Source organism: Acinetobacter sp. 22512, assembly GCF_052044755.1.
GTDB lineage: Bacteria > Pseudomonadota > Gammaproteobacteria > Pseudomonadales > Moraxellaceae > Acinetobacter > Acinetobacter pittii.
The window spans coordinates 1-57671 of sequence record NZ_JBQENP010000012.1 but is presented as its reverse complement, the minus strand read 5'-3'; the positions used below and the strand labels follow the sequence as shown (position 1 = coordinate 57671).

The 57671-nt window shown below is 40.6% G+C and carries 45 protein-coding genes and 1 pseudogene; 36 read left to right on the top strand and 10 right to left on the bottom strand.

Annotated elements, in window-relative coordinates:
• Positions 1–121 precede the first annotated feature (121 nt).
• The 8 genes from ACTJJG_RS13390 (at position 122) to ACTJJG_RS13355 (ending at position 7989) form a co-directional block, all read left to right on the top strand.
• Positions 122–1351 (top strand): beta-ketoacyl synthase N-terminal-like domain-containing protein, encoded by a 1230-nt coding sequence (locus ACTJJG_RS13390; protein WP_032070582.1) that lies wholly within the window; start codon positions 122–124, stop codon positions 1349–1351.
• A gap of 438 nt (positions 1352–1789) precedes the next feature.
• The gene (locus tag ACTJJG_RS13385; RefSeq protein WP_440608957.1) at positions 1790–4570 is read left to right on the top strand and encodes a DUF2345 domain-containing protein; all 2781 of its coding nucleotides are present in this window, start codon (positions 1790–1792) and stop codon (positions 4568–4570) included.
• An 8-nt stretch (positions 4571–4578) separates the two neighbouring features.
• Positions 4579–5820 carry a hypothetical protein gene (locus ACTJJG_RS13380; RefSeq protein WP_032064049.1) on the top strand — a complete coding sequence of 414 codons (1242 nt, stop codon included), beginning with the start codon at positions 4579–4581 and terminating at the stop codon, positions 5818–5820.
• Complete coding sequence (locus ACTJJG_RS13375) at positions 5820–6185, top strand: lipoprotein (protein WP_068543362.1); 366 nt, start codon at positions 5820–5822, stop codon at positions 6183–6185. The genes ACTJJG_RS13380 and ACTJJG_RS13375 overlap by 1 nt, the downstream gene beginning before the upstream one ends.
• 27 nt (positions 6186–6212) lie before the next feature.
• Positions 6213–6698 (top strand): hypothetical protein, encoded by a 486-nt coding sequence (locus ACTJJG_RS13370; RefSeq protein WP_068543365.1) that lies wholly within the window; start codon positions 6213–6215, stop codon positions 6696–6698.
• An 8-nt stretch (positions 6699–6706) separates the two neighbouring features.
• Positions 6707–7117: a hypothetical protein gene (locus ACTJJG_RS13365; RefSeq protein ID WP_069119632.1), complete on the top strand. Its 411-nt coding sequence runs from the start codon at positions 6707–6709 to the stop codon at positions 7115–7117.
• Between the two features lie 28 nt (positions 7118–7145).
• The gene (locus ACTJJG_RS13360) at positions 7146–7484 is read left to right on the top strand and encodes a hypothetical protein (RefSeq protein WP_081310328.1); all 339 of its coding nucleotides are present in this window, start codon (positions 7146–7148) and stop codon (positions 7482–7484) included.
• A 28-nt stretch (positions 7485–7512) separates the two neighbouring features.
• Positions 7513–7989 (top strand): hypothetical protein, encoded by a 477-nt coding sequence (locus ACTJJG_RS13355; protein ID WP_068543907.1) that lies wholly within the window; start codon positions 7513–7515, stop codon positions 7987–7989.
• 86 nt (positions 7990–8075) lie between these two features.
• On the opposite strand, the gene ACTJJG_RS13350 is transcribed toward ACTJJG_RS13355, so the two are convergent.
• Positions 8076–8777, bottom strand: a complete 702-nt coding sequence (locus ACTJJG_RS13350) for an SDR family NAD(P)-dependent oxidoreductase (protein ID WP_069119630.1) — start codon at positions 8775–8777, stop codon at positions 8076–8078.
• A gap of 608 nt (positions 8778–9385) precedes the next feature.
• Here ACTJJG_RS13350 and ACTJJG_RS13345 point away from each other — a divergent pair.
• From ACTJJG_RS13345 to ACTJJG_RS13325, 5 genes are all read left to right on the top strand, one after another.
• Entirely contained in the window at positions 9386–9889 is a 504-nt protein-coding gene (locus ACTJJG_RS13345) for a DUF2867 domain-containing protein (RefSeq protein WP_057073958.1), read from the top strand.
• Positions 9890–9969: 80 nt separating this feature from the next.
• Positions 9970–10671, top strand: coding sequence for a DUF1003 domain-containing protein (locus tag ACTJJG_RS13340; protein WP_005079566.1), 702 nt, complete (start codon positions 9970–9972; stop codon positions 10669–10671).
• 111 nt (positions 10672–10782) lie between these two features.
• Positions 10783–11448 (top strand): RluA family pseudouridine synthase, encoded by a 666-nt coding sequence (locus tag ACTJJG_RS13335; RefSeq protein WP_005079564.1) that lies wholly within the window; start codon positions 10783–10785, stop codon positions 11446–11448.
• A 126-nt stretch (positions 11449–11574) separates the two neighbouring features.
• Positions 11575–11952 carry a ribonuclease E inhibitor RraB gene (locus ACTJJG_RS13330; protein ID WP_005079563.1) on the top strand — a complete coding sequence of 126 codons (378 nt, stop codon included), beginning with the start codon at positions 11575–11577 and terminating at the stop codon, positions 11950–11952.
• A 28-nt stretch (positions 11953–11980) separates the two neighbouring features.
• Positions 11981–12358 carry a nuclear transport factor 2 family protein gene (locus ACTJJG_RS13325; protein WP_005071906.1) on the top strand — a complete coding sequence of 126 codons (378 nt, stop codon included), beginning with the start codon at positions 11981–11983 and terminating at the stop codon, positions 12356–12358.
• Between the two features lie 44 nt (positions 12359–12402).
• Here the strand turns inward: ACTJJG_RS13325 and ACTJJG_RS13320 are convergent, their stop codons facing one another.
• On the bottom strand, positions 12403–14502 hold the full coding sequence (locus tag ACTJJG_RS13320; protein WP_372552768.1) for a TonB-dependent receptor: 2100 nt from the start codon (positions 14500–14502) through the stop codon (positions 12403–12405).
• A 75-nt stretch (positions 14503–14577) separates the two neighbouring features.
• On the opposite strand from ACTJJG_RS13320, the gene ACTJJG_RS13315 reads away from it, so the two are divergent.
• Positions 14578–15723 carry a DUF1624 domain-containing protein gene (locus ACTJJG_RS13315; RefSeq protein WP_372552767.1) on the top strand — a complete coding sequence of 382 codons (1146 nt, stop codon included), beginning with the start codon at positions 14578–14580 and terminating at the stop codon, positions 15721–15723.
• Between the two features lie 40 nt (positions 15724–15763).
• On the opposite strand, the gene ACTJJG_RS13310 is transcribed toward ACTJJG_RS13315, so the two are convergent.
• The gene (locus tag ACTJJG_RS13310; RefSeq protein ID WP_005804788.1) at positions 15764–16231 is read right to left on the bottom strand and encodes an Lrp/AsnC ligand binding domain-containing protein; all 468 of its coding nucleotides are present in this window, start codon (positions 16229–16231) and stop codon (positions 15764–15766) included.
• 136 nt (positions 16232–16367) lie between these two features.
• Between ACTJJG_RS13310 and ACTJJG_RS13305 the strand changes: the two genes are divergently transcribed.
• The 5 genes from ACTJJG_RS13305 (at position 16368) to ACTJJG_RS13285 (ending at position 22530) form a co-directional block, all read left to right on the top strand.
• Entirely contained in the window at positions 16368–17633 is a 1266-nt protein-coding gene (locus ACTJJG_RS13305) for a D-amino acid dehydrogenase (RefSeq protein WP_004795376.1), read from the top strand.
• Positions 17634–17653: 20 nt separating this feature from the next.
• On the top strand, positions 17654–18757 hold the full coding sequence (gene alr / locus ACTJJG_RS13300; protein WP_372552766.1) for an alanine racemase: 1104 nt from the start codon (positions 17654–17656) through the stop codon (positions 18755–18757).
• A gap of 10 nt (positions 18758–18767) precedes the next feature.
• The gene (locus ACTJJG_RS13295; protein ID WP_000071347.1) at positions 18768–19127 is read left to right on the top strand and encodes a RidA family protein; all 360 of its coding nucleotides are present in this window, start codon (positions 18768–18770) and stop codon (positions 19125–19127) included.
• Positions 19128–19289: 162 nt separating this feature from the next.
• On the top strand, positions 19290–20729 hold the full coding sequence (locus tag ACTJJG_RS13290) for an amino acid permease (protein WP_032012772.1): 1440 nt from the start codon (positions 19290–19292) through the stop codon (positions 20727–20729).
• Positions 20730–21099: 370 nt separating this feature from the next.
• Complete coding sequence (locus ACTJJG_RS13285; protein ID WP_032012773.1) at positions 21100–22530, top strand: amino acid permease; 1431 nt, start codon at positions 21100–21102, stop codon at positions 22528–22530.
• A gap of 62 nt (positions 22531–22592) precedes the next feature.
• Here ACTJJG_RS13285 and ACTJJG_RS13280 read toward each other — a convergent pair whose 3' ends face one another.
• A complete protein-coding gene (locus tag ACTJJG_RS13280; protein ID WP_005071920.1) occupies positions 22593–23474 on the bottom strand; it encodes a LysR family transcriptional regulator in 882 nt (293 codons plus the stop codon).
• Between the two features lie 166 nt (positions 23475–23640).
• Between ACTJJG_RS13280 and ACTJJG_RS13275 the strand changes: the two genes are divergently transcribed.
• The 7 genes and pseudogenes from ACTJJG_RS13275 (at position 23641) to ACTJJG_RS13245 (ending at position 32241) form a co-directional block, all read left to right on the top strand.
• On the top strand, positions 23641–25158 hold the full coding sequence (locus tag ACTJJG_RS13275; protein WP_440608956.1) for a CoA-acylating methylmalonate-semialdehyde dehydrogenase: 1518 nt from the start codon (positions 23641–23643) through the stop codon (positions 25156–25158).
• An 11-nt stretch (positions 25159–25169) separates the two neighbouring features.
• On the top strand, positions 25170–26060 hold the full coding sequence (gene mmsB / locus ACTJJG_RS13270; protein WP_002118054.1) for a 3-hydroxyisobutyrate dehydrogenase: 891 nt from the start codon (positions 25170–25172) through the stop codon (positions 26058–26060).
• A gap of 77 nt (positions 26061–26137) precedes the next feature.
• Positions 26138–27787: an AMP-binding protein gene (locus ACTJJG_RS13265; RefSeq protein WP_002118052.1), complete on the top strand. Its 1650-nt coding sequence runs from the start codon at positions 26138–26140 to the stop codon at positions 27785–27787.
• Positions 27788–27798: 11 nt separating this feature from the next.
• A complete protein-coding gene (locus ACTJJG_RS13260; RefSeq protein WP_005804783.1) occupies positions 27799–28926 on the top strand; it encodes an acyl-CoA dehydrogenase family protein in 1128 nt (375 codons plus the stop codon).
• Between the two features lie 21 nt (positions 28927–28947).
• The gene (locus ACTJJG_RS13255; protein WP_032070596.1) at positions 28948–29721 is read left to right on the top strand and encodes an enoyl-CoA hydratase; all 774 of its coding nucleotides are present in this window, start codon (positions 28948–28950) and stop codon (positions 29719–29721) included.
• A gap of 12 nt (positions 29722–29733) precedes the next feature.
• Entirely contained in the window at positions 29734–30759 is a 1026-nt protein-coding gene (locus tag ACTJJG_RS13250) for an enoyl-CoA hydratase/isomerase family protein (protein WP_014208100.1), read from the top strand.
• Positions 30760–30879: 120 nt separating this feature from the next.
• A pseudogene (locus ACTJJG_RS13245) lies at positions 30880–32241 on the top strand (MFS transporter).
• Positions 32242–32364: 123 nt separating this feature from the next.
• Here the strand turns inward: ACTJJG_RS13245 and ACTJJG_RS13240 are convergent.
• The 4 genes from ACTJJG_RS13240 to ACTJJG_RS13225 form a co-directional block, all read right to left on the bottom strand.
• Positions 32365–33261 (bottom strand): EamA family transporter, encoded by an 897-nt coding sequence (locus tag ACTJJG_RS13240; protein ID WP_005071928.1) that lies wholly within the window; start codon positions 33259–33261, stop codon positions 32365–32367.
• Between the two features lie 64 nt (positions 33262–33325).
• The gene (locus ACTJJG_RS13235; RefSeq protein ID WP_005071933.1) at positions 33326–34765 is read right to left on the bottom strand and encodes an amino acid permease; all 1440 of its coding nucleotides are present in this window, start codon (positions 34763–34765) and stop codon (positions 33326–33328) included.
• Positions 34766–34823: 58 nt separating this feature from the next.
• The gene (locus ACTJJG_RS13230) at positions 34824–36260 is read right to left on the bottom strand and encodes an NAD(P)/FAD-dependent oxidoreductase (protein ID WP_032012780.1); all 1437 of its coding nucleotides are present in this window, start codon (positions 36258–36260) and stop codon (positions 34824–34826) included.
• Between the two features lie 11 nt (positions 36261–36271).
• On the bottom strand, positions 36272–36667 hold the full coding sequence (locus ACTJJG_RS13225) for a nuclear transport factor 2 family protein (RefSeq protein WP_005804779.1): 396 nt from the start codon (positions 36665–36667) through the stop codon (positions 36272–36274).
• A 272-nt stretch (positions 36668–36939) separates the two neighbouring features.
• Between ACTJJG_RS13225 and pdxR the strand changes: the two genes are divergently transcribed.
• Positions 36940–38451: a MocR-like pyridoxine biosynthesis transcription factor PdxR gene (pdxR, locus tag ACTJJG_RS13220; RefSeq protein ID WP_032012781.1), complete on the top strand. Its 1512-nt coding sequence runs from the start codon at positions 36940–36942 to the stop codon at positions 38449–38451.
• Between the two features lie 126 nt (positions 38452–38577).
• Here pdxR and abaI read toward each other — a convergent pair whose 3' ends face one another.
• A complete protein-coding gene (gene abaI, locus ACTJJG_RS13215; RefSeq protein WP_080777020.1) occupies positions 38578–39144 on the bottom strand; it encodes an acyl-homoserine-lactone synthase AbaI in 567 nt (188 codons plus the stop codon).
• Positions 39145–39207: 63 nt separating this feature from the next.
• Positions 39208–39624, bottom strand: a complete 417-nt coding sequence (locus ACTJJG_RS13210) for a DUF4902 domain-containing protein (RefSeq protein WP_002118068.1) — start codon at positions 39622–39624, stop codon at positions 39208–39210.
• A 782-nt stretch (positions 39625–40406) separates the two neighbouring features.
• Between ACTJJG_RS13210 and abaR the strand changes: the two genes are divergently transcribed.
• The 9 genes from abaR to ACTJJG_RS13165 all read left to right on the top strand — a co-directional run bounded on the left by abaR (position 40407) and on the right by ACTJJG_RS13165 (position 57451).
• Entirely contained in the window at positions 40407–41123 is a 717-nt protein-coding gene (gene abaR / locus ACTJJG_RS13205; protein ID WP_032012783.1) for a LuxR family transcriptional regulator AbaR, read from the top strand.
• Between the two features lie 687 nt (positions 41124–41810).
• Positions 41811–43700 (top strand): fatty acyl-AMP ligase, encoded by a 1890-nt coding sequence (locus ACTJJG_RS13200; protein ID WP_032013093.1) that lies wholly within the window; start codon positions 41811–41813, stop codon positions 43698–43700.
• A 50-nt stretch (positions 43701–43750) separates the two neighbouring features.
• Complete coding sequence (locus ACTJJG_RS13195) at positions 43751–45526, top strand: acyl-CoA dehydrogenase (protein ID WP_080777024.1); 1776 nt, start codon at positions 43751–43753, stop codon at positions 45524–45526.
• Positions 45523–45783 carry an acyl carrier protein gene (locus ACTJJG_RS13190; RefSeq protein WP_002118032.1) on the top strand — a complete coding sequence of 87 codons (261 nt, stop codon included), beginning with the start codon at positions 45523–45525 and terminating at the stop codon, positions 45781–45783. Before ACTJJG_RS13195 ends, ACTJJG_RS13190 begins: the two co-directional genes overlap by 4 nt.
• Positions 45780–49739 carry a non-ribosomal peptide synthetase gene (locus ACTJJG_RS13185; protein WP_005071954.1) on the top strand — a complete coding sequence of 1320 codons (3960 nt, stop codon included), beginning with the start codon at positions 45780–45782 and terminating at the stop codon, positions 49737–49739. Before ACTJJG_RS13190 ends, ACTJJG_RS13185 begins: the two co-directional genes overlap by 4 nt.
• A gap of 24 nt (positions 49740–49763) precedes the next feature.
• Positions 49764–53510, top strand: coding sequence for an outer membrane lipoprotein-sorting protein (locus tag ACTJJG_RS13180; RefSeq protein WP_032070599.1), 3747 nt, complete (start codon positions 49764–49766; stop codon positions 53508–53510).
• Positions 53507–54778 carry a DUF1302 family protein gene (locus tag ACTJJG_RS13175; protein ID WP_032063977.1) on the top strand — a complete coding sequence of 424 codons (1272 nt, stop codon included), beginning with the start codon at positions 53507–53509 and terminating at the stop codon, positions 54776–54778. Before ACTJJG_RS13180 ends, ACTJJG_RS13175 begins: the two co-directional genes overlap by 4 nt.
• A gap of 53 nt (positions 54779–54831) precedes the next feature.
• The gene (locus ACTJJG_RS13170) at positions 54832–56697 is read left to right on the top strand and encodes an alpha/beta fold hydrolase (RefSeq protein WP_032063976.1); all 1866 of its coding nucleotides are present in this window, start codon (positions 54832–54834) and stop codon (positions 56695–56697) included.
• On the top strand, positions 56690–57451 hold the full coding sequence (locus ACTJJG_RS13165) for a 4'-phosphopantetheinyl transferase family protein (protein WP_005071962.1): 762 nt from the start codon (positions 56690–56692) through the stop codon (positions 57449–57451). The genes ACTJJG_RS13170 and ACTJJG_RS13165 overlap by 8 nt, the downstream gene beginning before the upstream one ends.
• Positions 57452–57671 lie beyond the last annotated feature (220 nt).

The window sequence follows — 57671 nt, the reverse complement described above, 5'->3', positions numbered from 1 at the left end:
TTATTATTAACTTTTTATTTATATTTGATGAGAAAAAATAATAAATATAGAAATATTTTGCCAGTTCCAAAAAAGAACTTGATTGTTAAGATCTATTTTTGTTGTTTTTATAGAGATAAGAATGGAACGTGTCGTAATAACAGGTATGGGAATTAATTCCTGTATTGGAAATACATTAGAGAAAGTAACCGACTCCTTAAAAGCAGGTCGCTCAGGCATTCGCTATAACGATGTCTATGCAAAATTAAACTTTCGAAGTCATGTGAGTGCCACTGCCGAAATGGATTTTGAAAATATTGATCCAGAATTAAAAAAACACATGGGCGTTTGTGCCATGTATGCCTATAACTCGGCAGTCGATGCGCTACGACATGCTGAGCTTGATGTGAGTGATATTGCCAACAACTCAAAATATGGCGTGATTGGAGGAACAGGTGGCAGCTCGACAGCTTCAATTATTGACATGCTGCATAGCTTAAAAGAAAAAGGTGCAAGCGAAGTATCGTCTGATTTAGTACCACGCTATCTTACAAATACGGTTAGTTCTAACTTAGCAAATGCTTTCAACCTAAAAGGTATCTCTCAATCAATCGCGAGTGCCTGTGCCACTTCAGCCGATGCAATTGGCTATGCATTTCACCTAATCGCTTCTGGAAAACAAGACTTAATGCTGGCAGGTGGCGGTGAAGAAGACCATTGGTCCCAAACAGCAATATTCGATGCGATGGGCGCATTATGCTCTAAATATAACGATGCACCAGAAACAGCTTCACGCCCATATTCAAAAGATAACGATGGCTTTGTGATCGCTGGCGGCGGTGGCATGGTGGTTTTGGAGTCTTTAAGCCATGCCCAAAAGCGCGGAGCAAAAATTTTGGCAGAAGTGGTTGGGTACGCTGCCAATAGTGACGGTGTCGATATGGTAGCCCCAAGTGGCGAAGGCGCGACCCGTTGCATTAAATTGGCACTCGCAGAAGCCAAGCAAAATGGCTCTGAAACGATTGACTATATCAATACGCATGGCACTTCAACGCCAGCCGGAGACATTCCAGAGCTATTGGCTATAGAAAGAGCTTTTGGTAGCGAAAAAGTACCGCCACTCAGTTCGACCAAGTCGATGACTGGACATAGTTTGGGGGCAGCAGGGGTACATGAAGCCATTTATTCTATTTTAATGCTGCAAAATAGCTTTATCGCGCCAAGTATTAATATTACCGAGCTACGAGAAGAAGCTAAAAGTTTTGATATTGTTCAAACGAGCAGAGAAGTCGAACTAAAAACAGTGATGAGTAATAGCTTTGGTTTTGGTGGGGTAAATACCTGTCTCGTTTTTAGAAAATGGGAAGGGTAATTTAAAATCGAAATGAATGTGACCTTATAAAAACAATAAAATAGGTCATACATACATTTTATAAGTGGTGGGAATTAATTACTTTATGAATAGTGCTCACTCAAAAAAGAACTGTCTTGAATCTCAAGCTTATTAATTTTTTATGTGCAGTTATTTGAAATTACTTGATTTTTTAAATTTATAAAGGCTTAAATAGTTCTTCGCCAAGTTGTACTACGCATTCATTATACCGTGCTCAGCTATATCACTTAAGCATCTACAAATAATTCACACCGCCTTAAAATGATCTAATTTTACGGTTTAAATACCTATTTAATAAGAAATTAACCTAAAACTGCATATTTAGACTAGTTACATTTTGAAAATGAGTATAGATAGACAGATTAGTCTTTTTTTAATTAAAATGCGGCCTAAATATAAGTTTGATTGATAATAAAAATGCAGATGAGTGTGTCGAGTATATTGGAGCGTTTAGGCCTTGTTTCACAAAATCGCGCTGTTCATATCCAATTCTCAAATCAGTCTTTAAATCAGCAAGTCTTCTTGCAACGCATCGAGGGCGAACATACGCTCAACCAAGGTAGCGTTGCTGAGTTACTGTGTCTATCGACCAACGCACATATTGCATTAAAACAATTTATTGGCTGTCAGGTTGCCGTCGATCAGGTCACTGACACAGGCCAATTTTTTAGAACAACAGGAATTACTACCGAAGCGAGCCAAGGGCAAAGCGACGGTTCACTCACCATTTATAACCTTACCTTAAAAGACCCAACTGCGCTCTGGCATAAACGTCGTAATAGCCGCGTGTTTATGAACAAAAGCGTGCGCGATATTAGTGAAATTCTGTTTAAAGAATGGCAGGGTAAAAGCCCGTTATTTGCCGCAAGCTTAACCCTCGACACATCTGGGTTAACCAAAGACTACGATGTGCGTCCATTTGTGATGCAGTCTAACGAAAGCGATTATGACTTTTTAATCCGTTTGTGGCGTAGTGAAGGCATTAACTGGCTGGTCGATGAATCACAGCTTTTTGTCGCTGACCCGAATGCTTCCATTCAGCCACAAGTGTTACGTTTAATTGATGATAACCAAAACTATCAGGCACTTGAACGTCGTAGCCTGCGCTACCAACGTAGCAGTGCGACAGAACAGTTTGATACCATTACCCAAGTCAAGGCAGAGCGCCGCTTACAACCGACTTCGGTTCATGTGCAACGCTGGCAAGCCGATGCCCTACAACAAGAAGAAGGCAGTGGCAGCGTACAAGGCACACAAAAGCACAGCGAACACTATGACAATGCCAGCTTAAACCTTGAAGATGCATGGCATGTCAGCCCAGCGTGGATGCAAGACCTAAATGGTGAAGACCAAGCTACTGCTTCTGGTAATAGTCAGATTGAACAGCTTAACCAGCACATCAATGCATACCATCACCTGAGTTCTAAACAATTTACCGTTTCGGGTAACGTCCGTGATGCACAGGTGGGTTACTGGTTTGAGCTGAATGACCATCCTGAACTCGACCAACATGACAGTGCGGACAAAGAGCTCTTAATCTTAAGCAAGCACTACTATAACCAAAATAATTTACCTAAAGAATTACAACAGCAACTTGAGCACTTATTACCAAAAGACAAGTTCAAGGCTGCGCAACTCGACAACCAAAACCCTGAGCAGCGCCACTTTGCTGAGCTAAATGTCGTTCGACGTAATATTAAAGCGGTGCCTGAATATAACCCACTAGAACACCGACCAGCAGCTTACCCACAGCGTGCTAGAGTGGTGGGGCTGGACGGCGAAAGCATCCATGTCGACCAGTGGGGGCGCATTAAAGTCCGTTTCTTGTTTACCCGAACTGACGACCATAGTCATGATGGGGGAGCAGGCAGTAACGACAATGACACCGACTCCGCTTGGGTCGATGTGCTGACTCCGTGGGCGGGCGCCGGTTATGGCGCACGCTTCTTACCTCGCGTGGGTGAAATCGTTGTCATCGACTTTTTTGACGGCAATATTGACCGTCCATTTGTGGTGGGCCGTATTCATGAAGCTGAACGTCACCCAACCCAGTTCGACCAGAAAGGCAAGTTACCTGATACAAAAAAACTCAGTGGCATCCGTTCTGAAGAAGTCGATGGCAAAGGTTTTAACCAACTCCGTTTTGATGACACCACAGGTCAGATCAGTGCCCAGCTACAAAGCAGCCATGCAGCCAGTCAGCTAAACCTCGGTAACTTAAGCCATCCCAAAGACAAGGCGGAAAGTGATGGCCGAGGTGAAGGTTTTGAACTACGAACAGACCAATGGGGCGCGGTAAGAGCTGGCAGTGGCTTACTCGTTAGTACTCACAAACAGGATCAAGCTCAAGGTGTACACCTCGATGCAAATGAGGCCAAACAACAAATAGAAGGCGGCCTCAACAATGCCAAAGCACTCAGTGAAGTTGCCAAAAATCAGCAAACTGATCCGTTAGAAAATTTAGAAAACTTAAAATCCTTTATTGAAAAACTCGAGCAGCAAGACAACGCAAAAGCTAAAACCTTTAAAGAGGCGATTATGTTGTTGGCGAGCCCAAATAGTGTTGCATTGAGCAGTAACGAAGACATTCACTTAAGTGCAGATGGGCAGCTAAACCAAACTGCTGGGGACAGCATTAATCTGTCTACTCAAAAGAACTTGATTGCACATGCCCAAAATAAAATCAGCCTTTTTGCTGCTCAAGAAGGTGCAAGACTTTATGCAGGTAAAGGCAAAGTTGAGATACAGGCTCAAGGTGACGGAGCAGATTTAATTGCCCGTAAAGCTGTGCAGGTGATTTCGACTGAAGACAAAATTGAGGCCACAGCAGCCAAAGAAATTGTGCTCACCGCAGGTGGCTCTCAAGTCAAAATTACTGGTTCAGGCATTTTTATGACCACAAGCGGTAAGTTTGAGGTGAAAGCTGGACAGCATTTGTTTATGGGAGGCGGGAGTGTGAATGCTAATGTTCCTGCATTGCCTGTATTAGGAGAAATTAATAAATATAACTTGAGATATTTATTGCAAGATAAAGATGGCAATAACTTTGCTAATCATAAATATATCGCTTTCTTACCTAATGGAGATATTGTAGAAGGCCGTACGGATGATAAGGGATATACAGATCTATTTAAATCCTACCAACCAGAAGAGATATCACTTCATTTATTTAAAGATGAAAAAATTGATATAGAGTAAAAATAATAATGGCAAAGTATTACCCTTATGTTGTTTTGGAAACAAATGTAAAAACTAGCTTATTGAAATATAGGCTGTATGTTTACAATACCGTAACAAATAAAGCAGAAACTTCGATACTTTTTACAAGTAAGGAATTCAAAAAAGTAGGAAATAATCTTTATCAAACAAGATCTGCTGAGATAGATGATAATAAATTAGGTATCGAAAGTATAAGAGATTGTGTAATTATTCTTGACTTATATCGATTAAGTATAAGTGGAAAAGAAGCTTTAGTATTAAGTAATTATATTGTGCCAGATAAGATCGAATCTTATACTTCTGCAAATTTTAGTCAGAATACTAATATAAGTAAGGTACAGTATAATGAAGCTAATTATGTGACTAAAGTTATCAAAGATAATAATTCGAAAAACACATTCCAGCTCAATTTGAGTAGAGAAAGAATTTTTCAATGTATAGATCCTGGCTGTAAGCCTGGCGAGGCTAAGGATCCGTTTTCAAAGATACAGATTGAAGCAGGTTTACAGGCCCGTTTAAATGAGCCACTACCTGATCAATCTTATGCTTCTTTATGTGGTCCTGCTGCATATTTTTTCTGCCTTATTAATTTAAGCCCTACTAAATATAAACTGGCAGTAAAACAACTTTGGGAGAAGGGGCTTACAAAAATTGGTAATTTAGAGATTAAGCCATCTTTAAGTGGATGTCGGCGTGTAAAGAATTTTTATGATGGTGAATTACCTAAAATTCCACCAATTGATTGGATAACTTTAGCTAGCTTAAGAGAATCTGAGAATAAAGCATTCCAATTAAAAGATCCTAGTCAAGAAGTTGCAGGTATCACCGCTTGGTGGGAAATGGAAAGTTGGTTTAAAAGTTCAGGGTTTAAAATTCTAAAGACTTTTCCATTTTATATAACTGGCTATAATCCTACTTTAATTGGTGAGATTAATAAGTATGCTGGTCCAGATTATTATATAGTTACTTTGATATCCGCAAGCTTATTAAATAGTGGTTCAAGTTCAGGAACGCAAAGTCTACCAGACCACTGGATTGTTTGGACAGATAAGTTAAAACAACCTAATGGAAAAGCTATAACTTCTTCAACGGACCCCTATAAAACTGATGTAAAACTCAAAGCATTCTCATGGGGAGTAAACACTCAAGTGATTAAGTCAAAATTATCATTGTATAATTTTGAAAAAAAAGTTTTTTTTGCCATGATTATTAAAAAGGAAATTTTTTAATGAATAAGTCTTTTATATTTTTATTTCTTACTATTGTGCTTTCTGGGTGTGGTAAGAAGGATTATCCAGTTGAACCCAATCAAATCCCTGCAGGTACAGTGGGTAAGTTATATAATCAAAAAATAGATGTAAGTGGAGGTGTAGTTATACCTTATACTGTACAAATAACTACAGATTTTAAAGAGGATATGGGAGTTGTTGTTAAACCAATAAATCAAGATGTTTCTGATGCATATAATCATTTAGTTATTTATGGGGTTCCAAAATATAGTGGTGATTTTAAAATTAAAATCTCTGGTGGAATATATGGTAGTGGTGATGGAAAATTTACAAAGGAATATACTTACAGGGTTAATTCTAAATAAAATATTTCAAAGATTTATAAATAATTTATGAGAAATTTTTTAATTATTTTATCCATTTTATTGTCAAGTTGTAATCCTTTAGCCAAAAATGAGAAAGAAAATTTTAAAGATATGGCCCTTAAGAATTTAACTTATTCTCATATGGATGGTATGAGTGTTGATATTTTTAAATTTAATTTAGAAACAACTGATGATTTAAAGAATTTTTATCAAAACGGGAATTATAAATATTCACATTTTAAGTGCGATAATATTAAAAATTATCTTATTGTAGGTGCTATCTCAGTTGAAGGAGAAAAGTTAAAGAATGGAAAATATACTTTGTCTGGATACTTCAAAGTTTGCGAAGATGAATCAATGAATGTATGTATCGCTAAGAACCAATTGGAAAAATTATTAACTAGCAATATGTCTTGTAGAGTAGTCTTTGGTGGCTTATTACAAAGCAGTAAAGTTGTGGTAGATAGTATTTTGGTATCAAAAGAAGCTATAAGAAAATCCAATTTTCAATAGAGTTTGGAATGAAAAAATTTCTTTATCTATTAGGACTAATTTTTTTAACTGGATGTAGTGAAAAAATCTCAAATTTCACAATAGATCATATTATAAAAAGCAATGAAAAATTAAATTTTGCTATGAAAATTGAAGGTAAGGAAGTTTTAAATAAAATAAAAAAATCATCATCAAAAAAGTTTATTTGTGAAAGTATGATTGATCCTCAGCAAACATTAGATGTGGATATCGATAGATTTGAGAATAACCAAATTGATGTATCTGTAGAATTTTGTTCAAATAATGATAATGGAAGCTGTGAGCCTATACATATAAGTTCAGTTAAAAAAATTAATTTAGAATGCCAAGCGGTTTTCTCTGCAATGATTGGTAATATCTCTAAATCAGAAAAATTTCCAATTGTATGGGAAGAACAATAATTTGATTAAGACTATAAAATTTTTCTGGATAGTTTGCGTAATTCCCTATTTACTTACGGGCGGATGTCAGGATAAATATACGGTTGAACCTGAAAGTCTTCCAGTTGCTTACGTAGGGCAAACATATACCCAACAATTAAAAATTACAGGTGGAAAAGTCTCTGAACAACATTTTGAATTAACTTCTAATATTCCGGAAAATCAGGGAGTTAAAATTACTCCCGTAGATGATATAGATGGATACAATCACATAAAAATAGAAGGTATTCCTAAATATAAAGGAAAATACAAAATTGTAATTAATACATATTTTTATGGGCGCGGCGATAATAAGCTAACTAAAACCTATGAATTTGTAGTTAAATAATAAAAGATCTTTTTAATAAGAAGAGGATATGAAAAAGAATTTATTAATTACCGTACTAATTTCAATTTTCATCATACAGTCCTTATTAAATTATTACTTCTGGAACCGCACAAAAACACCCGAAATTCATGTTTTAGAAAAACCTTTAAAGATATATTCGTTTGAAGGTAAATATTCGAAAAATAGCACTTTGCCAGAATATTATATTTTACCAGAAGGTACTGTTTTATATGATGATAGTGACTCTTTGAACAGAAGGGTTATGGTTTATTTCAATTTACAAGGTGTAGATTTTAAATTCGAAGAACAAGACCCAGATATCTTAAAACAACCTAGTGAAGTCAGTGGTATAAGGTCGAAGGACTTGCCTGATTTGCTAAAAGAAATTCCTCTGACTAAAAAAGATATTTATTTAATTATTAAACATGATGAGCGTATAAAAGACTCTGTACGTTCAATTTTATTTAAAGAATACAAAATTGATCCTTCAGAGTATGAAAAATAATTAAATATTTCTGAGACATACAAATATAAATTAAAAAATTTCAGAGAAGCGTAATTTATTACGCTTCTTCTGTCATAAGAAATAGTTTAAGCAGCTTGAATAGCTTCACCACAAAAGGAAACAGTTTCTTGCTTATGCTGGTGTAAGTACCAGAACTGCTCCGCAATGGTTTCTGGATGTACCGTGTAGGTCTTATCTTGTGCTCCAGATGTCCCATCAACAAAACCATTCACAATCACTTGGCTCACATAAACATTTGAGTCCGCTAGACTATGAGCAAGTAAATTGGTGGTTTTGTATTGAGCGGCAGCGGTGGTTGCTAACGATGAATATTCTTTGGCAACCAAGTCGATACCAACTGCATCGAAAGCAAAAATTCCGTTTGTCGATAAAATGCTACCGTGGTTCTTCTCTAAATCGCCTAAGCAAGCTTGTACCGTCGCAATATAGCTCGAAACACGAATATGAAAGCTTTTGGTAAGCTCTAGTGGAGGGGTTTCTAATATATTGCCTTCAATATCATGGAAAGCATTCCAATGAATATTTTTAATCTCTTCTAATCGGTCTTTAATACGATTAATAAGATTTGGTATATCTTCAAGAACCGCTAAATCACATGCAAAAGCATAAGCTTCAATACCTTGTGTTTTAAGTTCTAAAATGGCTTTTTCGAGTTTTTCACTATTACGTGCCACTAACCCGATTTTATAGCCTTCTTTACCAAACTTATGTGCTACGGCTTTGGAAATACCCGTTCCATAACCAAAAATTATAATATTGTTGTTCATTATAAAGTTCCAAAAAACCAATTATTTGGTTAGAAATAGTTTATAATATGTTTTTATAATGTATTCAAGCGCAAAAGTTATCTCTAAGAATAATGCCCAAAGAATAAAAATGCTTAAAAGTGGAGATTAGGGAGTCAGCTTTACATGAGTTATTGGGCTAAACATGCGCGGTTGAACGAACTTCCAATTTGGCTTAAAAAATTTTCTTGGTAAAATAAACCGAAAAATACAAATAAAGTGGAATTTAAATTTAACTAATTATGTTTAAATGGGAATAAATTCTTTTAAATTGGCTTAATGTTGTAAAAAATCCCAAAAATAATAAAAATTCGCTTTTCTTAGAAAAACAATCCCGCAGGGTGGTGGCTAAACTATATCTCAAGGGTGTGATAGGGATCGAAAAGAGTAGCATGCACCAAAACGTATAACGTTAGTGTGTACTCACCCAAAAGGTCTCGATTCGGCTTAGGACGCTATAGATCAAAAGTTTATAGGCACAAGGTTATAACTTACAAAGTTATGATTGTTGAAGTAAACCATAGATGTTTTCCCTTGACACCCTAAAAAATTCTCTATAATAAAAACGATACTTTACAAGAATATAATTTATGAATAAGCCTTATCTTTCTGCTTTACCTATCGATAGTCAAATCTCATCTCAATTGAACAATGCCTACTTCCACGACTCGTGGAGCATTGTGCTTGGTCAACCTGATCTAAGTGTATTTGAGCAGCTTATTAAGCTATTTCAGCACACTCCGCAGTGGATAGAGTGGAGCATGAATATGCGTAATAAAATTACTTCAAAGATTGGGCTTAAAGATTTAGGAAGTTTTAAGCAGATTGATACTCATAAAAAAGAAAATGAGTATGTGGCAGGTGACCGAATTGGAATTTTTACTTTTTTGCAGCGTACCGAAAATGAATTAGTGATTGGAGACGATGACAAGCACTTAAATGTGACTTTATCTATTTATAAAAATGAAGATACCCAAGTGCTTACCGTAACTACAATAGTGCATATTAAAAATTGGCTTGGGCGATTGTATATGCTACCTGTAATTCCTGCCCATCGAAAAATCGTACCAGCGACTTTACAGATTTTAGGTTAGATTACTATTTTTATTTACGATGTGATCAGCCAAAATTGTTTATATAATAATCTTATTATCATAATAAAGAGCTGAATAATATGGAAAATAAAAATCAGTGTCGGCAGTGCGCCGTTTGTGGGAAAAATTTTTCTTTAAAAGATCTAGTGTCTGGTGAAGTCATCCGTAATGTGATTAGCGACGAAATTTTAAAAGACTATCCAGATTGGAATTACTCAAGTTTTATTTGTCGGGCCGATCTGGCAGATTATCGAATTAAATATGTGCAGTCGCTATTACGCTCAGAAAAGGGTGAACTCTCTAATTTAGAAAATGAAGTGATTGGCAGTATGCAACGCCACGAGCTAATTAGCCGAAATACCGAATCCGACTTTGATCAAAAATGGACGTTTGGGGAAAAACTGGCAGATAAAATCGCATCATTTGGAGGAAGTTGGGCTTTCCTTATTTGCTTTGCTCTATTTTTGACAGGCTGGATTATTCTAAATACGGTCGTAATGGTAGTACGGCCTGTTGATCCTTATCCCTTTATTTTGCTGAATTTAGTATTGTCATGTTTAGCTGCAATTCAGGCGCCTATTATTATGATGAGCCAAAATCGCCAAGAAGCAAAAGACCGCTTACGTTCTCAACATGACTACCAGATTAATTTAAAAGCCGAGCTTGAGATTCGCCATTTGCATGAAAAAATGGATCATCTTTTGTCGCATCAATGGGAAAGACTTGCGCATATTCAAGAAATTCAGCTCGATCTTTTGGCTGAAATGAATAAAAAACGATAAAGATTTTCTGAGTTTCACGTGGAACATGAGTAGAGCGTTATAGATTATTTTGCGGTAGAACCGAAATTTCTTTATGATTTGCCGCCATGCTCCATTGCTGCTTCTACGACCATGCCTTTAAACGACAACTTTGTTTACGCTCCACCACAAGATCCACTTTCAATTCTATTTGAAGATGACGATTTAATTGTGGTTGATAAACCTGCGGGTTTGTTGTCGGTAATGGGCCGTTTACCAGAGCATCATGACAGTGCTTATTTACGGGTGTTAGAAAAATTCCCTTTGGCTAAAGTGACGCATCGTTTAGATATGGCGACGTCGGGCTTACTTATGTTTGCCAAGCATCGTGATGCAGAAGTTGCTGTAAGTAAAATGTTTCAGGCCAGAACAGTTAAAAAGCATTATATTGCGTTGGTGCAAGGCCAAGTCGCACAAGAGGGCAGCGTTGAAGTTCCTCTCATTACTGACTGGGAAAATCGCCCAAGACAAATTGTACATTTTGAATTAGGAAAACATGCTAAAACCTTGTTTCAACCACTCATTTATGATGAAAAGAACAATCAAAGTCGAGTATTACTTGAACCAGTAACAGGACGTTCACATCAGCTACGTGTGCACATGATGCATATAGGACATCCGATTATGGGGGACAAGTTATATCACCCTGAGCCTAAACGTTTTCGCTTAAACCGCATGGCCTTACATGCCGCATATTTGGCTTTCCAACATCCCTTAAATGGAACGGATGTAGTGATTGAGTCACAAGTGCCTTTTTAAAATTTATATAATTAAAAAATTAATTTGATGCAATTGGGAACGGAATATATACCCAAACTGCAATAAAAGTCGGGTATTCTTGATGTCGAATAATATTAATACTGCGACAACAACAAGGAACATTTTATGACTCGTGACTACGAACAATTTCCAGATGACGATAACGGCAACGTACTTTGGCAAATGGCTGAAGATGGGGATGACTTAACCGAGCTGCATGAAATTGAATTTTCTATTGCTTTTCATGATCAGAAAAATGCAGAGCAATGTGCGCTGTATTTGCTTTATCAAGAACAAAAAGTTTCACTTTTTCAAGATGACTCTGTTGAGCCAAATGAATGGGTGATTACTATCTTCGTTAACATGGAACCTGAGTATTCAGACATTGTTGACTTGGAACAATGGTTTGCCAGCATCGCTGAGAAATTTCAGGGCGAATATGATGGATGGGGCTGTATGGCCTATGTCTTCGAGGAAGACGAAGAAGATGACCTGTTGCAGTAAGGTCTAAAATAAAAAGTAGAAGATAATCATGAACTTATCTCAAAAACAAATTGCAGTACGGTTTTTAGAGCTTGCCGCAGCTGGTGAAGTCGATGAAGCTTACAGCAATTACACTGCGCCGAACTTCAAGCATCACAACCCTTATTATGCGGGTGATGCGACTTCTTTGAGGGAAGGGATGCGTGAAAGTGCAATTGAAACTCCCAACAAAGTCTTTGATGTTCAACATGTCATTGAAGAGGGCGATTTGGTTGCTGTGCATTCAAAACTTGAAATGCAAATGAATGGGTTAACCACCTTGGCCGTGGTTCATATTTGCCGTTTTGAAAAGGGTAAAATTGCTGAGTTTTGGGATATTGGACAAGTACAGCCCGACCCACTCGTCAATGAAAATGGTATGTTCTAATCAAAAGCCCGAAACTATTCGGGCTTTTTTATTTTATAGATAAATTAAAATTTCCACTGTGCCGAGATTGAAGCATTCAGTGGCTCACCTGGTTGAACCCATAAATCGCTATAACTTGAGACATAGTAGGTTTTATCAAACAGATTATTTACATTGAGCTGATAACGTAAACGGTCAGATGGTGCATAGTAGCTATTTAAATTGACCAGCGTATAACTTGGTAAGTTAAATCCATTATCTAGATTATGCCCGCTACGCTCATCCACATAGGTGAGGTTGGCACCTACACCTGCTTTTCTTGCACCTTCTTGTAGAAACTCATAGTTAGTGCTTATAGCACCTTGGTGTTTAGGAACATTGCTCAGCCGCGCGCCTTTTGCCAAGTCTTGGTCTTTTTCAATTTGAGCATTGGTATAACTATAGTTGACATTGACGAACCAGCGATCAGTGATCTGGCTATTTAAGTCAAACTCAACTCCTTTACTACTCACTTCACCTGCTGCGGTTTGAAAATTACTGTCGATTGGATCGGTTGTCAGTACATTCTGTTTTTTCATTTTAAACAAAGCGAGACTAAGCACACTTTGATCATTTATTTTATATTTGGTGCCGACCTCATAACTTTCGCCTTTTTCAGGGGCAAAAGTCTGACCATTTCGATTCATACCACTATTCATGGCAAATGAGCGACCATAGTTGCTATAAAACGCCCATTGGTCAGAGGCTTTAAAATTTACTCCGAAACGTGGACTATTCTGGTGAAGCGTTTGGTTGCTTTCAGTCTGAGTCAGGTGATTTTCAAAGTCTTGTTCGACCTGATCAAAACGGTTGCCAAATAGCACACTCCACTGATCATTAAAAAAGATCTGGTCTTGAATATTGAGTGCAAAATAGCGTTGGCGCTCTTTAGTGTTGGTAAATGGAGCTAAGTTCGGTAAATATTTACCATATTCAGGTTGGTAAATATCAATAGTATTCACTGTAGTGGGAGAGTTTGAATCATGGTTTCGACGCAGTTGATATTGTTTATAGTCGAGTTGACCAAGCTCGGTTGAAAGTAAAATTTCATGGCGAGCCCACGAGGTATCAACCTTGCCAAGTAACTCTGTCTGAGCCAGCACATCTTGGCTTGTATAATCACGATAGCGACGTTGACGCTCTAAAGTACGGCCATCGGCTTGCATACGACGAGGTTCGGTTGCAAAGCCGACCATTTTGGCATCTTTATAACTGACAGCACTATTTAGCTTCCAGTCAGGGTTAAATTCGTGACTCAGACGTAATTGGTAAAAGTAATCTTTTATTTTCAAATCGCCGTCGTCAGGTTCACCTGTAAAGGTTTTCGGGTCCATCACAAACTGGTGATTGACGGTGCTGACACCACGGTCAAAGGTTCCTTTATGCTCTGTAAATTCACTATCAAAGTCGAGTTGTGTTTGGTCTGAAATTTTCCATGTGAGCTGCGGTGAAAAGAACCAGCGTTCACTACTGACATGATCACGAAAGCTTTGATTATCTTCATGAGCCACTGCTACACGATAGGCCAGTTCATCGTTAATAGGGGCAGTGTGTTCCAGACTTATTCTGTATTGTTCTTGGGTATTGGCACGTAGGTTAACTTCACTTTCGCTTTCCCACTGTGGTTTTTTACTGTTGAGGTTAAGTAAGCCTCCTGTTTCGCCGCGGCCATATAGCGCCGCCATTGGACCTTTTAAAAACTCTAAAGATTCAATATTTACTACATCTTTTGGAGCACTAATCCCTCGGTTGACACTCAAGCCGTTGCGGATCATTGAGGCACCTAAATTGGGATCGGTACTAAAACCGCGGAAAGAGTAATTATCCCAAAAACCACCACCGAAACTATTTTGATGAAAAACACCGCTCACTAAGCTTAATGCGTCATCAATTCGTTGAACGTCTTGTTGTTCCATTATTTGTTTAGAAAGATAAGCACGGTTAAAAGGGACATCTAAAACATCGTGAGTAAATTTAGTTGCCGGGCTATTTTGGCTCACATCTTCTCGGGTGCTTTCGGCCTGAATGCGTATGGTCTCAAGTACCGTTGATGTTTCCTCTCCCCAAGTGAGGGTCGATATAAATGATAGACCTAACGAAGACAACAATCCTAATTTGTGTCGCATAAATAATCAGCCATAAAAAGACAAAAGGAATTAAATGTAATAGTATAACGTTACATTATTTTATTGATTACCGCTATGTCTATAGAAAAAAATATTGAACGTTTACAGTCGATTGATGCTTTACGCGGTCTGGTCATCATTATTATGTTGCTCGACCATGTAAGAGAAACTTTCTATTTACATAAACAGGTTACCGATCCAATGGACGTAACAGTAACAGAACCGGCTTTATTTGGCAGTCGATTATTGGCCCATATTTGCGCTCCGGTTTTTGTACTTTTAACGGGTATTTCTGCATTTTTATTTCAATCAAAAAAACAAGATTTACAGCAAACACGTGCCTTCCTATTAAAACGCGGCTTATTTTTAATTGTGTTAGAGCTTACCCTTGTGAATTTTGCATGGACAGCGACTTTTCCACCCGAAGCCATTTATTTACAGGTGATCTGGGCGATTGGTATTAGCATGGTGGTGCTAGCGTGCTGTGTAAGTTTGCCTTTGCCTGTTCTTGCAGGCGCAGGTTTGGTTATTATTTTTGGGCACAATTTATTAGATTCAGTGCACTTCTCACAAGGCGTCTTGCAAAATATATGGTTTGTTTTACATGACCGTGGTTGGATTGAGATTGCAGACATCAAGCTTCGCACAAGCTATCCAGTTTTACCTTGGATTGGGGTGATTTTATTGGGCTATGCATTAGGCCAGTTCTTTAGTTCAAAATATTCAGCAAAGCAAAGAAGCCGCACTTTACTTAGCCTTGGTTTAGTAAGTATTGGATTGTTTGTTTTACTGCGTTTTATCAATGTCTATGGCGACCAGCCGTGGCAACATTTTGAGTCATTCCAACTGAGTCTCATGAGCTTTTTTAACCTCACTAAGTATCCACCGTCTTTATTATTTATTTTGCTGAATGTTGGAATTGGCTTGATTGTGCTGGTGGCTTTTGAGCGTATGCAGCAATATTCGTTTCTAAAACCCTTGGTGGTGTTTGGCTCGGTGCCTATGTTCTTTTACTTACTGCATTTATATGTGTTGAAACTCATGTATGTGTTTGCACTCAGTGTGTGGGGAACCAACTACGGAAACTATTTGTCGGTCAACCATGTGTGGATGCTGTGGCTAATTACGATTGCGCTGTCTTTTGCGCTCTATCCAGCAGTTAAATGGTTCTCGAAGTTCAAACATCAAAACAAGCATATCTCGATTTTAAAATATTTCTAATTTCCAAAAGTGAGTAAAGCGATTTCAATTAATGCTCGCTTTACTTACTTACATCTAGATATAGAGTTTCTTTGACTTCTTCCATAACCACATAACTGTGTGACGATGCCGAAGCAGGGAGTTTCTTTAGCAGATCTCCTAATAAGCGGCGATATGCACTCATTTCTTTTAAACGCGCTTTTACGAGGTAGTCAAATTCGCCTGAAATAAGGTGACATTCAAGCACTTCAGGAATCTCAACTAAATCTCTAGCCACCTGATCAAACACATCGCCAGATTTGGCAGATAACTTAATTTCTAAAAAGACCAGCAGGTTACGGTCGACAAAGGCTGGGTTTAGCCGAGCGTAATAACCCATGATAATGCCATCGCGTTCAAGACGCTTTACACGCTCCGAACAGGGGGTGGTCGACAGGTTAACTCTCGATGCCAATTCACTAATCGCAATTCGTCCTTCGCGCTGCAAAATGTCCAGAATCATGCGATCTATACGATCCAAGGGGCGCATAGATATTTCCTCTTTTTTTTAAATTCTCGCGAGAAAAACATAAATTTACCTAGATTATAGCCTGAAAAACAGTGAAATAAACTATTGAAGCAGAAATATACTAGTTAAATAAACTGGTGTGCGTGAGGGAATGGAAATGCGCGTAATTGTTTTAGGTAGCGGCGTTATTGGAGTGGCAAGTGCCTATTATCTAGCTCAACAAGGAGCTGAGGTTACTGTTCTCGATCGCCAGTCAGGTCCTGCTGAAGAAACAAGCTTTGGTAATGCAGGTCAAATTTCGCCTGGGTATTCTACCCCTTGGGCAGCACCAGGAATTCCTTTTAAAGCCGTGAAATGGATGTTCCAACACCATGCACCGCTTGCGATTAATTTAGATGGTAGCATGTGGCAATTACAGTGGATGGCACAAATGCTGAAAAACTGTAATCCACAAAGTTATGCGGTGAACAAAGAACGTATGATGCGCGTTGCTGAATACAGCCGTGACTGCTTACGTGAACTCAGAAAAGATACAGGCATTAATTACGAAAACCGTGCAAAAGGCACGTTGCAGTTATTCCGTAAAGAAGCACAAATGGAAGCGGTTCAACGTGACATTAGCGTGCTACAAGAATGCGGCGTAAGCTACGAATTATTAAATGGCAATGAACTTGGTCGTGTAGAACCGGCGTTGGCAAATGCACAAGATAAACTGGTTGGTGGTTTACATTTACCAAATGACGAAACAGGTGACTGTTATTTATTTACCAATGCTTTAGCTCAAATTGCCAAAGAGTTAGGTGTTAACTTCCAGTTCAACCAGAACGTAGAAAAATTGATTGTTGAAGGCGATGAAATTAAGGGCGTTCAGGTCAATGGTAAGGTCTTAACCGCAGATCGTTATGTACTAGCGTTTGGTAGTTATTCACGTGATTTCTTGAAACCACTTGATCTACAGTTGCCTGTATATCCTGTGAAAGGTTACTCGTTGACGATTCCAATTGTTGACCCTGCTTTTGCTCCGCAATCTACAGTGCTTGATGAAACCTACAAAATTGCGATTACTCGTTTTGACCAACGTATTCGCGTAGGTGGTATGGCTGAGTTAAGTGGCTTTAACTTAGGCCTGAATGAAGACCGCCGTGCAACATTGCAAATGGTGACTCAGGACTTGTTCCCGGGCGGTGATATGGCGCAGGCGTCTTTCTGGACTGGTTTACGTCCAATGACACCAGACAGTACACCAATTATTGGCGCAACTCGCTTTAAAAACCTGTTCTTGAATACAGGTCACGGTACTCTTGGCTGGACGATGGCGTGTGGTTCAGGAAAATTAATCAGTGACATCGTATTGAATCATAAGACTGAAATCAGTACCGATGGCCTTTCAATTCAGCGTTATTCACACGCGCATGCGGCATAACGGACGTTAGGAAAGTAATCATGCCTCGTCCTATTACCGCAGTCATCCACCGTCAAGCCTTACAAAACAACTTGGCGGTGGTACGCAAGGCTATGCCAAACAGTAAGGTCTTTGCCGTTGTAAAAGCCAATGCTTATGGACACGGAATTGAACGTGTTTATGAAGCGTTTAAAGCAGCAGATGGCTTTGCCTTACTTGATCTTGATGAAGCAAAACGAATTCGTGCTCTAGGTTGGACAGGTCCAATTTTATTGCTCGAAGGAATTTTCTCTCCTCAAGATTTATTTGATTGTGTGCAATATCAACTCAGTTTCACCATTCATAGTGAAGCGCAAATCGAGTGGGTAGAAAAGTATCCTTATGCGGCCCAATTTGATGTTTGCCTAAAAATGAACAGTGGTATGAACCGTCTCGGTTTTAAACCACAGCACTATGTTCAGGCTTGGGAACGTTTACATAACTTGGCAACTGTATCCAAGATTACCCACATGATGCATTTTTCAGATGCAGATGGTGAGCGTTTTGGCCAGCAAGGTATTGATTATCAAATCAATGCTTTTGAAGAAATTGTTAAGGATTTACCGGGTGAAAGATCGGTAAGTAATAGTGCGGCAATTCTGCGTTATCAAGACCAGCTCAAATCAGATTATGCCCGTAGTGGCATCATGCTCTATGGCAGCTCGCCAGACTACCCGACGCATAGTATTGCGGATTGGGGGTTACAACCGACCATGAGCTTACGCAGTGAAATTATTTCCGTTCAGCATTTGGAGCCGAATGAAAGCGTAGGTTATGGCTCAAACTTTGTCGCAGAGCAACCCATGACGATTGGGATTGTGGCTTGCGGCTATGCCGATGGTTATCAACGTATTTCGCCAACAGGTACTCCGGTTTTAGTGGACTCAGTACGCACGCGTACAGTTGGCCGCGTCAGTATGGATATGTTGGCAGTCGATTTAACGGGTATTGAGAGTGCCAAAGTTGGTAGTGAAGTGGTGCTCTGGGGTCAGTCAAGTACAGGCGTCGTTCTATCTATTGACGATGTTGCAGTTTCATCCGGTACGGTGGGTTATGAACTGATGTGTGCCGTCACCGCCCGTGTTCAATTTATTAATCAGGTATAAGGAAATCCGAATGTCTAATTCAGATATACAAAAGATTAACACTAACGAAGTCATGAGCGCCGTGACTGTTTTTAACAAAGTGGTTTATTTGTCAGGTCAGGTGCCTAAAAATACCGAGCAAGATGTGGCAGGCCAAACCCGTGAAATTCTTGCAACAATTGATGAACTTTTGGCGTTAGCCAATACCGATAAATCTCGTTTGCTCTCTGCGCAGCTCTATTTGAAAAATCTTTCTGACTTTTCAACCGTAAATGCAATTTGGGTTGACTGGTTAAAAGGGTGTGTTGCTCCATCGCGTGCCACAATTCAGGCCGATTTGGTCAATCCAGATTGGTTAATTGAAATTGCCGTGACGGCAGCACAAAAGTAATTCGTTTTTACTCCAAAAATGATGATGTATCTAACAGAAGGAAGATAGATACGGTTTAACCAGTCATTTTTTGGTGAACAGATTCAGTGACCTATGGCATACGGTTCGATTTTCGCCATAGGTTGCTGATCTTAACAAAGGAATTCAAAAAGGAATTTTAATATGACAACGGCTCGTCATTCAGATACGGAAAATTCTCCTGATCATCTGCAACGAAAACTGTCTAACCGTCATTTACAACTGATTGCTATTGGCGGTGCAATTGGAACCGGCCTATTTATGGGTTCGGGCAAAACTATCTCCCTCGCAGGTCCTTCAATCCTTTTGATCTATATGATTATTGGAGGAATGTTCTTTTTCTTAATGCGTGCAATGGGCGAGTTGCTCCTTGCAAATCTGCATTACAAATCTTTTGTTGATATGGCTCATGACCTGATTGGTCCTTGGGCCGGTTACTATTTGGGCTGGACTTATTGGTTAGGTTGGGTGCTGGTGGGTATTGCGGACCTTTCAGCAGTCATTAACTATTTAGGTTTCTGGCTACCCGATGGCGCAAGTTTCTCACCAATACAGCAGGCCATGATTAGCGCAGGTTGTGTGTTGTTTGTGATGGGTCTTAACCTCTTAACAGTACGCCTATTTGGTGAAATTGAATTCTGGTTTGCGCTGATTAAGATCTTGGCGATTATTGGTCTGATCGGAGTGGGCGGCTACATGATTTTCAGCCATTTCCAAGCTCCGCAAGGCGCTGTTGCAAGCATCAGTAATGTTTGGTCACATGGTGGTTTATTCCCGAAAGGTACAGAAGGCTTCTTGGCAGGATTCCAGATTGCTGTATTTGCTTTTGTCGGGGTTGAACTTGTAGGTACAACGGCTGCTGAAACCAAAGACCCGCAGAAGAACTTACCGAAAGCGATTAATGCGATTCCGGTACGTATTATTTTGTTCTATGTGTTGGCACTGTTTATTGTGATGTCAGTAACACCGTGGGACCATATTCGTGCAGACAAAAGTCCGTTTGTTGAGTTGTTCTTAAATGCGGGTATCCCTGTTTCAGCCATCATCATGAACTTAGTTGTACTTTCTTCGGTGATGTCTTCAATGAACAGCGGCGTGTTTTCAACTAGCCGTATGTTGTTTGGTTTATCAAAAGACGGTCAGGCACCGGGTGCATTTGGTCATTTATCAAAACGCGCAGTTCCTTCAAATGGTTTGATTTTCTCTTGTACCTTTATCATGGGCGGAGCGGTGCTTCAGTACTTTGTTCCAAACACGATGGAAGCATTTACTTTGGCAAGTTCACTTTGTGTGATTCTATTCATTAGTGTCTGGAGTCTCATCATGGTGTGCTATTTACGCTACCGTAAATTACGTCCTGAATTACATGAAAAATCAACATTCAAAATGCCAGGTGGCGTTTGGATGAGTTATGTTGTTTTGGCATTCATGCTTTTCACTTTAGTTATTTTGGCATTAGAGCCAGATACATTGAAAGCTCTATATGTCAGTCCAGTATGGCTGGTCATTTTAGGTGTTACCTATCATGTGCTCTATAAACCACGTATGAAAAAACTAGGACGTGAACTCGTCAACGATCATTAAGTTTTATTAAAAAGCCAATCAATCATGATTGGCTTTTTTTATTTTTATTAGATTTTTTATCGGAATAATATTGTTTATTTTTGGATCAATAGAGCAGTTTGGAGAGTATTGGAAAAGTACATATAGCAGGATCACATGCTACACTTCGGCTAATCTGGAAACCCAGATTGATTAATTAAAATTGCCGTGAAGGCAGTACATAAATAATGTGACTTAAAAAAATCAGGACAAACGATTTATCAATTAAGGAAAAAATATACTTGAACATCTTGTCCTGAGGTATAGACTCAGCAACCCACGATATACGGTTCGTTTTTCTCCCTATAGGTTGCTGATTTAAGTTAAGCAAAATATAAAAAGGACTTCTAATATGACAATGGTTCATCATTCTGATGAGGCAAGCTCCCCTGATCATTTACAACGGAAATTAAATAATCGCCATCTACAAATGATTGCAATTGGCGGTGCAATTGGAACCGGCTTATTTATGGGCTCGGGCAAAACCATCTCCCTCGCAGGTCCTTCAATCCTCGTGATTTACATGATAATTGGTGGCATGTTCTTTTTTCTGATGCGTGCATTGGGTGAACTACTGCTTGCCAACTTACATTACAAATCATTTGTCGATATGGCTTATGATTTGATCGGACCATGGGCTGGCTATTATATAGGCTGGACTTATTGGTTAGGCTGGGTACTGGTCGGTATTGCTGATTTGTCTGCGGTCATTAACTATTTAAGTTTCTGGCTGCCCGAAGGCGCTAGTTTCTCACCCATGCAACAAGCCATGATTAGTTCAGGCTGTGTACTATTCATTTTAGGGCTTAACCTGCTTACTGTTAAGCTATTTGGTGAAGTTGAATTCTGGTTCGCACTCATTAAGATTTTGGCCATTATTGGCTTGATTGGAGTGGGTGGCTACATGATCCTCACTCATTTCCAAGCTCCTCACGGTGATGTGGTGAGCATCAGTAATGTCTGGTCTCATGGCGGCATATTTCCAAAAGGTGTAAGTGGATTTTTGGCAGGTTTTCAGATCGCCGTGTTTGCTTTCATTGGCGTTGAATTGATTGGTACAACGGCTGCTGAAACGAAAGATCCACAAACGAATCTACCTAAAGCGATTAATGCGATTCCATTACGTATTATCCTGTTCTATGTTTTGTCGCTCTTTATCGTTATGTCAGTGACACCTTGGGATCATATCCGTGCAGATAAGAGCCCGTTTGTTGAGTTGTTCTTAAATGCAGGTATTCCGATTTCAGCAATCATCATGAATTTGGTTGTACTGTCTTCGGTGATGTCTTCAATGAACAGCGGTGTATTTTCAACGAGCCGTATGCTGTTCGGTTTATCAAAAGACGGTCAAGCGCCGAGCGCATTGGGTCGTTTATCAAAACGTGCAGTGCCATCAAACGGCTTAATCTTCTCATGTATTTTCATTATGGGTGGAGCGGTGCTTCAGTACTTTGTTCCAAACACGATGGAAGCATTTACCCTAGCAAGTTCACTCTGTGTAATTTTATTCATTAGCGTGTGGATTTTAATCATGGCGTGCTATTTACGTTATCGTAAAACTCGTCCTGAACTTCATGCCGCATCAACATTTAAAATGCCGGGTGGCGTGCTGATGGCATACGCCGTTATAGCATTCTTCTTGTTTACTTTGGTGATTTTGGCACTCGAGCCAGATACATTAAAAGCGGTATACGTGAGTCCAGTATGGTTGGTGGTTTTAAGCGTTACGTATTTTGTGTTCTATAAGCCACGTATCAAAAAATTAGACCAAGAACTCGTTTAATGAACTATAAATGATTTCAAAAAAAGCCAATCATAAGTGATTGGCTTTTTTATTTAGGCTTTTTAATCAACCAACAAATGCTGATATTTGTCAGCTTGTTTACGTAAATAATCCCAAACCAATTTAATGCGTGGTTCATGTTGTAAATCAACAAAGGTCAGCATCCAAAAGGTATGAGTAAAGCGAACTTGTTGCTCTAGCACCTCTTCAAGTTCCGGTTTATCATCTGCCAAAAACTTGGGCAAAATCGCAAGTCCTGCGCCAGCACTCACCGCAATTTGCTGGGCCAAAATACTGCTGCTACGGAAGTTGGCATTCAGCTTCAAAGGTAAACGTTCTAGACAATACAACTCGGGGCTATACACTAGATCATCAATATAGTTCACAAAGCGATGTTGGGTTAAATCTTCTAAGGCTCGAATAGGCGGGTTTTGGGCCAGATAGTTTTTGCTACCATAAATTTTTAAACAATAATCTGATAATCGCGTAATGATGTAAGGGCCAGACGTAGGACGATCAATTGACACCACAATATCTGCCTCACGGTGTGAAAGCTTAATCATTTTTGGCACTGGAATTAAGTCGATGGTGAGTAGTGGGTATTGAATCGAGAACTCAGCCAGTAAGCGAGCTAAAAACGCAGTACCAAAGCCTTCAGGTGTGCCAATTCGCACACGACCTTGCAAAGGTTGATGTGGTTTTTCAATTTGTAAGAAAGCTTGTTCCATTTGCTCAACTCGAGGAACAAGTGCCATTCCTTCGAGTGTCAGCTCATAACCCGTCGCTTCACGCTTAAACAGCGTTGTACCCAAAGCAAGTTCTAGGGCCTGAATCCGTCTAGCCACCGTACTGTGCTCGACACCAATAATACGTGCAGCATTGGTCAAGGTTTTAGTCCGAGCTAAAACCAGAAAAAAATGTAGATGATCCCAATCCACTTTCATTTTTGTTGTCATCCTTGTGCATATTTGCACAACAATCGTGCATGAATTTCCGTTGGTGGTCAAAGTTTTCTTTGCTAGTCTCAATTGAAACTGGAATAAAGAAAATACGATCAAAAGGTATTTTCTAATAATTGAACACAATAAAAATATGGCCTACGGAGAGGTTATGAACACAATCCAAAAAATCGAATTGGAAACCGCTAAATTACTCATTAACGGAAATTTTATCGAATCTGAAACACAGGAATGGCAAGACATTATTAACCCTGCGACTCAGGAAGTAATTGGTCGTGTACCATTTGCAACGGTTAAAGAAGTTGACGCTGCTATTCAAGCTGCACAAGATGCTTTTGCTTCTTGGCGACAAACCCCAATTCAGGCACGTATGCGCATCATGCTCAAGCTACAAGACTTGATTCGTGCCAACATGAAAGAAATTGCACAAGTATTAACGGCGGAACAGGGTAAAACCTTGGCAGACGCTGAAGGCGATATTCAACGTGGTCTAGAAGTGGTTGAACATGCCTGTTCAGTTGGTACTTTGCAAATGGGTGAATATGTTGAAGGTGTTGCGCGTGGTGTAGACACCTATACCTTGCAGCAACCTTTGGGTGTCTGTGCGGGCATTACGCCGTTTAACTTCCCTGCCATGATTCCACTTTGGATGTTCCCAATGGCAATCGTGTGTGGCAATACATTTGTTTTAAAACCATCAGAACAAGATCCTTTATCAACCATGATGCTGGTTGAACTTGCCATTCAAGCAGGTATTCCTGCTGGCGTGCTCAACGTTGTGCATGGCGGTAAAGAGGTGGTTGACCGTTTGTGTACGCACAAAGATATTAAAGCGATTTCATTTGTAGGTTCAACTGCAGTTGGAACACATGTTTATAACCTGGCAGGGCAACATGGTAAACGCGTGCAGTCGATGATGGGTGCAAAAAACCATGTTGTGGTCATGCCTGATGCCAATAAAGAACAAACTTTAAATGCTTTGGTGGGTGCAGCATTTGGTGCAGCAGGACAACGTTGTATGGCATTGTCGGTTGCAGTCATGGTCGGTGACAGCAAACAGTGGATTCAAGAGCTAGTCGAAAAAGCCAAAACCTTAAAAGTAAACGCAGGCCATGAACCAAATACTGACATTGGCCCAGTCATTTCAAAACGTGCTAAAGCGCGTGTGCTTGATTTAATTAATAGCGGTGTTGAGCAAGAGGCAGAGTTGCTACTCGATGGCCGTGATGTTCAAGTTCAAGGCTATGAATCGGGCAACTTTGTAGGTGCAACGATTTTTAGCGGCGTAAATACCGACATGCGTATTTATAAAGAAGAAATCTTTGGCCCTGTTCTTTCAATTATTTGTGTAGACACACTTGATGAAGCGATTGCGCTTATCAACGCCAACCCATTTGGTAACGGTGTAGGTCTATTTACACAAAGCGGTGCGATTGCACGTACTTTCCAAAACTTAATTGATATTGGTCAAGTTGGTATCAATATTCCAATTCCTGTGCCAGTGCCTTTCTTTAGTTTTACCGGTTCAAGAGGTTCGAAACTGGGTGATTTGGGGCCATACGGCAAACAAGCTGTGCAGTTCTATACTCAAACCAAAACCATTACCAGTCGCTGGTTTGAAGATAGCCATGAAGTTGGCGGTGTAAATACAACTATTAGTTTACGTTAAGGGGATCACGGATGAATATCGCCTTTATCGGTCTAGGCAATATGGGCGGCAAAATGGCCCATAACCTACTTAAAGCCGGACTCAAAGTTTATGGTTATGACCTCAGTGAAGTCGCGATTCAGCACTTCGCCGAGGCAGGTGGGGTGGTGTGTAGCAGCCCGCAGGATGCAGCTAAACAAGCAGATGTGGTCATTACCATGTTGCCTGCGGCCAAGCATGTTAAAGAAGTTTACTTGGGTGAAAATGGTGTTTTAGAAGTACTAAAAGCAGGTAGCTTATGCATTGATAGCAGTACCATTGACCCACAAACCATTAAAGACATTGCTGCTGTTGCGCATAGTAAAAATATTAAAATCTGTGATGCACCCGTCTCTGGTGGAACCATTGGTGCTCAAGCAGGAACCTTAACCTTTATGGTGGGTGCCGATGATCAAACCTTTAACGAAGTAAAACCTGTGCTTAGCCACATGGGCAAAAATATTGTTCATTGTGGTGATGTCGGCGCAGGTCAAATTGCCAAAATCTGCAACAACCTGATTTTAGGTATTTCAATGGCTGCTGTTGCCGAAGGTATGGCACTCGGTGTAAAGCTGGGCATCGACCCACAAGCATTGGCAGGCGTCATTAACACCTCAAGCGGTCGTTGCTGGAGCTCGGATGTGTGTAACCCATGGCCACATATTAATGAAAATGCGCCAGCATCTCGAGGTTACCAAGACGGCTTTGCAACTCAGCTGATGCTAAAAGATTTGGGTCTTGCAGTAGAAGCGGCAGGCCAAGTTAAACAGCCAGTTGTATTAGGTGGTATGGTGCAGCAGCTCTATCAGCAAATGTGCATGCGCGGTAATGCCAATCTCGATTTTTCGAGCATTATTCAGCAATACCTGCCACAAGAGGCATAACGGTAAAGCCAAAGGATGGCTTTAAACACATTAAACCCTGTCGTGAATAACAACAAATCCAGACTGAGGGAAAAGATATGATGGATTATCAAAATGCTGCACAGACTTTCGATTTGGAAAGTACTGCAAAACTGATGTTATCAGGTTCACTTGATGCCTTAAATGCTTGTTATGAATGCTGTGATCGACATGCCGATGGCGACAAAATTGCTCTGTATTGGCAAGGAAAAGACGGACGAAAAGAGCAATATACCTTCCGTGAATTAAAAGAGTGGTCAAGTCAGTTTGCCAACTTTCTAAAATCACAAGGTGTAAAAGCAGGCGACCGTATTTCAGGTCTATTACCAAGAACACCCGAATTGATCGTGACTATTTTTGCAGCTTGGCGAATTGGTGCTGTCTATCAACCACTATTTACTGCATTTGGCCCAAAAGCGATTGAGCACCGTATTCAGCTTGCACAAAGTAAGCTGGTGGTGACCGATACGGGCAACCGTAGCAAGCTTGATGAAATTGAAAATTGCCCTGCAATTGTGACGGTGGCCGATGCACAAGGTACTCCGCTTAAAGCAGGTGATTTTAACTTTTGGAATGAAGTAAAACAGCAGTCCGATCAATGTGATCTGGTTATGCGTAGTATCCAAGATCCTTTCTTGCTCATGTTTACTTCAGGCACTACAGGTCCTGCTAAACCATTGGAAGTGCCATTAAAAGCACTAATTGCCTTTGGTCGATATATGCAAGATGCTATTGGTTTAACCGAAGAAGATTCATTCTGGAATATTGCCGATCCGGGTTGGGCGTATGGTCTGTACTATGCGATTACTGGGCCGTTATTCTTGGGTCACGCTACTTTGTTCTATGAAGGTGGTTTCAGCACAGATAGCCTATGCCAAATTGTGAAAGATTATAAAGTTAACAACTTGGCAGGTGCACCAACGGCTTATCGTATGATGATGGCGGCTGATCCAGCACAAATGACGCCGTTAAAAGGGCAGTTCCGTGTAGTGAGCAGTGCAGGCGAGCCACTGAATCCAGAAGTAATACGTTGGTTTAAACAAGTGCTTGATGCTCCGATTTATGACCATTACGGACAAACTGAAGTGGGCATGGTGGTGTGTAATCATCATGGTTTAAAACATGAAATTCATGCTGGTTCAGCAGGTTTCCCAAGTCCGGGCTATCGCGTTGCTATTGTCAATGAACAAGGTGAAGAACTGCCGCCAGATACACCGGGAATTTTAGCAGTCGACATTAGCCAGTCTCCAATGATGTGGTTCGGCGGCTATAAAGAAAGTCGTAAATCGCCCTTCATTGGTCACTACTATTTAACTGGCGACACTGCCGAGTTACATGCCGATGGCAGCATGAGCTTTGTAGGGCGCAGTGATGATGTAATCACTACATCGGGTTATCGTATTGGACCTTTCGATGTAGAAAGTGCTTTGCTTGAACACGACGCTGTAATTGAAGCAGCAGTGATTGGTGTACCTGATCCGGACCGTACCGAAGTGGTTAAGGCCTTCGTAATTTTAGCTGCGGATGCTCAACCTTCCGATACACTTGCTGAACAACTCAGTCAATTTGTAAAAAAACGGCTTTCTGCACATGCTTACCCACGTTTAGTTGAATTTGTGAGTGAATTACCTAAAACTCCAAGTGGTAAAATTCAGCGCTTTTTATTGCGTAATCAAGAAATTGCTAAACAACAAGCTAAAGCAGGGTAAAGGAAATAATAATGCAATTTACCGAAGAACAATTACTCATTCGTGATATGGCGAAAAGTTTCGCCCAAGAACAAATCAAGCCTAATGCCAGTGATTGGGACCGAGATGGAACTTTCCCAAAAGAAACTCTGACTCAAATGGGGCAACTCGGTTTTATGGGGATGCTTGTTTCAGAGCAATGGGGTGGTTCAGACACGGGTAACTTAGCCTATGTACTAGCTCTTGAAGAAGTTGCGGCAGCAGATGGCGCAACCTCAACCATCATGAGTGTACATAACTCGGTTGGCTGTGTGCCTATTTTAAAATTTGGTACCGACGAGCAAAAAGAGCGTTTTTTAAAGCCTTTGGCTCAAGGTGAAATGATCGGCGCTTTTGCCTTAACTGAACCACATACTGGCTCAGATGCGGGAGCCATTAAAACTCGAGCGGTGAAAGATGGCGATGATTACATCTTAAATGGAGCCAAGCAGTTTATTACCTCGGGTAATAATGCCGGCGTCATTATTGTGTTTGCCGTGACCGATCCGAGCGCGGGCAAAAAAGGTATTAGTGCCTTTTTAGTCCCACGCGAAACACCGGGCTATGAAGTGATTCGTGTTGAAGAAAAACTCGGTCTGCATGCTTCAGATACCTGCCAAATTGCGCTGACCGATGTGCGCATCCATAAAAGCTTAATGCTGGGTAAAGAAGGCGAAGGCCTTAAAATCGCTCTTGCCAATTTAGAAGGTGGCCGTATTGGTATTGCTGCACAAGCAGTTGGTCTAGCACGTGCGGCACTCGAAGAAGCAACTCGTTATGCCAAAGAACGTATTACTTTTGGAAAACCAATTTTTGAGCATCAAACCATCGCGTTTCGCCTTGCTAGTATGGCAACTGAAATTGAAGCAGCAAGACAACTGGTTCACTACGCTGCGCGTTTAAAAGAAGCAGGACAACCATGTCTCAATGAAGCTTCAATGGCTAAGTTATTTGCTTCAGAAATGACTGAGCGTGTGTGTTCGAGTGCACTACAAGTGTTTGGTGGCTATGGCTATCTCAGAGACTTCCCAATTGAACGTATCTATCGTGATGCCCGTATTTGCCAAATTTACGAAGGCACGAGTGATATCCAGCGTTTAGTCATCGCACGTAGTCTATAAAATCAGAACAAGGAATAAGTAATGCAGTGGCAAAGTATTTTATTAGAAAAGCGTAATGGGGTTGGACTGATTACATTAAATCGCCCTCAAGCGCTCAATGCCTTAAACAGTGAATTAATTAGTGAAATTAATCAGGCATTAGATCAGCTCGAAAAAGATCGTGAAATTGGCTGCATCTTATTGGCAGGCTCAGAAAAAGCTTTTGCCGCAGGAGCTGACATTAAAGAAATGGCTGATTTGGCATTTCCTGATATTTATTTAGATGACTTTTTTCATCTTGCAGACCGTATTGCACAGCGCCGTAAACCTCTAATTGCAGCGGTGAGTGGCTATGCATTGGGTGGTGGCTGCGAATTAGCACTGATGTGTGACTTTATTTATTGTGCTGACAACGCCAAGTTTGGTTTACCCGAAGTTACTTTAGGGGTAATTCCGGGCATTGGTGGCACACAACGCTTAACCCATGCAATTGGTAAAGCCAAAGCAATGGAAATGTGTTTTACCGCTCGTCAAATGGGCGCTGTAGAAGCAGAGCAAAGTGGTTTGGTTGCACGTGTGTTTAGCAAAGAAGAATTACTTGAACAAACCTTGCAAGCGGCAGAAAAAATTGCAGCGCGATCTTTAACTGCAAACATGATGCTTAAAGAAACGATTAACCGAGCTTTTGAAGTAAACCTTACTGAAGGCTTACGCTTTGAAAGACGTATGTTCCATTCAATTTTTGCAACATTTGACCAAAAAGAAGGAATGCAGGCGTTCGTTGAAAAACGAAAACCAAATTTTAAAAATCAATAAGAGATCAATAAAATGAATACAGAAAATCACTTAATGATTGAGCAACAAGGTAAGTTGGGCATGATTACCTTAGACCGAGTGACTCATCTCAACGCATTGTCGCTAGATATGATTAAAAGTATTGGTGCCCAATTGGAACTGTGGCGAAATGATGCTGCTGTTCAGGCAGTTTTAATCAAATCAAATAGTCCAAAAGCCTTCTGTGCAGGTGGAGATATCCGCTATCTCTATGACAGTTATAAAAATGGCACGGCTGATTACAAAGGCTACTTTAGTGCCGAATATAAAATGCTAAATATACTGCGTGAATATGAAAAGCCAATCATTGTTGTGCTTGATGGCTATGTATTAGGTGGCGGTTTTGGCTTGGCTCAGGCTTGCCACATTGTGGTGAGCAGTGAAAAGTCCAGATTTGCCATGCCTGAAACAGCGATTGGCTTTTTCCCAGATGTTGGTGCAACTCATTTCCTTTCTCGCCTTGATGATATTGGTGTTTATATGGCCATTACGGGTGAGCAGATCAGCAGTAGTGATGCGCTTTACCTCGATTTAATTGACTACCATGTGCCAAGCGAGCAGTTACAAGCTTTGCAAGATGCTCTCGTTGACGCGCCAAGTTTAAGCAAAGAGGGAATTGAACGTATCATTACCCGATTTATTACTCGCCCTGCCGAAAGTGAATTAAAACAATTGGCGGAAGGTATCCGTAAACACTTCGGATATCAGCATTTAGATGAAATCGAGCAAAGTCTTGAAAATGAACAAGATGAAAGCTTAAAGACTTGGGCAAGCAAGATGCTCAGCATTTTGCAGCAACGCTCATTTATTGCCAAGCAAACCAGTTTAAAACTGCAACATTTAGGTCGAGGGCTCTCTTTACCTCAGTGTATGCAGCTTGAACGTGATTTACAGGATATCTGGTTTGAACATGGTGACTTTATTGAAGGTGTCCGCGCTCTCATTGTCGATAAAGACAAACAACCACAGTGGCAAGAACGTAATTCGAAATTTGAACCAATTTTAGAAAAATTGAGCTAAACCGAATTACAAAAACATAAAAAGCTTAAGGAGATAAGGCGAGACCTGAAAATGCTTATGGTCAGGGCTGGTCATAAGCATAAAAAAGATAAAACAAGAAAATCTAAAAAGGATATTACGATGCAATCAATACATGGAAACGGTTCAAATACTAAAAAGTCGTCACATCGATTAGCAGGTATCTCTAGCATGGTCGGCACCACCATTGAGTAGTATGACTTTTTTATTTACGGTGCGGCAGCAGCGCTCATTTTTAATAAGCTATTTTTCCCAAATCTGGATGCACTTACCGGCGTGCTTGCTGCATTTGCCACCTATGCCGTTGGATTTATTGGAAGACCATTAGGCGGCTTAGTCTTTGGTCACTTTGGTGACAAGATTGGCCGTAAATCGATGTTGCTGTTGACCTTGATGCTCATGGGGATCCCAACCGTACTGATTGGCTTATTACCGACTTATGAATCAATTGGATATTGGGCTGCGATTGGCTTGGTTGTCTTGCGATTTATTCAAGGTATGGCAATGGGCGGTGAATGGGGCGGTGCTGTACTGATGGCCGTTGAACATGCGCCCGAAGGCGGGAAAGGGTTTTGGGGTAGTTTGCCTCAAGCTAGTACAGGTGGTGGCTTAATGCTAGCCTCAATCGCGTTGGGTCTGGTGTCGTTATTACCTGAAGAAGCACTGTTTAGCTGGGGTTGGCGTTTACCATTTCTTGCCAGTATTATTTTACTGGCAGTAGGTTGGTATATTCGTGTAAAAGTGCCTGAGTCGCCAGATTTCGAAAAAGTAAAACAACAGTCTGAAGAAGTTAAAGTTCCTGCTCTACAGGTTTTTAAAAACCATCCAAAGCAACTCATCACCATTATTTTGGCTCGCGCTGCCGAAAATGCATGGTTTTACATTGCTTCAACTTTTACATTGGCTTATACCACTGCACAACTTGGAATCCCGCGCCAAGACATTTTATTTGCCACCATTTGCGGCGCAGCCGTTATTTTATTTATGACGCCTTTATGTGGACATTTGTCGGATAAAGTCGGCCAACGCAATATGTTTATGTTTGGTCTATGCATATTGGCGCTTTACTGCTATCCATTTTTTACCATGCTCAATACCAAGGATCCGGTATTAGTGTGGACAGCAATTGTTTTGGCAATTGGCGTTGTGTTCCCAATTATGTATGCGCCGCAAGCTCAGCTTTTTGCACGTCAATTTCCAGCGGAAATTCGTTATAGCGGAATCTCGATTTCGGTACAGTTGGCTGGCGTATTAGGTGGCGGTTTAGCACCGATGATTGCTACTAAATTGTTGAGTGTCGGGCAGGGTAATCCATATCTAATTATGCTTTATATTGGAAGTATGGCTGTAGTCGCAATTATATCGACGTCATTTATGCCGCGTGATAAAAGCTTTGTAGTAGATACGCATCATACAAACCCTAAAAATTTAAATCTTAATACGAATGCTTCAGATCATTCTTGAGCTATTTGGAGAATAAAGGCCTAAGTTTTTCTTAGGCCTTTATTGAGGTAAGCTTAAAATTAAGATAATGACGATATATAGCTGTTGTAGAGATGAGATTGGTTTTTGTACGAATATATTGTATCAGGGGTGAAGTGGCTTTTTTCCAATCAAATGCGTTTTGATTTTTTGTCCAAGTAGATGAACCATTAAACCTAGCATCACAACAACAGAACCAAGCCATTGCCAGTTATTTAAATGTTCATCTAAAAAAATATTGGCAAAAATCATACTAATGACAGGAACCCATAACGAAAGTGGGCTAATCTTGGCTGCTGGATAACGTGTCAGCAAATAAATCCATAAACCATATCCAATAATAGTTGCGAAATAAGCTAAGAAAGCAGCAGCTCCCAAACCACGCCATGTTAAGGCGTGCCAGTCTACAACGACACCTTGCCAACCTGTATCTTGGATAGCGAATAATAAAAACCAAAGAGGAGTAAGAATATTTCCCCAAACGACTAACCCGATTGGATTAATGGACCCCATTCGTTTTATAACAATATTTCCACATGCCCAAGAGAATGCTGAACATAAAACGAGTATCAAGCCTAATAAAGGGATATGACTATGCTGTTGACCTAATGCAATCAGTAATAGTCCTAATGATGCGATAACGATTGCTAGCCATTGATTCCAAGATGCTTGCTCCTTAAGAAGAAATACAGCAATCATCACTGTAAAAAAGGCTTGTGATTGAACAACTAAAGCAACTAGCCCAGTAGGCATACCTGTGGCAATAGCACTAAACATAAAGGCAAATTGAGAAAAGTTGCTAATAAACCCATATGCCAAGAGCCATTTCCATCCGACTTGTGGAATACGAATAAAAAGTAGAGCGGGGATTAGAACTAAAATATAGCGTAAACATCCCAACATCATGGGGCTAATTTCACTCACACCAACTTTCATAAAATAAAAGTTAATACCCCAGATGAACACCACTGCAAAAGCAGCGAGTTTATCTTTCAACAACATGTGCTTATTCCTGAAAAGAGATTTACGACCTATCTAAAAGACAGGTCGTGTAAACGAGAGGAGGTTAGATTTTGTTATGCTTCGCAGGAACGAGAGTATCTAACTTGGGATGTTGATTACGTAATTTAAGTAGTTCCACATAGTCACGAATCATAAAAATGCAGAATAAAATCGCAGCACTAGCAATACCGAACCAGAACGCTTTTTGTAAACTTGGAATGAGGGACATTGCGGCAAAGATACAAACCATACCAATAATGGCAACATAACTGAGGTATGGGAAACACCACATACGAACTTTAATTCGTTCAGGGGCAACACGTTCTAGGTGACGACGTAAACGGATTTGAGAAAGGGCAATGATGATATAAACAAATAAAGCTACCGTACCATAGGACTCGACCAAGAAAGGAAAGATACCCTCAGGTGAAAAATACGAAGCTAAAATGGAAATATAACCAAATAGTGTGCTGAATAAGATGGCACGAACAGGGACTCCATTTTTAGACAATTTAGTTAAGGCACGAGGGGCATCACCATTTTTGGTTAAAGCAAACAACATACGGCTTGCAGCATAAACTCCTGAATTTAGACAACTCAGAACCGCAACTAAAATGACAGCATTCATAATATCTGCAACAAAAGGGATATTGAGTACTTTAAGTGCACTTACATAAGGTGTTGCGATATCGGGGCTGCTCCACGGCACAAGGCATACGACTAAAAAGATTGAGCAAACATAAAAGAGCAATACACGAGTGATGACAGATTGAGTTGCCTTAGCAACAGATTGCTCTGGATTTTTTGTTTCTGCTGCAGCAATTGTGACGATTTCAGCACCAAAATAAAAACCAGTAGCCGCAACTGCACCTGATAACACAGGAACCCAACCATTTGGCATAAAGCCACCATGGTTTAATAATTCACCTAGTCCTGAAGCTTGATGGTTTGGCCAGAAACCAAATAAATATAATGAACAAAGGAAAATAAATACCCCAATTGCTGCAACCTTGATAGATGAAAACCAAAATTCAAATTCACCAAAAGATTTGACAGAGAACAAATTGGTTGCGGTTAATAGAACGAGCAGAACCAGACTCACGATCCATTGGGGAATATCAGGTAACCAGTAAGCGAGAAGTTTAGCCCCAACAATTGCCTCAAGGGCAATCACGATCACCCAAAAATACCAATACATCCAGCCTGTCATAAATCCAGCGAGGCGAGATAAAAATGGTGAATCTTGAAAAGCGTAGCGAGCATAAGCATAAAAGGAACCTGTTACCGGTGAAGCAGTGGCTAACTCCCCCAGCATACGCATCACTAAAATGATTAAGGTACCTGTGATGAGAAATGAAAGAATGGCTGCAGGGCCGGCAGATTGAATCACTACTGAGCTACCGACAAATAGCCCCATACCAATGACACCACCAAGTGCCATCATCTGGACATGGCGTGGCTTCAAGCTACTTTTTAAATCTTGGTTTGAATCTGAATCATACATGGCTAACTCCCCTCATAATTTTTATAACCGTATCGTTAGGCTGATCGTTGAATAACACTTAAAGCATTTCGTCTTTTAAGTAATACCAGCGGTACAACAAGGCTTGCCCCAACCGTCTAAAAGGTCGAAATAAATGTGAAGGTAATGGTGACTGATAAATAGGTAGATCAAATTGTGGGCGTTGAATGCCCATTATTCGTTCTGCAAGACGACGTCCTGCCATTGCTGAAAAAGATACACCATTGCCGCCATAGCCAATTGCATAATAGATAGTTTCATCAGGATTAGGCTGTACAATTCGTGGCATCATGTCATGACTGACATCGACCCAACCCCACCATGAATATGCAATTGGTATACCACGCAAGCTTGGGAATTTGCGATAGAGTCCTTCTTTTAAACGCTCTAGATGTACAGGGTTATTTGCATCGGCTCCTGTTAAAGCACTTCTGCTGCCACACTGTACTGAACCATCAGGCAATAAGCGGTAATAATGGCGTAAAGTGCGAGTATCTGTAATGAACGTTGTACTATGTAGGCCTGCTTCTTTAAGCTCAGCAGCTGTTAACGGACGGGTGACAATAGAATTAGATAAAATTGGCATGATTTTGCCAGACAAGCTTGGATGCAAACCATTAGGTGTATAACCACCTGTTGCTACAGCGACTCGTTTAGCTTTGACCGTGCCATGGGGGGTACGTAGATAGTGAATACCATTACGTGTTTCCCAATCTAATACAGGACTTGAGGTATGTACTTTCGCGCCGGCAGCACGCGCTCTTTTTAAATATCCAAAAGCCAATTTTAAAGGATGTACACCAATACCATCAGGTTCGAGTAACGCACCGGCAGCTTCTTGGTCTCCAACAAATTCTTCGTGAAGTTGTTCGCGGCTTAGCATACGAGTGTTATAACCAAACACATCTTTCATGACTTTGCCTTCGTTTTCTAAAAACGCCAGTTTTTTTGCACGATGAGCAATATATAAATGCCCACCATCTTGTGCATCACATTCAATACCAGTTACCAGATGTTTAAAATAATCAAAACCTTCGCGAATTTCTGCATCTAAACGTTTGGCTATATCTAGTCCCCATTTTTCGATCCACTGTGAACGATATAACCGACCAGAAGCATTTTGACCTTGTCCGCCATTTCGGCTTGTACAACCCCATGCACTACGATTTGCTTCAAGAACTAATGGCGCAGTACCAAATTGTTCTGCAAGAGTTAACGCAGTTGAAAGACCAGTAAAACCGCCACCAATAATGACAATGTCGGCCTCTGTATCACCTGGTAATGGGCCATCATCATCGGGAGGTGTTCCAGCCGTTGCAACCCAGTAGGTTGGTGCGTATTGTTCGTTGCCAGTTACGATCTTATCTGTCAACGGATCAAATTTAGCGTTGTAGGTTTTAAAGCCACGATGAATGGGTTCAGATATTGGATCAACTATTTTGTCTAGAGAAGTTAATTGTTGTACTGATTGATTCATGGGCAGGCTCCTTAAGCGGCTGCTTGCACGGGGCGATTTTTACGGAATGCATTTTTGACTAAAATTTTTCCATCTTTAAAGGTGAAAACATCAACCATGTTGGCTTCAATCTTTCCACCTTCAGGGGTTGATGCTGTAAATGTTGTTTCAGAAATTCCGTATAGCGCATCTTCGCTCAACCAGTGTTTACCATTAAGCCACTGTGCATCAGGAAAACTTTTAAAAGTATTTTCAAATGCTTGACGAACAGCCTCATGCCCTTGAATACGTGTACCGTATACCTCATCACCTGCAACTGTTTCAAAACAACAATCAGGATGCATACAGTCCATGAGTTGCTCTACATCGTGTTTATTCCATGCTGTAGAAAAGTCAGTGATTAGTTGCAAAAGTTGAGCTTGGTTCATCTTTTTAACTCCAAATACATACGAATCCTTTTTGATGATTAAACTGTACGGAAATAGAGCAATTAGCCGTAGTACCAGATTTAAGGTTTTGATGGAGCCAGACTTAAATTAATTTAAATATTTAAAATTTATTAATTTTTTATTTTTTTTATATGTTGGAATAGGTCTTGCATTTGTATTTATGATGCCAGATTTCGGTAAATCATAGGTCTTCAGAGGCAAAATGCACCATGTTAAGCATTTGGGCTTCAAAATAGGTCGAGAAATGCACTATGGAAAGAGATCAGTTTGTAACAAATCCAGAAGCACCAGGTATATGGAACGTATTATTTGCAGAGACTGAGCAAAGTGGACTCAATTTGCAGGGAAGAATTTGCCGTATGATGTTTACTGCATTAGTACAAGGTTATCTCAAGCCAGGTATGGCTGTTCCATCAAGTCGTTATTTGGCAGATCAACTTGGAGTTGGTCGTAATACTGTGACTATTGCATATCAACAACTCGTAGCTGAACGTATTTTAGAGTCTAGGCAACGTAGTGGACATTTTGTGCATCCCAGCTTCCAAATTGATAGTAGTGAAAGCAAAACGATAAAAACGACATCAAAATCTACAGAATGGGTTTCACGCTTTCGTCTTCGCCCATCAGCACAAAGGCATATTAATAAACCTGCGGATTGGATGAGTTACCCATACCCGTTTATATATGGTCAGCCTGACTTTGAAAGTTTTCCGGCCTCATCTTGGCGTGAGTGTGCTGTTAAAGCTTTATCAGCTAAAGATGCATCGATATGGGCAAGGGATATTACACAACAAGGTGATGATACTTTTCTTATAAATGCAATACGGCAACATATTTTACCGACCCGTGGAATTATGGCCAAAGAAAATGAAATATTACTTACGGTAGGAAGCCAGCATGCATTGTATATGTTGGCAGCACTACTACTTAAAGAACAACAAAGTGTTGGTATAGAAGACCCTGGCTATCCTGATGCACGAAATATTTTTATGTTGCATACACCAAATATTGTGCCATTAGCGGTTGATCATGAAGGCGTTACCCTAACAAATGCTGTGGGCTGTGATTATTTTTATGTGACACCAGGACGACAATGCCCAACAGGCATAACCATGTCTCCTTCACGCCGTAAAAAGCTTTTACAACTGGCGGAGCAGCAAGACAGTATCATTATAGAAGATGAATACGATGCACAGGTTCTAGTTCAAAATACTACGATCCCTGCATTAAAAAGTTTAGATCGGCATGGGAGAGTAGTTTATATCGGGAGCTTATCTAAGCCTCTAGCACCAGGTTTACGCTTAGGGTACATCGTAGCAGCCCCAGAACTCATTAATGAGTTGCGTCATTTGCGTCGTCTAATGCTTCGGCACCCCAATGTTTTTAATCAAAGAGTATTTGCCTTTTTTATTGATCAAGGTTATTACCACGGCATGTTACGTCGTCAGTTTCAACTCCATAAATATCGTGGTGAGCAGTTAATATCAGCATTACACCATCACTTTCCCACATGGAATGTTTATGCATTAAATGGTGGCTCGGCATGTTGGATTGATACCCAAAGTGATATCAATTGTACTGTTTTAGCCCAATACGCAGCTAATGTAGGAGTTTTTATAGAGGCCGGTCAGCCATTTTTTCTAAGTACAGATCACCATCAACATTTTTTAAGGTTAGGCATTGGATCTATTACTGCCGATAAAATTGATGAGGGAATTCAGGCTTTAGATCAGGCAGTTAATGATTATAAGAAATACAATTAAAAAAATTTTTATGAGTCAAACTAATTTTTCGGGTAGTGCTTTTAGTACATTTGAAGCGAAAAAAGAGGTGCAAGTGCTACTTTTTTCTCGCTCCAGCTGTTCAATGTGTACCTAATTGATTATGAACTACACATCAATCAAGCATGCAAACATCGCATAGCCATCAATAACCATGGGTGGGCCTGCACGATGAGCACGAAAACCCGCAGCACGTAATAACCGCTCTACCCCCAGAGGAGAGGCGGTAATGAGTTGTTTTGCGCCTTGTTCCCTTGCAAAGTTGATAGATTCTTGCAGAATTGCAATAGAGACGGGCGATGACACAGCTTGACTAGCTGAAGATGGCGGATTTGAGAAATCTACTGCTGAGAATCTTGATAACTCCCAAATTTCTGGTGAGCAAGGAATAGGCATTCCATTAAGTAATTGAGGAAATATCTCACCAAGTAAATAAGGTTGAGTAGTTGGTAGTAATCTGGCACAACCAATAATATTAGATTCTCTATCTTGAGCGACGACATAGGCGGTATCGACTTTGTCAAACTGATCTAGTTCTTCATTATTAGGACAGTTCAACTCCCAACCTAAATATTCAACAAATACCCTATAGCGGTAATTTTTAAATTTAGTATATAGGCCTTCTGAAAAATTATTTTGAAATCCAGCAATAACATTCATTACAAGTGCTTCCACTTATTTTTCAAGTGACTTTACTTAACAGGTGAGGAAGCGGTAACTGTAAGAATTTACAGGTTTCTAAGAGAAATATGGAGTTAATTTAGCCATTGTTTGGGTTGTATTGATTTGAGCATAAATGAACTGTTCCCAGAACAAAGTATCGATTTTCTTTTCAATTAGTGTTTCAGTAACTTCAAATCCAATATCTGTACCAGATACATCAACAAGCATAATATTGCTTCGAGGCAGTCCAATTCTTTTTATACTCGTGATGCCATTGTACTCAATAAATTCCCAATCCCATCCCGTACTTAAAGCTGGGGTCAGTGATGTTGCCCATTCAGTAAAACCATAATAGAGAATTTGAGAATCTTCAATTTGTGTTGATTCAACAATAGATATGAGGTGTTGGAGTGGATAGTTCATAAGCTGGTTTTCATTCAGTCGAATAAAACCATCTGCTGATATTGAGAAATGAGGGGGGATGGTGACCATGCTACCTGTTCAAGTGACTTGAATTGGGGTTCAATGGATAAATAACATAAATTATTGCCAATAAAATACTGTTATGTTTAACAGGTTAAATGTAATTGTATGGCATACACCGTTAAGCTGTTCTTACTAGAGAGTTATTCAGCCTTTAAGGCTTACTTATGAAAAATGAGAATTTTGTAGTTTTAATATGCAAACTGCCTTTTAAAAAATGCTAGATAGATTGGAGTTGTTGTAGATCTTTTAGTGTGCATCAACTCTCATTGTTAAAATAATAATCCTAAGTAAGGTGAGTGATAATGTAATTGCTTGATTTATTAAATTATTAAAGGTGTCTTTAGTTTCTTTACATAATAATTAGTAAAATTATACCGGCTAGATAGTTGATAGAAAATATTGTTTAATTAAATTAATGAAAACTGACTATCAATAATAATTAATAGGTCTCCTTGATCTTTTTTAAAATACTTAATTTTTGGAATAAAATGCATCCCGTAAAATTTAATTTTTCAAGCATAATCCGCACATGGAATATAACAACCTTAGAAGCTCTCATAAATTTAGTTTGGCTGAATAATTTACAACCATATCTGGCTTAAAAGAGTTGTTAATTAGATGATGAATTCAAAATCTGAAATTGAAAAATCAGATAAAGAAAATTAGGTATTTAAAAGCTTTGTTGAAATAAAGGTAAACGAAGAGACCTACGCTTCAATTGGATTGTTTGAATTCACAATATGCAACTGAACAAAAAATGATTTGTGAATGGAGTCTAATGAGAGTAAATGGAAAATTGGCAAGAGGATTTATTATCAGAATTTCTGATCGTAAAAAATGAATACCAGCTGTTTGAGATCGTTAAATCTACAGCTTCAAAGCTTGGATTTGATTATTGTGCTTATGGTATGCAGTCGCCATTATCTATTGCTGAACCAAAAATGATTATGTTGAATAATTATCCAGAAGCATGGCAAAAGCGGTATGTGGAACGGCAATATGTGAAGATAGATCCAACTGTGCAGCATTGTATGGTATCACTTCAACCTCTTGTCTGGTCGAGCCAATTTGCAAAGACACAAGAAGAAAAAGATTTCTGGGAGGAGGCGAGCTCTTATGGCCTTAATGTCGGTTGGGCTCAGTCAAGTCGCGACTTTATTGGAACCAGAGGGATGTTAACACTCGCAAGATCCAATGACCAATTGTCGGAAAAAGAGCAAAAGGCACAATATACAAATATGTATTGGTTGTCTCAAACAGTACATTCTAGCATTGCTAAAGTTGTAAATGAGGTGGAATTCGCTCAGTTTAATCTTTATTTAACGAACCGAGAAAAAGAGGCACTGCGTTGGACTGCTGAGGGTAAAACGTCTGCAGAAATTGCCCAGATTCTAGGGGTGACTGAAAGAACAGTAAATTTTCACCTCGGAAATTCAATGCAGAAGTTAAATGTGAATAATAAAATTTCAGCAGCTATCCGAGCTGTGATGTTAGGACTTTTATAAAGTATACGTATAAACAATACATCTGAATAAAGTAAATGCTTGTAATATTTATATTTTAAATCAATCATTACTATAGCTTATTATAAAAGCTATTTATCTGAGTTTTATTTTAAAATTAAACCAACTGGAAAAATTTAATTTCATATTATTTTAGTATTCATGATTTTATGACGAAAGTTAAAATTAATTATGTTGATTTATAAAAGTATATATTGGTTGTGAGAAATTATAATGTTGAAATATGATTTATTTTTAAATGAATAATATGGGTGGATTGTTAATCTATACTTAAATAGCTTATTGCTATAAGAAATTAAATCTCAAAAAACTAAAATATCAATAAAAGAATTATATGAGATAAGAATTCGCTGATGTATTGAAAGCTTTTAGACACTTTTTTAACTACTAAAAAAGTAAAGATGAAAATAAGTTTAATATTTAATCTAATTGTAAAAAAATCGAAATAAGAAAACGATTTGTAAAAGGTGTCTAGCTTCTCGATTTTTATAAATATAGGCCAACCTGTAAGCACTTACAGGTGTAATAAATGATGCCCAACCATAAAATATAATGTGAATTTATATTTTAAACAAAAAGTATATTCATTTTTATTAAAAGCCCCGACGAGAAATGTAATTTCTAAATTAGCGAATTTTAAGGGTGCATTATAATTAATCGGAGTAAGTTATGGCTGTAATGGATACGGATAATATCATTGCAACATTGGAATCCCACGCAAATTTAAATGGAAGTAAGGTTGCTTTCGAGTATTTAGGGCGTCAATCGGGTGGTATTCAGTCTCTTACGTATAAAGATTTGAACGCTCGGGTTCAACATCAAGCTCAGGTATTAATGAATCTTGTAGACAGTGGTGATCGCGCTGTATTGCTGTTTGAGCCTGGGTTGGACTTTATCGTATCGTTCTTTGCCTGCCTAAAAGCTAAAATTATCGCGGTGCCAGTCAGCCTACCGTTTAATCGTAATGGTTTTTCTAATATTTTGAATATTATGAATGACTGTGAGCCAAAAATAGTACTCACCACCAAAAAGATTCTTGAGCTATCAGGTCTGATCACACTAAAAGCTCAAAATGAAAGCTTAATATTACATGCCGTTGATACTGAGCTACAGCGTGATTTGGTACAAAAAGATTTCCCGCTCATTACTGAAGAAGATATCTGCTTCCTGCAATACACTTCGGGATCAACAGGTTGGCCTAAAGGGGTAATTGTTACCCATAAGAATATTATGGCAAACGAAGTCATGATTGCTGAAGCTTTTGGCACACAACCTGAAGATATTGGCCTTACATGGCTACCTGTTTACCACGATATGGGGTTGATTGGTTCAGTTTTGCAAACTGTGTATGTGGGCCTGACTTGCTATGTCATGTCACCGCTGGACTTCATTCGTAAACCTCTAAAATGGTTGCAATTTATCAGTGAAAAAGGTGTCACAATTACTGGTGGACCAAACTTTGCTTACGAATTATGTCTGCACCGCATCTCTGATGAGCAGGCTGCATCGCTTGATCTGAGTCGTTTACGGGTGCTGTTTAATGGCGCTGAGCCGATCAAGGCTCACGTCATGCAACGCTTCATGGAAAAGTTCAATACCCAGTCGGAACTGAGACTAGATACTTTCTTGCCATGCTATGGATTGGCAGAAGTTACGCTTTTAGTTAGTGGCGTAACTGGCCCTCTCAATGCAATTTCAATCGATCGTGACAAGTTAAATGCCAATCTGATACAGGCCAGTCAAGATCAGACCGCCGTGCAAGTGGTGAGCTGTGGCAAGATCTCGGCACATATTGATTGCCGTATTGTCAATCCGCATACCCGTCAAGAAGTAGCGGCTCATGAAGTTGGTGAAATCTGGCTAGCAGGTGAGAGCGTTACAGCAGGTTACTGGCAGAAGCCAGAGGTCAATCAGGAAACTTTTGCGGCGACTATCATTGATGACGCGGGTCAGCCGAGTCAAGTGCACTACTTGAGAACGGGTGATATGGGCTTTGTCAAAGACGGAGACCTATATGTAACTGGCCGCCTTAAGGATGTGATTATCATCCGTGGTAAGAACTATTACCCGCAAGATATCGAGTGCTCTGTTGAAATGGCACATCCTGCTGTTCGTAAAGGCTGTGTTGCGGCAGTGAATGTTGCTGATTCTGAGGGTGTTACGGTTGTACTTGAGATCAAGAAGAAATCACTAGACAAGACTCTCAATTTTGAAGCCATTAGAACTCAGGTCAAGGAACAAGTGACAGCTGATATTGGCTTACCTGTAGAAGGCGTCTATTTACTGCATCAAGGCCGAATTAACAAAACTACTAGCGGCAAAATTAGAAGAAGAAAAATTAAAGAGCAAATCGAACGCGGTCAACTGGTCTGTTTAACCCATCCAAACCGTAGAACAGTGATTGCTCGAAACTATGTCAAAAACGGTTTAGAAGTCATCCGTGATCGTGAGCAGCGGGGGCAGCTGATTCGTTATAGCTCCAATCTTCTCAACTCAATGATCAAGGAACGTGAAGTACGCGCGCTGATTTTTAATCGTCTGAAAAGTGCTTTGTTTTAACCCTTACCCTTTAATCATTTGAGTGAAAATCCATGTCACTTACATCCAATTTGCGGCAGTTTCAGTCTGCTGCTCGTCTGGAGCAAATTTTAGGCTCCGTACATGATAACAACAACGATTTTTCTTGGTCCGCTGCCATCGAGCGTGATGAGAAGGAGCAATATCCTCAGCGTGCTGTTGATTTTCTGAATGCGGTGGGTATGAACCGTTTCTATGTGCCTTCAGAGCTCGGAGGTCATATGGAAATTGGTGAAGAGTTGCTATATCTGCATCGCGTGTTGGCACGACGAGATCTAACTATCAATTCGACCTATAGCACGAACGCTTGGTCTGTGATTGTGTGGATCGGTGGTAATCCGAATCAATGCCAAAATATTGCTAGCCGAATTTTAAGTGGTGCTGCTCCAGCATTGGCTTATAGCGAGAAAGCGCATGGTGCTGACCTATTATCTAGTGAAGTGACAGCACAGCCTGCCGAGAGTAAATACATCTTAAATGGCGAAAAATGGTCAATTAACCGCGCCACTTTAGGAGACTCTTTAAGCCTGATCGCTAAAACATCGAACGATCGTGGACCACGTAGTTTGAGCGCATTCTGGCTTGATAAGCGTCATATGGCTTCTAAAGGAACCTATAGTCTGAACCGCCTGCCAACAGTGGGCATGCGTGGTTTAGATATTAGTGGTATTGGCTTTAACAACGCTGAAATTCACAAAGATGCTTTGATCGGTGAAGAGGGCCAAGGGTTGGAACTTGGACTCAAAACCCTACAGGTAACGCGTGCATATTGCAGTAGTTTCTCGCTGGGGGCTGGCGATACGATGCTACGAATCGCGACCGAGTTTGCTATCGAACGCGAGTTATATAACAAAAAAGTAATAAGCATTCCACTGGTGCGTGAGCAGCTCGCTACAGCCTATGCCTATCTATTAGCAGCGGAGGTGTTATCACTCGTTGGCGCGCGCGGATTACACGTTTGTATTAATCAGTTCAGTACATGGTCGCCAATCGTCAAGGTACTGGTGCCTGAGTATGTAGAGTCACTTGCCAAGATCACTTCTTCAGTGCTTGGGTCACGTTTCTTCTTAAGAAATGCATATGCAGATGGAATGTACCAGAAAGCATTCAGAGACCATCTGATTGTTAGTGTGTTTGACGGAAGTAGCACCGTTTGTCTAGACAGTCTGAGTTTTCAGCTCAAATCAGCCAATAAAGGTCGTAGCAAAAAAGCCGACCATCTCAACCAAGCCGAAGCCAAAGCACGTTATCGCCAGTTGTATGACTTACAAGTGGAGACAGACGCTATTGATTTCCGTGGGCTTGAGATTTTCAACCGAGATGGCGATTTGGTGATGGAGTCGCTGGGGACAATCATTGAAATGCTCAACGATGCCGAAGCCACAGTAGGGTTGTCTACTGAAATGCTATCTACGCTACGTGAGCATGCAGACCGGCTTCTGGTTGAACAGCGTTCATTGGATCAAAAAATTCAGAATTACTTTTCAAACTCTGAGGAAAGCAAAGAGTTTGAAACTTTGCGTTTTAGTCTCGCTCGAGGCTACGCAGAACTGTTTGCCCGCATTGCTGTGTTGGGTTTCTGGGTCTTCAACCGTCATGGCTTAAGGACTGCTTTAAAGGATGGAGCATGGTTGATCATTTTCCTAAATGCTGCTGAAGGGCAGACATCTCCTCCTATTACGTCATTACGTGAAAGCACATTAGCAGATTTGCTAGACCGAATTTCAACCAACCACATGTTATCTGTTATCGATTTCGCATTGGCACCGCGTGATGCCAAACCAGTTAAAGAGGAGATTACCCCATGAATAAGGATAAAGTTTACTGGAGCGCGATCATTCGTACGCTAGTAGCTAAAGAGATGCGTGTAGAGCCTGAGACGATTGATCCAGAGCAAAAATTTACCAGTTATGGTCTTGATTCGATCGTTGCTTTGTCTGTGTCTGGGGACTTAGAAGATCTGACAAAACTGGAACTTGAGCCGACACTGCTATGGGATTACCCAACAATCAATGCATTGGCTGAATATCTGGTTTCTGAGTTGCAACAGGGAGTTGCTTCATGAATAACATTGCGAGCCTAGAACCAAAAATTCTGTCGCGTCATGCGATTTCTGCAGAACAACTTGGTATTTGGTATATCCAGCGTCTTGAGCCAACTTGCAGTGCCTACAATATGGTGGTGGCTTTTGATGTGAAGGTCAACCAGCCATTAGGCAATAAGCCGATGGAGATTTTGGAAGCAGTGTTACATGATTATCCGTTACTACGTGTAAGCATGCCTGCCAATGATCAGGGTATCGAGCAAATCATTTGGGATCGTGTATATCCTAATATCATTCTCTCTGATGCTCGTCATGTTGAAGCTTCTGATTTGACGAAATTAGTCGAACAGGATACCAAGCAACCATTTGACCTGACTCAGCCACCGTTGTGGCGTATCCATTGTTATGAGCGTGGTCAGAATCACTATGTGATTGCAGTTGTGATTCATCATGCCTTAATGGATTTCTGGTCAATTGGCTTGTTGCTGCGTGATGTCTGCAAGCGTTTTGGGCTAGTGACAGAGTCAAATCTAGTGAACGGAATCGAGTTCGCTCAATATGCAGATAAGCAGAAGAGCAACGTGATTGGTGATGCTGATGAAAGCTTACTGTTTTGGAAAAATGCGTTAAAGCATGCTCCACATGTGCATAGCATTCCACTTGATTATCCACGTCCAGCTGTGCAACAACATAAAGGTAGCTCGGTAATTTTCCGTGTACCTGAGTCAGTATCGTCTGGTCTTGTAAACTTGGCGAAAGATTATGAAATTACCTTGTTCGGTCTTGTACTATCGGGCTTCTATATCCTGCTGAACAAACTATCAAATGAAAATAATCTAGTCGTTGCCACAGCAGTAGCAGGTCGACTTGAACGCTCTTTGCGCAATGCACTAGGACAGTTTGTCAATACAATTGCTCTTAACATAGACATCGATGCTGATCAGACTTTACGTCAATTTACACAGCAGGTGCAGGAACAATTAAAACAGAGTCTTAAACATCAAAAAGTTGCTTTTTCCAGAGTGGTTGAAGCTGTTTCACCAAAGCGTGATGGCAGTATCAACCCATTGGCTCAGGTTGGAATGTTTTGGGAACGTCTAGGTGGTTTGGATGAGTTTAAAGAATTACTCTTACCAATCCAGAATCCAGCTACTTTAGCTGGTCAAGACCTTACGCTAGGAAGCTTTCCAGTTCGCCAACAAGAAGGCCAACTAGATATTATGCTAGAAATGGGTGGTGAATATCAGGGTGAACTGATTGGCGTACTGAAATACAACTCTGAAATATTTTCTGCGGAGTCTGCCGAGAATATGGTGCAACTACTGCAAGTTGTACTATCGGAAATGGTGGCTCATCCTGAACGTAAGATCGTTGAGTTAGATATCGCACCTGATTATGCGAATGGCATTCAGCTAGGCTATCTACGTGGTCAGGTGACCGACTATCCTCGACATGATCTACTGGGAATGATTCTAAAACAGATCGATGAGCGTGGTCACAATCATGCTATGACTTCTAGAGATCATGCTGTCAGCTATCATGAGTTAGGTCAGCATATTGCTGGGATTGCTGAATATTTACGTGCACATGGTATTACCAATGGGGATCGTGTAGGTCTGATGGTAGACCGCACTGTGCTATTGCCCGCGGCAGTCCTCGGAATCTGGGCGGCAGGAGCAGCATATGTACCGTTGGATCCTAGTTTCCCAAGAGAACGTTTGCATAACATCGTAGAAGATGCTGAACCTAAAGTCATCTTGACCCAAACTGACTTGATGGATGCTCTTACAGTCTCTGTACCACGTCTAGATATCAATCAAGCTGGTGTTGTTCCCCTTGAGCAAGTACGTGAGACGCTTGCCTTTGGTGATACCGCTTATGTGATGTACACCTCCGGCTCGACAGGTAAACCTAAAGGCGTGCGTATTGGGCATCCTTCAATAGCTAATTTCTTACTGTCTGTGAATGATAGGCTGCAAGCAACTGCTGATATGCAGTTATTAGCAATCACTACTTATGCGTTTGATATTTCTGTTGTTGAACTATTGATTCCACTGATGTACGGCGGTGTGGTGCATGTGTGCCCACGTGAGATCTCTCTAGATGGGAACCTGCTGGTTGAGTATATGCAGGCGAAGTCAATCAATGTTATGCAGGCAACGCCGTCCTCTTGGAAAATGCTCTTGGACAGTGAGTGGAAAGGTATCCCACATCTAACTGCACTTAGCGGAGGCGAAGCGCTAGATCCTGTACTCGCAGAAAAACTACTGGGTAAAGTCAGCTGTCTTTGGAACGTCTATGGTCCGACCGAGACAACTGTGTGGTCCAGTGCAGCCCACATCACCGATGCCAAATATATTGATTTAGGCGAACCAATGGCGAACACCCAGCTTTATGTTCTTGATGAACAGCAGCGATTGGTTCCACGAGGCGTTATGGGAGAGCTCTGGATTGGAGGCGATGGTCTTGCAGTCGATTACTGGCATCGACCTGAGTTGACAGATGCACAATTTAGAACTTTACCATCCCTACCAAATGCTGGTCGACTCTATCGCACCGGAGATAAAGTCTGTCTGCGAATGGATGGGCGTTTGACTCATCACGGACGTCTGGATTTTCAGGTCAAAATCCGTGGATTCCGTATTGAGCTAGGCGAAATCGAGAATGTCCTCAAACAGATCGATGGTATTACAGATGCAGTAGTCTTGGTTAAGACCACAGCCGACAATGATCAGAAACTGGTGGCTTATGTGACTGGACATGATATTGAAATGGCTGGTTTAAAAAAGACTCTACAAATCCATCTTCCGGCTTATATGGTGCCAAGTACGTTTATCCGATTGGATGAGTTTCCAATGACGGCTAACAATAAGTTAGATCGTAAGGCATTCCCTGAGCCAGTGTTTGAGCAGAGCAACGATTATGTTGCTCCACGCGATTCGATCGAAATCGAGTTATGTACTACCTTTGAGCAGATTTTATCAGTCAAGCGAGTTGGTATACATGATGATTTCTTTGAATTAGGTGGGCATTCATTACTGGCTGTGAAACTTGTCAATCATCTCAAGAAGGTATTTGGTACCGAATTATCAGTTGCTTTACTTGCACAGTACTCAACTGTTGAGAGTTTGGGGGAGATCATCCGTGAAAATAAAGAAATCAAACCTTCAATCGTAATCGAACTGCGCAGCGGAACTTATGAACAGCCGCTATGGCTCTTCCATCCGATTGGTGGCAGTACCTTCTGTTATATGGAACTCTCGCGTCATCTCAATCCGAACCGTACTTTACGTGCTATTCAGTCTCCGGGTCTGATTGAAGCAGATGCTGCTGAAGTGGCGATTGAAGAAATGGCGACACTCTATATTGCTGAAATGCAAAAAATGCAGCCTCAAGGGCCTTATTTCCTCGGTGGTTGGTGTTTTGGCGGTGCGATTGCATACGAGATCAGTCGTCAGTTGCGTCAAATGGGGCAGCAGGTCACAGGGATTGTCATGATTGATACACGTGCTCCAATTCCAGAGAATGTGCCTGAAGATGCTGATGATGCCATGCTTTTGTCTTGGTTTGCTCGTGATTTGGCTGTGCCTTATGGCAAAAAGCTGACGATATCAGCGCAATACTTGCGTGAATTGAGTCCAGATCACATGTTTGATCATGTGCTTAAAGAAGCTAAGGCCATCAATGTCATACCTCTGGATGCTAACCCATCAGATTTCCGGCTTTACTTTGATACTTATTTGGCGAATGGCGTCGCACTACAGACCTATTTCCCAGAGCCTGAAGATTTTCCGATCCTCTTGGTTAAAGCCAAAGATGAGTCTGAAGATTTTGGGGAAAGTCTCGGCTGGGATCATTTGATCAAAGATACGCTTACACAAGTGGATCTACCTGGTGACCATTCATCGATTATGTTCGCTGAGAACGTTGCGGCTGTGGCCAAGACAATTGATCAGATGTATCCAATTCCTGCATAAGAAATACAAGAAGGTAGAACCACTATGGTGACCATAGAACATGCTTTCCTTATACCGGCCGAGATTGATAAAGTTTTTAAATATCTTGCAAACCCGGGCAATGATGCAAGCTGGCAATTGTCATGTAAGCATTCAGAGCTACTAGACACTACTCCGCGTGTGGGCAGCAAGTATGAACTCAATTTGAGCTTTGCTAGTCGTGAGTTGGCCTTTAAAGGTGAAATTACACACCTGGTACCGAATGAATTGTATGCCTTCCAAGTGTTAGAAGGACCGTTTTATTACAAAGGTACTTATCGCTTCAAACCTCATCCAGAAGGTACATGGATTGAATGGTTGTTTGAGGCAGAGCCGGGCGGCTTTTTTGGTGTATTTCCTAATGCACTGCTAAAAAAAATGGTTCTTGCCCAGTTCAAAAAAGATCTTGCTAATCTTCAGGCGCTGGCTCAGAAGGGCGGAACCTATGAGGCAGTGAGTACGCAAACGCAAGAGATTGAAGAGCCATCGGTAGAAGTCAAAAAACCATTGCAGGAGATAGAAGAACCATCGCCAGAGATCAAAAAACCATTGCAGGAGATCAAAGAATCATCGCAAGAGATCGAAAAACCACTTCAAAAGACTCATCTAGTGATGGAGCAATATGCGCGATGGATTCTTAGACATCGCCGTATTGTACTGACAGTGGTCATGCTCTTGACGATTGCTTTGGCATACCTTGCATCTGGTGTAAAAATTATTATTGATCCAGGCGCACTTGCACCGAATGGGCATCCTTATATCACCTCGACCAAGCTGATCGAAAAAAAATTCGGCTCCAAGTATATGGTTGTGATCGGTATTACACCGAAGCAAGGTGATATTTATCAACCGCAAGTGTTGGAAAAAGTCAAACGTATTACCGAAGAAGTGGACAACGCCCCCGGCGTTGTTCGATCAACTATGATGAGTTTGGCTGCACGTCAAGCGAAAGGAATCATGGCTAATTCGGAAGGGTTTGATGCCAAAAAATTACTGCCGACCAGTTCTGTAACTCAGGATGATATCGATCAACTGAAAAAAGTGTTGGCAATGAATCCAACTTATATGAATTCAGTGGTGTCTAAAGATCAAAGAACTGCTGCGATTTTGCTTGAGCTTGAGGAAAGTCCAGAGGGCTTCCAGAAGATGATGGCTCCGATCAACAAAATTGTAGAAAGCGAACAATCTAAAGATATGACGCTCAGTGTCGGCGGTAATCCTGTCTATCTAGATAAAGCTGAAGATTACTCTAAGCGTATCAATATCTTGTTCCCGATTGCCGTATTGGTGATTGGATTGTTGCACTTTGAAGCATTCCGCAGTAAGCAGGGTTTGATTCTGCCACTCGTTACAGCTTTGCTTGCTGTGGCATGGGGTATGGGCATGATGGGGCTGTTCAAACAGCCTATGGATATCTTTAACTCGCCTACACCAATTTTGATTCTGGCCATTGCAGCAGGGCACGCCGTGCAGTTGCTCAAGCGTTACTATGAAGATTTTGATCGTCTGATTGCTCAAGGGATGGAACCTAAAGCTGCCAATAGCGAAGCTGTGGTGCAGTCTTTAGTTCGTGTTGGTCCAGTTATGGTGCTGGCTGGTGGAATTGCGGCGGCTGGATTCTTCTCTCTGTTGACCTTCAATATTCCGACTATTCGTTCATTCGGTATTTTTACTGGAATCGGGATCATCAGTACGCTGATCATTGAGATGACTTTTATTCCGGCACTACGCTCAATGTTGCCACCGCCTTCGGTTACCAAGGTCAAACGCAAAGGGCTACCGATCTGGGATTGGATTCCAAATCGTATTGGCGATGCCATTTTGTCAGTTCGTCCACGAATGATATTAATGACTGCGATTGCGGCAATTGGTGTTTTTCTTGCGATCGGCACGAGCCGTATTGTGGTAGATAACGATAGTCGGAATTTCTTCTCACGTGATCTTCCGATGCAGCAGGATGACAGGTTCTTGAATCAGTCACTTGGTGGCACAAACAGCCTTTATATTATGGTCGATACGAAGGTTCGTGACGGTATTGAAAACCCAGAGATCCTAAAAGCGATTGATAATACAGAGAAGTTCGCGAATTCAATTCCAGAGGTTGGTAAAACAATCTCTATCGTGGACTATATCAAACGAATGAATCAGGCAATGAATGCCGATCAGCCACAGGCATTTCAGGTTCCTGCAACCAAAGATGTTGTTGCTCAATATCTGCTGTTGTATTCAATGTCTGGTGAGCCGACTGATTTTGAATCCTACATTGATACTACTCAGCGCTATGCCAAAATCACGATTCTTATGAAAACGGGCAGCAACCACCGTATTAAAGAAATCCTTGAATCGCTAAAAACGTATATGGCGGCTCAATTGGGTGACAAGGCTGTAGTGAGTTTTGGTGGTGACGTGACGCAAACCATTGCTTTGACTGAAACAATGGTTCACGGCAAGCTCATGAACATTCTACAAATTTCATTTGCCGTATTCTTTATTTCAGCACTGGTCTTCCGTTCGATTTCAGCTGGGCTGATTGTCCTGACACCACTTCTGTTCTCAATTCTTGCCATCTTTGGTGTGATGGGCTGGCTCGACATTCCGCTCAATATTCCAAATTCCCTTATCTCGGCCATGGCTGTAGGTATTGGTGCGGATTACGCCATTTATTTCCTCTATCGTTTGCGTGAAATCTTGCGCGAAGAAGGGGGAGATATCAAAGATGCTATTCGTAAAACATTAAGTACTGCTGGTAAGGCTTCTCTTTTTGTCGCGACTGCGGTCGCTGGCGGGTATGGCGTATTGTCCTTATCGCAGGGCTTCCACGTACATCAATGGCTAGCGATGTTTATTGTGATTGCGATGCTTTTCAGTGTGTTTGCAACCTTAATTATGGTACCTACAATGATTCTAATATTAAAACCTCGTTTCATCTTTTCCTCAAATAAGAAAAGCATCCCCGTTGCACAAACTGTTGTGACAAGCCTTTTGTTAGGTACTGCGCTCACCTTTTCATTACCTAAAACATCTCATGCAGATGAAGTTCAAGACATTGTTAATCGTAGTGATGATGCCTCTAAATTCCTGACTTCAAGTGCTAGTGCCAAATTTATTTTGACTTCTAAAAATGGTGAGCAACGTGTGCGCTTGACTAAAAATATGACCAAGCTTGCTGGAAATACTCAGAATAATATGCGTTTGACCGAGTTTATCTCGCCTGCAGATGTACAGGGAACCACGACGTTATTGATTGAGAATGTAAAAGGCAGTGATAGCATGTTTGTCTATTTGCCTGCATTGAAAAAAGTACGCCGTCTTGCATCAGCGAATAAGGGTGATGCTTTTATTGGCACGGACTTTAGTTATGGTGATGTCCTTGGCTATAAGTTAAGTGACTGGAAGTACACGAAACTTGCAGATGGCAAATTTAATGGCAAAGATTGCTATATGATCGAAGCAACGCCAATCAATAATACGGTGAAGAGTGACTTTGGTTATAGCAAACGTCGCATGTGCATTCTCAAAGACAACTTTGTTACAGCAACCATCGATATATGGGACACAGCAGGCAAACCGTTAAAGCATATTGAGTTCACGGATATCCGCCCTTACGGCAAAGTAAAACCAAGATGGCAAGCCATGAAATCTATGGCGAAGAATCTGCAAACTCAGCATATGACACAAGTGATCGTTAATGATTTTGTCGCAGAGAAAACTTTATCCGATAAGATTTTCTCACCGCAGAGCCTTGAAAAATGACGCAAGGTGCCTATTGGGTATTTGCATGCTGCAGTAGCTTTATGCTACTGCAGCATGCTTATGCAGATGACAGCGAAATGAGTTTTGTAAGCCAGAACTCAGCCAGACTCGATGTCTGGTCATCAGATCGTGATTTAAGTTCGTTAAAAAACATTGGGCAAGCAAGTTTCTGGTCCAATGGTACGCTCAAGTTTAACCCTGAGTTTAAGATCCATTACGACATAAATATTGGAGACGAAACGGACCATACTGTAAACCCAGATCAGGTGAGTAAGGTGAATCGCAACTTACGTGAGTTGTACGCCTCTTACAACTGGGATCAGACGTTCTATCTTGATGTTGGCCGCCAGATTGTAGTCTGGGGGAGAGCTGATGGGATTAATCCAACAGATAATCTATCACCCCGTGATTATACGCGCCTAGTACCAGATGAAACAGATCAACGTCTTGGAAATGATGCAATCAAATTGACGTATATTCCTGAATCTGGAACCAATAAATGGACAGCGTTGTGGTATCCGCGTAGTCGTTCAGATGTAATTCCATTGCGTCAGATTGCTGGTGTTCAATATGACATAGACCATAAGAGCCGACCTGCATTTGCAGTGCGCTGGGATTATTCTGTAGATGGTTTAGATGTTGGTGCATCATATTTCTCGGGTTTGGATCATATGCCCGATCTGTCACTCCAGTCGTTATCTCAAACAGGAGCAACTTTACAACTGAAAAATAATCCTATGTCTGTCTATGGATTTGATTTCAGTTATAACCATAACGATATCGTATGGCGCGGTGAAGCAGCCTATACCCAAACTGACTCAGAAGGTAGTGAAGATCTTACGCACAAAAAAAATAATCTGGCTGTAGTCATCGGTCCAGAATTAGCATTGAAGAATTCCACCGTGAGTTTAGTAGGTGTCTATAAACATACGGAGGACTTAAGATCTGCCGATAGTCTAACAAATCCATTATTGAGAGAAGTTTACCGTTATCAGCAAACCATCAGTAACCAATATGAGCGCGATCAGTATGGAGCTATGCTGCGCTATGCACTTAACCTCCTGAATGACAACCTAAAGTTAGAAGTAACAGGTTTCTATTTTGCACCAGAGCCCAATGAGATGTTGAGAGTTCGTATTAATTACAACCTTAATGATCACTGGCAGTTTAATGTAGGTGGAGATCGCTTCTGGGGCAGAAATGATACGGTGTTAGGACAATTTAGAGATAACAGTCTGGTATATGGCCAGGTTCGATATAACTTTTAAGACAATTCGCTCCAAAACAATGCTGGAGTGCCCAGTACCTAATAAGGTGATATATGGATAATTTAAATAACGCAAAAAAAGATAATTTTTCACAGAAGACCATATTAGTAACAGGTGCAGCGGGTTTCATTGGCAGTAGACTGATCGTTGATCTTCTACGTGAAGGTCATCAGGTGATTGCTGCACTGCGCAATGCTGCAACCAAGAAAGATAAGCTGTTAGGTTTTATTGCAACAGAAGGGCTAGTTGATCCATCTATTTCGTTTGTTGAATATGATTTAAGCCGTGACTTTAAGCTGGACTCTCTACTAACGGATGCTCAAACAAAGATCCATGTTGTTTATCATCTTGCTGCATCATTTAATTGGGGCATTAGCAAAGCTGAAGCTCAGCGTACGAATGTAAAATCAGGACTTGCTCTGATTGAATGGGCTGCGACATTGAAGCAGCTTGAGCGATTTATCTGGATTGGTGGATATCGTGTCGCTACCCCGCCGCAAGAGTCTGCTGATGATTTGTATTATAAATATGGTGGTTACGAAGCTTCGAAAATTTTAGGGCATCAAGCTTTTATTGAGACATGTAAGCGTTTAAATGTGCCATGGACCGCAATAAATCCGGCGACAGTCATTGATGGTTTTTATACTTATGGTGATATGCAATATATTGGTATTGCCGAAATGATTGATAAGTTATATCAAGGACGTCTGCTGGCGCTGCCTGGTGGGAGTGATACATTCCTGCCACTCTGCAATATGCAATATATCGTGAGCTTTCTCATCCGAACGATATCTTTTCCTGAGACTATTGCTCAGGAGTATGTATTACTTGATCCTGCGACACCTAAATGTCATCGTCTAGTTAACCTAGCTGCCGAGCACTTAGGGGTTAGCGCACCACATTTGCAAATACCTAAAGTTCTGCTCGAGAAATTACCTGAGGTATTGCTTGGTGGCTCAAAAGAGCAGCTCGCTTTTATTTCTAATGAAAACTATCATGTCGCTGAGACAGAAAAAATGGCTGTTAAGATGGGTATCGCAGGCCTAATCAATACCAGTCCTTATTTTTCTCGTTGGATTGATCGACTGGTCCTTACACGTTTTGGTCGTATGCAAGCTCCAACACCTAGCTGTTTCAGCTATCAGAATCGATATTGGACAGAAATCTATACTAAACAACCAGTTGGTTCAGAAAAATCTTCTGCATTATTTTTACACGGTATCCCATTCGATAGCACATGTTGGCTCCCAATAATTAATAAAATCACCTATGATCAGGTCGTTATGATGGACCTACCTGGACTTGGGCGTTCAGGTAGTTATGAGGTGATGGAAGATAACAATCATCAGTTTATTGATAATGCTGCAAAGCTTTTAGCACCAAATAGTGTTGTTATTGCTCACTCGTTAGGATGTTTATTTGCATTGAGTCTTGCGCAGAAATATCCAAATAAAGTTGCACGTCTTATCCTTATATCGCCTTATTTCGTGCAGGCACAGGCCGCAAAAATATTTCAAATACAAATCATCTCTAATCTAATTTTCCGTTTTGTATCGAAAGATAAAATTGCTAAAAACCTGCATCCAGATGGACAAAAAAATCTATCTGTTGGTTATGCGATGGATTCATTACACCGGGTGTCGGTAGCCAAGCATATTAGTGAGTATATGCATCGTATTAGTTTGCCTCAGCAGAGAGTATCTCAAACAGCTTTGTTAAACGAGCTTGGCTCTAAAGTTGAAATCATTGTTGGAGAGAAGGATCCAATTGTTACTACAATAAGTCCTAATATTCCTGTACATATCATTGCTGGCGCAGGCCATAATCCGCACGTTACCCATGTAGAAGCGGTTTATGATTATCTCACACCAGTTCTAACCAAATATATCAGCACCACAGTACAGCTCAGTGATGTCTGATATTTCCAAAGTACAGGTGTATGTCTGCCCGGTTTCACGCGTGCCACAAAACCATCTCATGTTGAGTCATTATCTCAGCTTTCTCAATGCGGCAGAAAAGTTGAGATATGATCAATATCATCCTCATGCTGCACGACTTTTCTTAATTTCTCGTGTGTTAACGAAGTCTGTTTTAGCAGATAAGTTGGGTATTTCACCCCATGAGGTCAACATTCAATTACAACCTAACGGCAAACCTTTTATACAAGGTAGTAAAGCTGTTTATTTCAATCTTAGTCATTCAGCAGACGTTATTGTTCTTGCGGTGACTGAAAAAGGAGAAATAGGAGTTGATGTTGAACGGCTGGACCGTGAGTTCGATTGGATGCGTGTCGATAGTGTGTTAGCGCCAAGTGAAATTGAATGGATTCAGGAAAATGAAAGGATTGATCCATCCACTGTATATCAACGGTTTTTTCAAATATGGACCTTAAAAGAATCCTATATTAAATGTACTGGCGAAGGAATGAGTCGTCATTTAAAGAAGCTCAACTTTCATGTGTTAGCTGAACATATAGAGTTTCTCGATTCAACTCGTGATATTCAAAAGGCAGAAGAATATTATTTCCAAAGCTATGTCTATGATCATAACTTCATCTTTTCTATCTGTTTACAACAAAGATGTAGTCTAGAGCGCTTTAACTTGGATTGTTTTCAATCATTACCCTTTATATCTACGCATCGGATAACACCAATACCCTGCAAATATAACTAGATTAACTCGAAACAATTACTGGTTTAAAAATCTGAGTCTATCAATGAAATACTCGGCCTTGAGCTGAGCTATTCTCAGAATGAATATGCTGTGAATCGATAGAACGTAAAATCATGGGTCGATAAAAAGAAAAAAGCCCCAGTCTTTCGACTAGGGCCTTTTAAATTTGGAGCGGGAAACGAGACTCGAACTCGCGACCCCAACCTTGGCAAGGTTATGC

Bases quoted from the DNA above. Each gene is read 5' to 3' on its own strand.
- ACTJJG_RS13390 (WP_032070582.1), top strand. From the start codon at position 122: ATGGAACGTGTCGTAATAACAGGTATGGGAATTAATTCCTGTATTGGA.
- ACTJJG_RS13385 (WP_440608957.1), top strand. From the start codon at position 1,790: ATGCAGATGAGTGTGTCGAGTATATTGGAGCGTTTAGGCCTTGTTTCA.
- ACTJJG_RS13380 (WP_032064049.1), top strand. From the start codon at position 4,579: ATGGCAAAGTATTACCCTTATGTTGTTTTGGAAACAAATGTAAAAACT.
- ACTJJG_RS13375 (WP_068543362.1), top strand. From the start codon at position 5,820: ATGAATAAGTCTTTTATATTTTTATTTCTTACTATTGTGCTTTCTGGG.
- ACTJJG_RS13370 (WP_068543365.1), top strand. From the start codon at position 6,213: ATGAGAAATTTTTTAATTATTTTATCCATTTTATTGTCAAGTTGTAAT.
- ACTJJG_RS13365 (WP_069119632.1), top strand. From the start codon at position 6,707: ATGAAAAAATTTCTTTATCTATTAGGACTAATTTTTTTAACTGGATGT.
- ACTJJG_RS13355 (WP_068543907.1), top strand. From the start codon at position 7,513: ATGAAAAAGAATTTATTAATTACCGTACTAATTTCAATTTTCATCATA.
- ACTJJG_RS13350 (WP_069119630.1), bottom strand. From the start codon at position 8,777: ATGAACAACAATATTATAATTTTTGGTTATGGAACGGGTATTTCCAAA.
- ACTJJG_RS13345 (WP_057073958.1), top strand. From the start codon at position 9,386: ATGAATAAGCCTTATCTTTCTGCTTTACCTATCGATAGTCAAATCTCA.
- ACTJJG_RS13340 (WP_005079566.1), top strand. From the start codon at position 9,970: ATGGAAAATAAAAATCAGTGTCGGCAGTGCGCCGTTTGTGGGAAAAAT.
- ACTJJG_RS13335 (WP_005079564.1), top strand. From the start codon at position 10,783: ATGCCTTTAAACGACAACTTTGTTTACGCTCCACCACAAGATCCACTT.
- ACTJJG_RS13330 (WP_005079563.1), top strand. From the start codon at position 11,575: ATGACTCGTGACTACGAACAATTTCCAGATGACGATAACGGCAACGTA.
- ACTJJG_RS13325 (WP_005071906.1), top strand. From the start codon at position 11,981: ATGAACTTATCTCAAAAACAAATTGCAGTACGGTTTTTAGAGCTTGCC.
- ACTJJG_RS13320 (WP_372552768.1), bottom strand. From the start codon at position 14,502: ATGCGACACAAATTAGGATTGTTGTCTTCGTTAGGTCTATCATTTATA.
- ACTJJG_RS13315 (WP_372552767.1), top strand. From the start codon at position 14,578: ATGTCTATAGAAAAAAATATTGAACGTTTACAGTCGATTGATGCTTTA.
- ACTJJG_RS13310 (WP_005804788.1), bottom strand. From the start codon at position 16,231: ATGCGCCCCTTGGATCGTATAGATCGCATGATTCTGGACATTTTGCAG.
- ACTJJG_RS13305 (WP_004795376.1), top strand. From the start codon at position 16,368: ATGCGCGTAATTGTTTTAGGTAGCGGCGTTATTGGAGTGGCAAGTGCC.
- alr (WP_372552766.1), top strand. From the start codon at position 17,654: ATGCCTCGTCCTATTACCGCAGTCATCCACCGTCAAGCCTTACAAAAC.
- ACTJJG_RS13295 (WP_000071347.1), top strand. From the start codon at position 18,768: ATGTCTAATTCAGATATACAAAAGATTAACACTAACGAAGTCATGAGC.
- ACTJJG_RS13290 (WP_032012772.1), top strand. From the start codon at position 19,290: ATGACAACGGCTCGTCATTCAGATACGGAAAATTCTCCTGATCATCTG.
- ACTJJG_RS13285 (WP_032012773.1), top strand. From the start codon at position 21,100: ATGACAATGGTTCATCATTCTGATGAGGCAAGCTCCCCTGATCATTTA.
- ACTJJG_RS13280 (WP_005071920.1), bottom strand. From the start codon at position 23,474: ATGAAAGTGGATTGGGATCATCTACATTTTTTTCTGGTTTTAGCTCGG.
- ACTJJG_RS13275 (WP_440608956.1), top strand. From the start codon at position 23,641: ATGAACACAATCCAAAAAATCGAATTGGAAACCGCTAAATTACTCATT.
- mmsB (WP_002118054.1), top strand. From the start codon at position 25,170: ATGAATATCGCCTTTATCGGTCTAGGCAATATGGGCGGCAAAATGGCC.
- ACTJJG_RS13265 (WP_002118052.1), top strand. From the start codon at position 26,138: ATGATGGATTATCAAAATGCTGCACAGACTTTCGATTTGGAAAGTACT.
- ACTJJG_RS13260 (WP_005804783.1), top strand. From the start codon at position 27,799: ATGCAATTTACCGAAGAACAATTACTCATTCGTGATATGGCGAAAAGT.
- ACTJJG_RS13255 (WP_032070596.1), top strand. From the start codon at position 28,948: ATGCAGTGGCAAAGTATTTTATTAGAAAAGCGTAATGGGGTTGGACTG.
- ACTJJG_RS13250 (WP_014208100.1), top strand. From the start codon at position 29,734: ATGAATACAGAAAATCACTTAATGATTGAGCAACAAGGTAAGTTGGGC.
- ACTJJG_RS13240 (WP_005071928.1), bottom strand. From the start codon at position 33,261: ATGTTGTTGAAAGATAAACTCGCTGCTTTTGCAGTGGTGTTCATCTGG.
- ACTJJG_RS13235 (WP_005071933.1), bottom strand. From the start codon at position 34,765: ATGTATGATTCAGATTCAAACCAAGATTTAAAAAGTAGCTTGAAGCCA.
- ACTJJG_RS13230 (WP_032012780.1), bottom strand. From the start codon at position 36,260: ATGAATCAATCAGTACAACAATTAACTTCTCTAGACAAAATAGTTGAT.
- ACTJJG_RS13225 (WP_005804779.1), bottom strand. From the start codon at position 36,667: ATGAACCAAGCTCAACTTTTGCAACTAATCACTGACTTTTCTACAGCA.
- pdxR (WP_032012781.1), top strand. From the start codon at position 36,940: ATGGAAAGAGATCAGTTTGTAACAAATCCAGAAGCACCAGGTATATGG.
- ACTJJG_RS13210 (WP_002118068.1), bottom strand. From the start codon at position 39,624: ATGGTCACCATCCCCCCTCATTTCTCAATATCAGCAGATGGTTTTATT.
- abaR (WP_032012783.1), top strand. From the start codon at position 40,407: ATGGAAAATTGGCAAGAGGATTTATTATCAGAATTTCTGATCGTAAAA.
- ACTJJG_RS13200 (WP_032013093.1), top strand. From the start codon at position 41,811: ATGGCTGTAATGGATACGGATAATATCATTGCAACATTGGAATCCCAC.
- ACTJJG_RS13190 (WP_002118032.1), top strand. From the start codon at position 45,523: ATGAATAAGGATAAAGTTTACTGGAGCGCGATCATTCGTACGCTAGTA.
- ACTJJG_RS13185 (WP_005071954.1), top strand. From the start codon at position 45,780: ATGAATAACATTGCGAGCCTAGAACCAAAAATTCTGTCGCGTCATGCG.
- ACTJJG_RS13180 (WP_032070599.1), top strand. From the start codon at position 49,764: ATGGTGACCATAGAACATGCTTTCCTTATACCGGCCGAGATTGATAAA.
- ACTJJG_RS13175 (WP_032063977.1), top strand. From the start codon at position 53,507: ATGACGCAAGGTGCCTATTGGGTATTTGCATGCTGCAGTAGCTTTATG.
- ACTJJG_RS13170 (WP_032063976.1), top strand. From the start codon at position 54,832: ATGGATAATTTAAATAACGCAAAAAAAGATAATTTTTCACAGAAGACC.
- ACTJJG_RS13165 (WP_005071962.1), top strand. From the start codon at position 56,690: ATGTCTGATATTTCCAAAGTACAGGTGTATGTCTGCCCGGTTTCACGC.